Source organism: Nonomuraea sp. bgisy101, from assembly GCF_057708945.1.
Genome location: NZ_JBYITD010000040.1, coordinates 1 through 56638 on the forward strand (window position 1 = coordinate 1; position 56638 = coordinate 56638).

General features: G+C 68.3%; 48 protein-coding genes and 8 pseudogenes. 29 read left to right on the top strand and 27 right to left on the bottom strand.

The window, feature by feature from the left end; all coding sequences use genetic code 11:
- Nucleotides 1–409 precede the first annotated feature (409 nt).
- The 5 genes from AC3EO4_RS46635 to AC3EO4_RS46655 all read right to left on the bottom strand — a co-directional run bounded on the left by AC3EO4_RS46635 (nt 410) and on the right by AC3EO4_RS46655 (nt 4900).
- Complete coding sequence (locus AC3EO4_RS46635) at nt 410–637, bottom strand: LuxR C-terminal-related transcriptional regulator (protein ID WP_379573369.1); 228 nt, start codon at nt 635–637, stop codon at nt 410–412.
- A gap of 35 nt (nt 638–672) precedes the next feature.
- Nucleotides 673–1755 carry a serine hydrolase domain-containing protein gene (locus AC3EO4_RS46640; RefSeq protein ID WP_431902452.1) on the bottom strand — a complete coding sequence of 361 codons (1083 nt, stop codon included), beginning with the start codon at nt 1753–1755 and terminating at the stop codon, nt 673–675.
- 235 nt (nt 1756–1990) lie between these two features.
- Nucleotides 1991–2128 carry a hypothetical protein gene (locus tag AC3EO4_RS46645; protein WP_431902453.1) on the bottom strand — a complete coding sequence of 46 codons (138 nt, stop codon included), beginning with the start codon at nt 2126–2128 and terminating at the stop codon, nt 1991–1993.
- Nucleotide 2129: 1 nt separating this feature from the next.
- Nucleotides 2130–3356, bottom strand: a complete 1227-nt coding sequence (locus tag AC3EO4_RS46650) for an MFS transporter (RefSeq protein WP_431902455.1) — start codon at nt 3354–3356, stop codon at nt 2130–2132.
- 320 nt (nt 3357–3676) lie between these two features.
- On the bottom strand, nt 3677–4900 hold the full coding sequence (locus AC3EO4_RS46655; RefSeq protein ID WP_379573372.1) for an esterase-like activity of phytase family protein: 1224 nt from the start codon (nt 4898–4900) through the stop codon (nt 3677–3679).
- Nucleotides 4901–5329: 429 nt separating this feature from the next.
- On the opposite strand from AC3EO4_RS46655, the pseudogene AC3EO4_RS46660 reads away from it, so the two are divergent.
- Nucleotides 5330–5407 (top strand): annotated as a pseudogene (locus AC3EO4_RS46660) (IS5/IS1182 family transposase); the annotation flags it as partial.
- Between the two features lie 159 nt (nt 5408–5566).
- Here the strand turns inward: AC3EO4_RS46660 and AC3EO4_RS46665 are convergent.
- Nucleotides 5567–7894 carry a phospholipase D-like domain-containing protein gene (locus AC3EO4_RS46665; protein WP_431902457.1) on the bottom strand — a complete coding sequence of 776 codons (2328 nt, stop codon included), beginning with the start codon at nt 7892–7894 and terminating at the stop codon, nt 5567–5569.
- A gap of 274 nt (nt 7895–8168) precedes the next feature.
- Between AC3EO4_RS46665 and AC3EO4_RS46670 the strand changes: the two genes are divergently transcribed.
- A complete protein-coding gene (locus AC3EO4_RS46670) occupies nt 8169–9308 on the top strand; it encodes an ROK family transcriptional regulator (protein WP_431902459.1) in 1140 nt (379 codons plus the stop codon).
- Between the two features lie 159 nt (nt 9309–9467).
- On the opposite strand, the gene AC3EO4_RS46675 is transcribed toward AC3EO4_RS46670, so the two are convergent.
- The 5 genes from AC3EO4_RS46675 to AC3EO4_RS46695 are packed head-to-tail and all read right to left on the bottom strand — an operon-like array spanning nt 9468 to nt 14576.
- Nucleotides 9468–10283 (bottom strand): carbohydrate ABC transporter permease, encoded by an 816-nt coding sequence (locus AC3EO4_RS46675; protein ID WP_379573375.1) that lies wholly within the window; start codon nt 10281–10283, stop codon nt 9468–9470.
- Nucleotides 10276–11154: a carbohydrate ABC transporter permease gene (locus AC3EO4_RS46680; RefSeq protein WP_431902461.1), complete on the bottom strand. Its 879-nt coding sequence runs from the start codon at nt 11152–11154 to the stop codon at nt 10276–10278. The genes AC3EO4_RS46675 and AC3EO4_RS46680 overlap by 8 nt, the downstream gene beginning before the upstream one ends.
- A 3-nt stretch (nt 11155–11157) precedes the next feature.
- Nucleotides 11158–12402: an ABC transporter substrate-binding protein gene (locus AC3EO4_RS46685; RefSeq protein WP_379573377.1), complete on the bottom strand. Its 1245-nt coding sequence runs from the start codon at nt 12400–12402 to the stop codon at nt 11158–11160.
- 27 nt (nt 12403–12429) lie between these two features.
- On the bottom strand, nt 12430–14034 hold the full coding sequence (locus AC3EO4_RS46690) for a beta-N-acetylhexosaminidase (protein ID WP_431902463.1): 1605 nt from the start codon (nt 14032–14034) through the stop codon (nt 12430–12432).
- Entirely contained in the window at nt 14031–14576 is a 546-nt protein-coding gene (locus AC3EO4_RS46695; protein WP_431902464.1) for a Gfo/Idh/MocA family oxidoreductase, read from the bottom strand. The genes AC3EO4_RS46690 and AC3EO4_RS46695 overlap by 4 nt, the downstream gene beginning before the upstream one ends.
- A gap of 95 nt (nt 14577–14671) precedes the next feature.
- Here AC3EO4_RS46695 and AC3EO4_RS46700 point away from each other — a divergent pair, with 95 nt between their 5' ends.
- Nucleotides 14672–15838 (top strand): ROK family protein, encoded by a 1167-nt coding sequence (locus tag AC3EO4_RS46700; protein ID WP_431902467.1) that lies wholly within the window; start codon nt 14672–14674, stop codon nt 15836–15838.
- A 60-nt stretch (nt 15839–15898) separates the two neighbouring features.
- Here AC3EO4_RS46700 and AC3EO4_RS46705 read toward each other — a convergent pair whose 3' ends face one another.
- Both AC3EO4_RS46705 and AC3EO4_RS46710 read right to left on the bottom strand, forming a co-directional pair.
- The gene (locus AC3EO4_RS46705; RefSeq protein WP_431902469.1) at nt 15899–17692 is read right to left on the bottom strand and encodes a discoidin domain-containing protein; all 1794 of its coding nucleotides are present in this window, start codon (nt 17690–17692) and stop codon (nt 15899–15901) included.
- A 1470-nt stretch (nt 17693–19162) separates the two neighbouring features.
- Nucleotides 19163–19273, bottom strand: a pseudogene (locus tag AC3EO4_RS46710) (IS481 family transposase); the annotation flags it as partial.
- 436 nt (nt 19274–19709) lie between these two features.
- On the opposite strand from AC3EO4_RS46710, the gene AC3EO4_RS46715 reads away from it, so the two are divergent.
- Nucleotides 19710–21167 carry a hypothetical protein gene (locus AC3EO4_RS46715; RefSeq protein ID WP_431902472.1) on the top strand — a complete coding sequence of 486 codons (1458 nt, stop codon included), beginning with the start codon at nt 19710–19712 and terminating at the stop codon, nt 21165–21167.
- Here AC3EO4_RS46715 and AC3EO4_RS46720 read toward each other — a convergent pair.
- Nucleotides 21101–21439 (bottom strand): annotated as a pseudogene (locus tag AC3EO4_RS46720) (response regulator transcription factor); the annotation flags it as partial. The gene AC3EO4_RS46715 and the pseudogene AC3EO4_RS46720 sit on opposite strands and share 67 nt — an antisense overlap.
- 277 nt (nt 21440–21716) lie before the next feature.
- Between AC3EO4_RS46720 and AC3EO4_RS46725 the strand changes: the two are divergent.
- Both AC3EO4_RS46725 and AC3EO4_RS46730 read left to right on the top strand, forming a co-directional pair.
- On the top strand, nt 21717–22265 hold the full coding sequence (locus AC3EO4_RS46725) for a hypothetical protein (protein ID WP_431902474.1): 549 nt from the start codon (nt 21717–21719) through the stop codon (nt 22263–22265).
- A gap of 278 nt (nt 22266–22543) precedes the next feature.
- Nucleotides 22544–23512 (top strand): annotated as a pseudogene (locus AC3EO4_RS46730) (ISL3 family transposase); the annotation flags it as partial.
- A 62-nt stretch (nt 23513–23574) separates the two neighbouring features.
- Here the strand turns inward: AC3EO4_RS46730 and AC3EO4_RS46735 are convergent.
- A pseudogene (locus AC3EO4_RS46735) lies at nt 23575–24544 on the bottom strand (IS1634 family transposase); the annotation flags it as partial.
- Nucleotides 24545–24615: 71 nt separating this feature from the next.
- On the opposite strand from AC3EO4_RS46735, the gene AC3EO4_RS46740 reads away from it, so the two are divergent.
- The 7 genes and pseudogenes from AC3EO4_RS46740 to AC3EO4_RS46770 all read left to right on the top strand — a co-directional run bounded on the left by AC3EO4_RS46740 (nt 24616) and on the right by AC3EO4_RS46770 (nt 31153).
- A complete protein-coding gene (locus tag AC3EO4_RS46740) occupies nt 24616–25236 on the top strand; it encodes a helix-turn-helix domain-containing protein (RefSeq protein WP_431902476.1) in 621 nt (206 codons plus the stop codon).
- Between the two features lie 22 nt (nt 25237–25258).
- Nucleotides 25259–25405, top strand: coding sequence for a hypothetical protein (locus tag AC3EO4_RS46745; RefSeq protein WP_379573388.1), 147 nt, complete (start codon nt 25259–25261; stop codon nt 25403–25405).
- Nucleotides 25405–25664: pseudogene (locus AC3EO4_RS46750) on the top strand (IS701 family transposase); the annotation flags it as partial. The gene AC3EO4_RS46745 and the pseudogene AC3EO4_RS46750, both read left to right, overlap by 1 nt.
- A 178-nt stretch (nt 25665–25842) precedes the next feature.
- Nucleotides 25843–27177, top strand: a complete 1335-nt coding sequence (phnA, locus tag AC3EO4_RS46755; RefSeq protein WP_379573389.1) for a phosphonoacetate hydrolase — start codon at nt 25843–25845, stop codon at nt 27175–27177.
- A gap of 80 nt (nt 27178–27257) precedes the next feature.
- Entirely contained in the window at nt 27258–28550 is a 1293-nt protein-coding gene (locus tag AC3EO4_RS46760) for an MFS transporter (protein ID WP_379573390.1), read from the top strand.
- An 11-nt stretch (nt 28551–28561) separates the two neighbouring features.
- Complete coding sequence (locus tag AC3EO4_RS46765; protein WP_379573391.1) at nt 28562–29662, top strand: zinc-binding dehydrogenase; 1101 nt, start codon at nt 28562–28564, stop codon at nt 29660–29662.
- 36 nt (nt 29663–29698) lie between these two features.
- Entirely contained in the window at nt 29699–31153 is a 1455-nt protein-coding gene (locus tag AC3EO4_RS46770; RefSeq protein ID WP_431902480.1) for an aldehyde dehydrogenase family protein, read from the top strand.
- Between the two features lie 12 nt (nt 31154–31165).
- Here the strand turns inward: AC3EO4_RS46770 and AC3EO4_RS46775 are convergent, their stop codons facing one another.
- From AC3EO4_RS46775 to AC3EO4_RS46785, 3 genes are all read right to left on the bottom strand, one after another.
- Nucleotides 31166–32059, bottom strand: a complete 894-nt coding sequence (locus AC3EO4_RS46775) for a LysR substrate-binding domain-containing protein (RefSeq protein WP_379573393.1) — start codon at nt 32057–32059, stop codon at nt 31166–31168.
- Between the two features lie 319 nt (nt 32060–32378).
- Entirely contained in the window at nt 32379–33230 is an 852-nt protein-coding gene (locus tag AC3EO4_RS46780; protein WP_431902483.1) for an amidohydrolase family protein, read from the bottom strand.
- Nucleotides 33227–33943: a FadR/GntR family transcriptional regulator gene (locus tag AC3EO4_RS46785; protein ID WP_379573395.1), complete on the bottom strand. Its 717-nt coding sequence runs from the start codon at nt 33941–33943 to the stop codon at nt 33227–33229. The genes AC3EO4_RS46780 and AC3EO4_RS46785 overlap by 4 nt, the downstream gene beginning before the upstream one ends.
- Before the next feature lie 263 nt (nt 33944–34206).
- On the opposite strand from AC3EO4_RS46785, the gene AC3EO4_RS46790 reads away from it, so the two are divergent.
- The 10 genes from AC3EO4_RS46790 (at nt 34207) to AC3EO4_RS46835 (ending at nt 44421) form a co-directional block, all read left to right on the top strand.
- Complete coding sequence (locus AC3EO4_RS46790) at nt 34207–35271, top strand: sugar ABC transporter substrate-binding protein (protein WP_379573396.1); 1065 nt, start codon at nt 34207–34209, stop codon at nt 35269–35271.
- A 154-nt stretch (nt 35272–35425) separates the two neighbouring features.
- Nucleotides 35426–36913, top strand: coding sequence for a sugar ABC transporter ATP-binding protein (locus AC3EO4_RS46795; RefSeq protein ID WP_488186381.1), 1488 nt, complete (start codon nt 35426–35428; stop codon nt 36911–36913).
- Nucleotides 36914–37034: 121 nt separating this feature from the next.
- On the top strand, nt 37035–37949 hold the full coding sequence (locus tag AC3EO4_RS46800) for an ABC transporter permease (RefSeq protein WP_379573398.1): 915 nt from the start codon (nt 37035–37037) through the stop codon (nt 37947–37949).
- A gap of 85 nt (nt 37950–38034) precedes the next feature.
- Nucleotides 38035–39360, top strand: coding sequence for an L-fuconate dehydratase (locus AC3EO4_RS46805; RefSeq protein WP_379573399.1), 1326 nt, complete (start codon nt 38035–38037; stop codon nt 39358–39360).
- A 15-nt stretch (nt 39361–39375) separates the two neighbouring features.
- The gene (locus tag AC3EO4_RS46810; RefSeq protein WP_379573400.1) at nt 39376–39813 is read left to right on the top strand and encodes an RbsD/FucU domain-containing protein; all 438 of its coding nucleotides are present in this window, start codon (nt 39376–39378) and stop codon (nt 39811–39813) included.
- The gene (locus tag AC3EO4_RS46815; RefSeq protein WP_379573401.1) at nt 39810–40853 is read left to right on the top strand and encodes a zinc-dependent alcohol dehydrogenase; all 1044 of its coding nucleotides are present in this window, start codon (nt 39810–39812) and stop codon (nt 40851–40853) included. Before AC3EO4_RS46810 ends, AC3EO4_RS46815 begins: the two co-directional genes overlap by 4 nt.
- The gene (locus AC3EO4_RS46820; protein ID WP_379573402.1) at nt 40850–41611 is read left to right on the top strand and encodes an SDR family oxidoreductase; all 762 of its coding nucleotides are present in this window, start codon (nt 40850–40852) and stop codon (nt 41609–41611) included. The genes AC3EO4_RS46815 and AC3EO4_RS46820 overlap by 4 nt, the downstream gene beginning before the upstream one ends.
- A complete protein-coding gene (locus AC3EO4_RS46825; protein WP_379573403.1) occupies nt 41608–42237 on the top strand; it encodes a bifunctional 4-hydroxy-2-oxoglutarate aldolase/2-dehydro-3-deoxy-phosphogluconate aldolase in 630 nt (209 codons plus the stop codon). Before AC3EO4_RS46820 ends, AC3EO4_RS46825 begins: the two co-directional genes overlap by 4 nt.
- Nucleotides 42234–43328 carry a PfkB family carbohydrate kinase gene (locus tag AC3EO4_RS46830; protein WP_431902490.1) on the top strand — a complete coding sequence of 365 codons (1095 nt, stop codon included), beginning with the start codon at nt 42234–42236 and terminating at the stop codon, nt 43326–43328. Before AC3EO4_RS46825 ends, AC3EO4_RS46830 begins: the two co-directional genes overlap by 4 nt.
- Before the next feature lie 46 nt (nt 43329–43374).
- On the top strand, nt 43375–44421 hold the full coding sequence (locus AC3EO4_RS46835) for an aldo/keto reductase (protein ID WP_431902492.1): 1047 nt from the start codon (nt 43375–43377) through the stop codon (nt 44419–44421).
- Between the two features lie 898 nt (nt 44422–45319).
- Here AC3EO4_RS46835 and AC3EO4_RS46840 read toward each other — a convergent pair.
- The 5 genes from AC3EO4_RS46840 to AC3EO4_RS46860 form a co-directional block, all read right to left on the bottom strand.
- On the bottom strand, nt 45320–45835 hold the full coding sequence (locus AC3EO4_RS46840) for an SDR family NAD(P)-dependent oxidoreductase (protein ID WP_379573409.1): 516 nt from the start codon (nt 45833–45835) through the stop codon (nt 45320–45322).
- 31 nt (nt 45836–45866) lie between these two features.
- On the bottom strand, nt 45867–47147 hold the full coding sequence (locus AC3EO4_RS46845; protein WP_431902495.1) for an MFS transporter: 1281 nt from the start codon (nt 47145–47147) through the stop codon (nt 45867–45869).
- Between the two features lie 26 nt (nt 47148–47173).
- Nucleotides 47174–47755 carry an ArsR/SmtB family transcription factor gene (locus AC3EO4_RS46850; RefSeq protein WP_379573407.1) on the bottom strand — a complete coding sequence of 194 codons (582 nt, stop codon included), beginning with the start codon at nt 47753–47755 and terminating at the stop codon, nt 47174–47176.
- Between the two features lie 233 nt (nt 47756–47988).
- Complete coding sequence (locus AC3EO4_RS46855) at nt 47989–49050, bottom strand: magnesium transporter CorA family protein (protein WP_431902498.1); 1062 nt, start codon at nt 49048–49050, stop codon at nt 47989–47991.
- A 166-nt stretch (nt 49051–49216) separates the two neighbouring features.
- Nucleotides 49217–49453 (bottom strand): hypothetical protein, encoded by a 237-nt coding sequence (locus AC3EO4_RS46860; protein WP_431902500.1) that lies wholly within the window; start codon nt 49451–49453, stop codon nt 49217–49219.
- A 9-nt stretch (nt 49454–49462) separates the two neighbouring features.
- Here AC3EO4_RS46860 and AC3EO4_RS46865 point away from each other — a divergent pair, with 9 nt between their 5' ends.
- Nucleotides 49463–49600: a hypothetical protein gene (locus AC3EO4_RS46865; protein ID WP_431902540.1), complete on the top strand. Its 138-nt coding sequence runs from the start codon at nt 49463–49465 to the stop codon at nt 49598–49600.
- Nucleotides 49601–49699: 99 nt separating this feature from the next.
- Here the strand turns inward: AC3EO4_RS46865 and AC3EO4_RS46870 are convergent, their stop codons facing one another.
- The gene (locus AC3EO4_RS46870; RefSeq protein WP_431902502.1) at nt 49700–50686 is read right to left on the bottom strand and encodes a hypothetical protein; all 987 of its coding nucleotides are present in this window, start codon (nt 50684–50686) and stop codon (nt 49700–49702) included.
- A gap of 274 nt (nt 50687–50960) precedes the next feature.
- On the opposite strand from AC3EO4_RS46870, the gene AC3EO4_RS46875 reads away from it, so the two are divergent.
- A complete protein-coding gene (locus AC3EO4_RS46875; protein ID WP_431902504.1) occupies nt 50961–51644 on the top strand; it encodes a helix-turn-helix domain-containing protein in 684 nt (227 codons plus the stop codon).
- A 377-nt stretch (nt 51645–52021) separates the two neighbouring features.
- Nucleotides 52022–52483, top strand: a pseudogene (locus tag AC3EO4_RS46880) (ArsB/NhaD family transporter); the annotation flags it as partial.
- A 77-nt stretch (nt 52484–52560) separates the two neighbouring features.
- On the opposite strand, the pseudogene AC3EO4_RS46885 reads toward AC3EO4_RS46880, so the two are convergent.
- Nucleotides 52561–52731 (bottom strand): annotated as a pseudogene (locus AC3EO4_RS46885) (ABC transporter permease); the annotation flags it as partial.
- On the opposite strand from AC3EO4_RS46885, the gene AC3EO4_RS46890 reads away from it, so the two are divergent.
- The gene (locus AC3EO4_RS46890; protein WP_431902506.1) at nt 52690–53157 is read left to right on the top strand and encodes a hypothetical protein; all 468 of its coding nucleotides are present in this window, start codon (nt 52690–52692) and stop codon (nt 53155–53157) included. The pseudogene AC3EO4_RS46885 and the gene AC3EO4_RS46890 overlap by 42 nt on opposite strands.
- A gap of 628 nt (nt 53158–53785) precedes the next feature.
- On the opposite strand, the gene AC3EO4_RS46895 is transcribed toward AC3EO4_RS46890, so the two are convergent.
- Both AC3EO4_RS46895 and AC3EO4_RS46900 read right to left on the bottom strand, forming a co-directional pair.
- Entirely contained in the window at nt 53786–54991 is a 1206-nt protein-coding gene (locus AC3EO4_RS46895; RefSeq protein ID WP_431902508.1) for a serine hydrolase domain-containing protein, read from the bottom strand.
- 552 nt (nt 54992–55543) lie between these two features.
- Nucleotides 55544–55714: a hypothetical protein gene (locus tag AC3EO4_RS46900; RefSeq protein ID WP_379574586.1), complete on the bottom strand. Its 171-nt coding sequence runs from the start codon at nt 55712–55714 to the stop codon at nt 55544–55546.
- 361 nt (nt 55715–56075) lie between these two features.
- Here AC3EO4_RS46900 and AC3EO4_RS46905 point away from each other — a divergent pair, with 361 nt between their 5' ends.
- Together AC3EO4_RS46905 and AC3EO4_RS46910 are read left to right on the top strand one after the other, a co-directional pair.
- Entirely contained in the window at nt 56076–56396 is a 321-nt protein-coding gene (locus AC3EO4_RS46905; RefSeq protein WP_431902545.1) for a hypothetical protein, read from the top strand.
- A complete protein-coding gene (locus AC3EO4_RS46910) occupies nt 56303–56560 on the top strand; it encodes a helix-turn-helix domain-containing protein (protein ID WP_431902510.1) in 258 nt (85 codons plus the stop codon). The genes AC3EO4_RS46905 and AC3EO4_RS46910 overlap by 94 nt, the downstream gene beginning before the upstream one ends.
- The last annotated feature ends 78 nt before the right edge of the window (nt 56561–56638 follow it).

Consider the following 56638-nt stretch of genomic DNA (forward strand, 5'->3'; position numbering starts at 1 on the left):
CGCGATCTGCTCGCGGAGGGAGGCTTCGACGGTGTGCAGCGCGTTGTTGGTCATGAAGCCATCGTCGAAGCTTGCCCCTGGGGCAAGGTCAACCCCTGAGGGAGAGGCAATCGGCGAACTCGGAACAGCCGACATGGTGATGAATCCCTTTCAATTGCAGCGTTCCTGACTGGACCGGAGGGAAGCAACCCAAAGGGCGATTCCCGCAGCCGCGGTCGGGCGCTGATCTAACGCCAAGTGCGTGGGGGTCACGCCGACCTCCAGCCGCCGTTCCTTGTCGCCGCCGAACCGGCTCGGCAGGGCGATGTGGTCGCCGACCTACAGGGACGTGAAACCCCCTGTTCATTGAAGTGGACCGGGCTCGCGGGCGCATGGATGCTGGGTCGAAGGTCGACAGGTAGAGCTGGCTCTACCTGTGCCGGTCGCGAAGGCAGGCGACCACCGCCGGCACGCGCCGGTGGTCGCTTTCATCAAGGGAGAGGCCGAGCTTGCTGAAGGTGTTCGCCATACGCTTGGTGACGGTCACGTCCGTGATCGAGAGCGCCCGGGCTGTGGCGCGGTCGGACCGGCCCTGCGACATCGGCGCGAGGACCTCGCGCTCGCTGAGGTAAGCCGCCATGACGTCGTCGCGGCTCACGCCTCAGGGAGTCTGGCCGTCTTGAAGCTTGCGGCTCACGAGCACAGCAGGTCCGCCCCCGCCTGGGTGATGGCCTTGATGACCGTGAGGTCCTGGGCGGCGTCCAGTGTGGTGGAGACCGCGAAGTGCTCACGCCCGTCGAGTGTGCTGATCGTGGCCGAGGTGAACCCGGCGGCGCCGCCGTTCGTCTGCACGAGCTTGCCCCCGCAGGGCAACGATGGCGGCGCGGGCGCGCCCTCCGGAGGGGCGGTGATCACCTTCTGCAGGTCGGCGGGCAGCAGCTTGCCCTGGATGAAGGCGGCGCGGTAGGCGGCCATGTCCCGGGCGGTGGAGATCACGCCTCCGGCCCCGTGGCCCCAGCTGGCGTTGATCCGGTCCATGTCGCGCAGCTTGCCGTCGGGCCCCGGTGTGTAGCCGTGGCCGTGCGGCCCCTTGATGCCCTCCGGAGGCCGGGCCGGCAGATAGGTCTTGGTCATGCCAAGCGGCCGGAACAACCTCCGCTCGAACTCGGCGGCCAGGCTCCGGCCGGTGATCCGCTCGATGATCATGGTGAGCAGCGTGTAGTTGGCGCTGGAGTACGAGAACCTCTGCCCCGGCTCCTGGCTGCGGGGCTGAGACCGGGAGACCTTGAGCAGGTCGGCGGGCCTGTAGTAGGTCGTGGTGTCGAAGATGTCCACGAGGTCGTGGCGGAACCACTCGGGCACCCCAGAGGTGTGGCGGATCAGCTGCCGAACGGTGATCTCGTCGGCCCGCTCGACCAGGTCCTTCTCGGCCACGACCGGCAGGACGTCGCTGAGCCTGTCGTCGAGCCCGAGCCTGCCCTCCTTCACCAGTTGCAGGGCCACGGTCGCGGTCATGCCCTTGGTCTGGGAGCCGATCCGGTACCGCGCGTCGGCCGGGATCTTCCCGCCTCGGCCGTCGAGCAGGCGCGACCCGGCGCTGCCCCGGCCGACGCGCCTGCCGTCCACGTACAGCTCCCCGATGGCCCCCAGCACCCCCTGGGTGTCGGCCAGCCTCTCGACCACCCGTTGCACCTCGGGCCGGGTCAGGGCGTGGGCGTGGGCGGGCTGTGCCGTACCCAGCATCAGTACCGCGCAAGCCAGAGCGGCGTATCTCATCACGATGATCCTTTCCTCGCGTCGGCGGAGTTCGAGGATCTTCGCCGGGGTGCTAACTCCCGATAAGGACCATCCGGAGATAGTCGATCATGTCCCGCCTGCGGGCGAGCCGGGGGACGGAACTGGCGGCCTCACGTAGTCAGGTGTCGCCTATCCGAGAACTCTGCTCGGGTCACCCCTGACCTGGTGGCCGTCGGCCTCGCAAGAAAGAGGCCTTGGGCTCCCGAGCGGCTCTTCAGGTCATCCAGCCCAGGTCCAGGCTGATGACGATCTCCGCGACGGCGAGAAGGCATCCTCCACGTTGGAGCGGAAGCCGCTGGGGAAGGCGCGGAGTCGCGGTGTCGTCGACCAGGCGGTCACGTCCGCCGAACATCTCAGTCGTCGTGGGCGATGAGCATGAGCTGCCGCCACAGCAGCACCACGAACACCGCGGAGCCGGCGAAGGCGAACCAGAAGGGCGCTGCGACACCGAGGCGGGTGGCCAGGACACCGCCGATCAACGAGCCGACCACCAGACCGGCGTAGACGCAGACGGTGTTGACGCTGCCCACTCGGCCCTGCAGCTCGTGCGGGACCGCGCGCTGGCGGACGGTGACCGAGGTCGTGCCCCATATGAACGCGTGCGCGCCGAAGACCAGGAAGATGCCCCCGGCGACCCATGGCGAATGGGTCAGGGCCAAGCCCAGGTGAGTGAACGTTTCGATGATGAGTCCGATCCGCATCAGGGCGCCGAGGCTCACCTTGCGGGTGATGGCTCCGTACAGGCCGGTGCCGATCAAGCCGCCGATCCCGCCGATGGTGGTCATCAGGCCGAAGCCCAGGGCGCCGAGGCCGAGCTGCTCCTGGGTGTAGAGGACGAGAACCGACCAGGCCGCGCCGAACGTAAAGTTGAAGATCAGGATTGTGAGCGCCAGCGTGCGGACCGCAGCGTGCTGGATCGTCCAGCTGAACCCGGCGATCAGTTCCCGTACGGTGTTAGGCCTGACATCGTCGGCCTGCCGGCCGTGCGGCGGCAACGTGATCCGGGAGACCAGGACGATACCCGCCACCACCAGGAGCAGCTGGCCCGCGAACGGCCAGGTCAAGCCCAGGCCGAACAGTGCCGCGCCGATCGGCGGCCCGGCGAGCTGATTGAGCGTGATGAACCCCGTGCCCAAGCGGGCGTTGGCGATGACGAGATCGTCCTTGCCGACCATCATGGGAGTGAGCGTGGCCGTGGCGTTGTCGGCGAACACCTCGGCGATGGATCGGAGTGTGAGCGCCGCCAGCGCCGTCGCCACGGTCACGGTGCCGGTCACCATGAGCGCGACGAGAGCCGCCAGCACCACGGCCCGTACCACGTTCGCGACGAGCACGATTCTGCGCCGGTTGTACCGATCCGACAGCACGCCCGCATACAGGCTGAACAGCAGCGGCGGCGCCCAGCCCACCAGGGCCGACAGCGAAATCATCAGCGGGTCGCGAGTCAACGTCGCGATCAGCAGTGGGCCCGCCGCGGCCGCGACCCCATCACCGAGATTTGTCAGCCAGCTCGAGGCCAGCAACCACCGGAATCCTGTCCCCAGCCGGGTAGGCAGGACTCGCTCCACCACTGTAGTCACGAGCGCAAAACCATACGTTTCGCGAGCATCTACGGCAACGCGTTTTCGCGTCGACACGCAAGGTGGTGAGGCTGAAGCGGCAGGTCACAGGCTTGTTGCAAGCCGGTCGGCTGATCTGCAAGTAGAGGAGCCCCTGGTAGATGCGTTGTCGACCAAGAGCAACAGCATCTCCAGGGGCTTCGCGTGCTGTTCCTGTCGTGATGCGCTGTCGTTGTCAGGCCGGACGCTGACCTTCCTGTCCGGTGTGATCCGCCGTCACCGCAGGAAGATCAGCTCAGGCCGGCGTCGACAGGGACAGACCCTTCCGGTGCCTTTCCGTACTACCGCTTCGGGAATCCGATCACGATCATCTCGGTGGCGTCCGTCTTGCCCGGGACGCGGCCGGCGCTGTCCGGGAAGTTGTTGTCCTGCATGACGGCGATCCTGTTGCCCGGCAGAGGGAGCAGGGCCTCCACGGACTGCAGGGGGAACGTGAAGGGGTCGCCGAGGCCGTAACCGCCGGCGGGGTCGTCCGCGCCGATGTGGGCAGGGTTGCGCAGGTTCAGCAGGTCGGCGACCTCGGTCTTGACGAGGTAGCCGTCAGCGTCGGTCTTGCGCCGGTCGATCAAGTAGACGCGCTTGAAGGTGGCCTTGGGCCCCTCGTCGTCCTCACGCTCGATCAGGATGGCCCGGTTGGCGTCGAGGGACTGCATGTCGGCGATGCGGAAATCTGCCCCTTCCGTCCGGTACTGCCAGGAACGTCCGGTGTATTGGTTCTTCTGGGTGTCGAACTCGTAGATGTAGCGCCGGAACGGGTTGGCGTCGTTGGTCAGCCGGCCTTCCACCGCGGGGTAGAGGAAGCGGCCGTCGGGGGAGGAGGTGAGGGCTTCGAAGCCGCGGCTGCCCTGGACCGTCGCGGGCTCGCCGTTCGCCAGCGTCGGGTTGTTCGGGGATTTGAGCGAGGGGTGGGCGATCGGGGCCTGCAGCAGCTTGCCGGTGCTGTCGAAGTGCAGGAGGAACGGCCCGAACTCGTCGCCGACCCACATCGACCCATCGGGGGCCCGGGTCACCGACTCCGTGTCGAAGTCACCGCCGGTGAGCAGCCGGTCCGCGGTGTTCTCATTGACGATCTTGAATGGGATCTTGTGGTCCGGGTCGGCGAGCGAGAGGAACCGGCCCACGTCGATGGTCCCGGCTCCGCCGCGGGCCGTCTCCCACCGTGGCGTGAAGTGGTAGAGCCGCAGCAGAAAGTCCACCGAGTTGCCCTTGGTCCCGAAGCCGTTGTCGGGCATGGCCCAGAACGACCCCTTGTCGTCGGGAAGCATGGACGAGATGCCGAACACCAACTGGCTGGGATAAGGAGGCGTCATGCCGTTGTTGGGGTCGCTGAAGGCGCCGGTGGGCGGGCCGGGGGCCGGCGTGTAGGCGGGCAGTGTGGCGCGGGCGAGCAGGGTCGCGCGAGCGGGGTCACCGGCGGGCGGGACCGCCTTGCCGGCCGCGAAGGCTGGGGTACCGACCAGCATGAGCGCCGCGGTGGCCAAAAGAACGAGAGGGCGACGTCGCACGTTTTCTCCTGAGGAGCGGACCAGTGATGGGGCATTGGCGAGTCGGATCAAATCGGTCGACCATTAACTGCGGTTACGGACTTGATGGCGGCAGGCCGTAGCGATGGCGAAATGCCGATGACATCCGCTGGTCGCGCCGTCCGCCTCGGTCCCCGCGGGAGCCCTGACCACCGACCCGCCAGGGACCGTCGCCGTCCACCTGGTCTCGTCGAGGAGCGGGTCTTCGCGTGCCGTCAGCCCAGCTCCTGCGGCAGGTGCTCCCAGGCGATGCCGGTGGGCGGCATGAACAAGATGCCCGGCAAGGCCAGCCGGTCATCGAGTGAGCTCTTTCCACCCTGACGGCCCTGGTCACGAGGCTCCCGGCAAGACAGCAGTCGACCAAGATCCGATGCCCCAACCGGGAGCCTCGTTGCTGTCTTATCGTGACTCGCAGGTCGGCTGGTGTGGGCCTCGCCTGCGCTGCCAGGCGCCGTTCATGACGTGACCGCCGCTCGGACGGTCGGAATTGGTCGCTCCGCGTTCGGAGACGGTCTCAAACACCGAAACTCTGGGAGACGCGATGCCGTCGCCGCCCTGCCTGATGATGGCGGGGATCGGTGGCTGATGGGCCATATGCCCGAGCGCCGAGGTCGTCCGTGCACCCGGCCAGCGACGGCTCGCGCCGCGTCAGAATCCGTTGTTGGTGAAGCCCGTGCGGGCCACGACGTCGAGGTAGTTGTTGGCGTCGAAGTCCTCGGAGTAGAACAGGACGAACCCAGTCGAGTCCGCCGCCACCGCGGGGTCGCGCTGGCTGCCGACGGTGTTGGGATTGAGACGTTCGACGGGGAAGCGGCCGGTCGTGGTGCCGTCGGCGTTGACGCCCCGGGCGTAGACCTCCATCGATCGCGCGGAGTTCCACAGGTCGGTCTCGTTCCAGGCGACCACGAACCGACCGGCGTCGTCGACGGCGACTGACGGTGTGCCTTGGACCGCGCAAGCGGAGTTGTGGCACAGCGGCGGGTACTCAAGCGCCTGATCGGAGGCTTGGCCGAGTTGGTAGCGGCCGTAGGCGACGGGCCGTTCGGAGAAACGCTGGGCCAGCGAGGCGGTCAGACCTCGCATCCTGACGCGCCACACGCCGCCGACGTTGTCGCTCCACACGACGACGCTGTCGCCGGCCGCGGTGGTGGCCACAGCCGGGGCCAGGTGCTGGGTGGCCGCGTTGACGTGCAGCTGGGTGCGCGCCTTGAGCACACCGCCGCTCGCGGTCACGCGCATGCCGTACACACCGTGCGTGCCCTCCTGCCACACGACGGTCACGGTCCCGGCTCCGTTCATCGCCACGTCCGGCTTGACGCCGGCACTCAGCTGCATCGGGCCGAAGACGTGAGTGGTCAGCGAGGAGTAGCCCGCCGCGCGGACCGTGGCCGTGGCGGCATCCTCCCAGACGACGGTGAAGGCGCCGTTGCCGCGTACGGCGATGCGGGGCCGTACCTGATCGCCGCTCCACTGGCCCGCGTTGGCCCAGACGGTCGCGGACAGCGTGCCGTCGGGAGCCAGGCGGCGCACGGCGATGTTGTGCTCGCCCCGGCAGTCGCCGTCCTCCGCCCAGGTCACGTACGCGTTGCCGGAGTCGTCCACTCCGACCGCGCCGTCGCCATGGTGGAAGTCGGTGGCGCAGCCGACACCGCCCATGGACACCTTGACCGGCCCGGTCACCGGCGATCCGTGACGGTAGACGCGGGCGTAGACCTCATTGCCGCCCTGGGCCCAGGTGACGGCGGTGTAGCCGTTGCGAACCACCGCGGCTCTGGGGCTGCGCTGGTCTTCGGGCCCGTTGGCCGCCATCTGCAGCGCCGCCCGCGGGTAGGCGGCTGGGACGATCTTCACCATCTCGTCCATCATCCGGCGGTAGTCGGCGTCGTAAGCGGCGTAGATCGCCGGGTCGTCGATGCGGACGAAGGAGTCGTCGGAGTGGGTGAGCGAACCCTGGTTGAGGTTGTGCGAGCCGGTGTAGACGTAGCGGCGGGTCGCGCCACCCGCGGCGGCGGACGGGCCGTCCACTAGCATGATCTTCGAGTGGAGACCGCCGGTGCCGCAGGTACCACCCGCGGGCTCATGGCAGCCTCCCGGCCGGAAGGTGTGCACGACGATGCCGTCCTTGGCCAGTTGTGCGGCGACGGCGACGGTCTGGTTGCCCTCGGGGACCATCACCTGGATGGTGCAGCCCGCCGCCCGCTTGGCGGCCAGGGCCGCGATGACCAGAGGGCGGTCGGTGGCGAACTGGGAGTGGGCGATCCTGATCACGCCGGGGCAGCCCACGTCCTCGATCATCGCCGCGACCAGGTCCGGGCTGCCGTAGGCAGCGGCGTCGTGGGCGGTGTCGCGCGGCTGCATCCAGACGGTGACCCGGCCGTCTGCGGAGGAGAAGGGCGCCTGCCAGGCGGTGACGACGTGGCCGGCCAGACTCGTGAAGACCTGCCGATAGCCCGCGGCCAGAGCGGCGTCACCCGAGCTGATCACCATGTTCTGGTTCAGCCCGAAGGACCGGTCGAGGTTTTGCGAGCTCTGCACGACCACGTCGTGGCGGCCGTCGTCGAGCTGGCTGAAGATGAAGAACTTGTGGTGGCTGACGTCGGCGGAGGCGAGCGGGCCGTTGCAGCCGTGATCGCACAGCACGACCCTGCCCGGGGGCAAGGCCGCGGCCAGGTCGTTCAGGTAGGCCCGGTCCGGCTCGCTGCCCTCGGCGACTACCCGGACCACGACGCCGCGCCCGTGCGCGGCCAGGATGGCGTCGCGGACCGCCACGTCGTGCATGACGTAGGTGGCCATGTCGAGCGTGGATCCCGGGACCGCCCGGTTGATCAGCTCGATCAGCTTGACCTGCAGAGCCGGGTCGGCGACACCGGTCACGGAGGGCCTGCTGAACAGCGCTTCAAGAGTGGCTGTGTCGGCCCTGGCCGGTAGGCCGACGGCGAGCAGGCACAGGAGTAACGCGCATAAGCGGCTGAGCATGAGGGGTTCACCTCTCCGGGTCGATGGTGGAGGTCCAGGCCGCGATCTCGGCGTCGATCTCGGCCCGTTCGCGGGGCCGCCCCCGCCCGTCGGGTCGGGTCTGCCACCCGCCCGGCCTGCTGCTCGTCCAGCCCAGCGGGCACCGGCTCGAAGCGGTAGACGTCGCGCAGTGTGGTAACACTGCCGATGAGCACCTGATCACCTCCTTGATCCTTTCCCTGGAAGCGCCTTTATAGTGGAGTCCGCCATTAATATCCGTCAAGAGGGGGCCAGAGTGACGCTCGCCGTGAACGGTGGCGATCTGCAGCGGCTCCGCAGGCTCAACGCGCTGACCGTCGTGGCGGCCCTGCGAGCCGACGGCCCGATGCCGCTGACGCAGCTGGCCGAGCGGACCGAGCTGGCCAGAGCCACCGTCAAACAGGCCGCGCGCGATCTCATCGAGCAGGGCTGGGTGGCCGAGATGGAACCGAGCGGCGGCGCCAAGGGCCGGCCCGCCCGTCGATACCGCTTCTGTGCCGAGGCGGGCCGGGTCCTGGGGCTCGACATAGGGGCGCACAAGGTACTGGCCGCCGTGGCCGACCTGGACGGGAACGTCCTGCACCTGGCCCGCGAGCCGGTCACGCCGGAGCTGAGCAGACAGGAGCGGCTGGCGGCGGTGGACCGCGTGGTCGACGCCTGCTTGACCGGGTCCGGGACCGCGGATGCCGAGGTCTGGGCGGCGGTGGCGGGCAGCACCGGCTACATCGACCTGGACGGGCGCATCGTGCTGTCACGCGCCATCCGGGACTGGTCGGGCACCCCGCTGGCAGATCACCTGAGCGCCCGGCTGCCCTGCCCGGTGCTGGTGGAGAACGACAGCCGTCTGGCGGCGCTGGCCGAGCACCGCCGGGGCGCCGCCCAGCAGGTGCGCAACCTGGTCTACCTGCACATCGGGCGGCGCGCGGGAGCGGCGGTCATCCTCGACGGCGTCCCACTACGCGGCTCGAGCGGGGCGGCGGGAGAGATCGGCGTACATCCGCTGTTCAACCTGGCCACCTCCAGCGACCTGCTGCAGGCCGGCGTGCCGGCCATCACCTCCGGCCTCGCGCCAGAGGAGGTGGCCGCAGCGGTCTTCGATGCCGCCCGGCGAGGCGAGCCCGAGTCGGTGACCGCGGTGCTGCGCTACGTCAAGGTGCTCGCGCTCGCGACCGCGGCCATGACGCTCACCGTTGACCCCGAACTGGTCGTGCTCGGCGGTGGCTTCTCTCGTGCTGCCGACGTGCTGATGGGACCGCTGCGCGCCGAGTTGGAGACGATCTGCCTGCGCACCCCCGTCCTTTGCGGCTCCGCGCTCGGCGAGGAGTGCGTGGCTGTGGGCGCGGTCTGTTACGCCGTCGACCACCTCAACTCCATGCTCTTCAACCCGTCCCACTAATAATGAACTTCACCATAATTTGGAGATCATATACATGCCAGTTGGCGGACGGGCGGGTCCTGGCCGGGGTCGTGAACGAACCCCGTGGCCGGGTCGGAACTGTTCAACCCGACGCCGGGCCCGAGGTCGGCTTCCGTCGGCGCCGACCAGTTGATGACATCAGCCCTTCGAGCCGGTGAAGGCGATGCCGGCGATGAGCTGGCGTTGCATGACGACGAAGAGAGCGATCACGGGCAGTGAGGCCACGACCGACCCGGCGAACAGGATGGGGAAGTTGGTCAGGAACTGACCGCGGAGCGAGGCGAGTCCAGCCGAGAGCGTCATCATCTCCGGATCGGTGTTGACCACCAGCGGCCAGAGCAGGCTGCTCCACGACCACATGACAGTCAGCATGCCGAGCGCCAGCAGGCCCGGTCTGACCAGAGGGAGCAGGATGTGCCAGTAGATCTGCAGCGGGTTCGCCCCGTCGATCGAGGCCGCCTCGTCCAGTTCCCTGGGCAACGACAGGAAGAACTGCCGGAGCATGAAGGTGCCGAACGCTCCGAACACACCCGGCGCTATCAGCGCCTGCAGAGAGTTCAGCCAGCCGAGCTCCATCATGATCTCATAGCGCGGGATGAGGAACAGTTCCCCGGGCACCATCAGGACGGCCAGGAAGAGCAGGAACAGGGCGCCCCTGCCTGGAAAGCGGAGCCGGGCGAAGGCGAACGCGGCCAGCGAGCACAGCAGCAGTTGCCCGGCGGTGACGGCGGCGGTGACCACGACTGTGTTGAGGAACTGCCTGGCCAGCGGCACCGACCGGAACACATCGGCGAAGTTCGACCACTGCCAGGAGGGCGTGAACTTCGGCGGCACCCGTAGCGAGTCCGGCAGGGTCTGCAGCGAGACCACGAGCTGCCCGGCGAACGGCGCGAGCATGACCAGCGCGCCGGCGGCCAGGAACACGTGCGCCGGCCAGGTCCTGGGCCTACTCATAGTGCACCCACTTCTTCTGTAGCCTGAACTGGAACGCGGTCAGCACCAGGATCAGTCCGAGCAGGATGACGGCGATCGCCGCGGCGAGCCCGCGCTGGTTCTGCACGAAGCCCGTCTCGTAGAAGAGGTAGACGATCGTGCGGCTGCCCTCGAGGGCCGGGCTCTTCAGGTCGATCATGAGATAGACGAGGTCGAAGACCTGCAGCGCGTTGATCATCGTTATGACCACGACGAAGAACGTGGTGGGCGTGAGCAACGGCAGCGTGATGCGGAAGAACTGCCGCAGCCGCCCGGCCCCGTCGATCTCGGCGGCCTCGTAGTAGTGACGCGGAATGCCCTGCAGCCCGGCCAGGAACAACACGGCGTTGTAGCCGATCGAGCTCCAGATCCCGACGACCGCGATGGCGTAGATCGCGAAGTCGGGGTCGCCGAGCCAATACGGCCCGTCGATCCCCACCGTGCCCAGGACGTGGTTGATCGCCCCGAAGTCGCCGTTGAACAGGTAACTCCAGGTCAGGCCCACCGCAGCGGGCATCGTGACCACGGGCAGGAAGTAGACGGTTCGGTAGAGGCTCAGCCCGCGCAGCCCCGGCACGTTCAGCAGCGCCGCGACGACGATGGACAGCGGCACGCCCGCCAGCACCAGTACCGAGTAGAGCAGGGTGTTGCCGAGCGCACCGTACATCTCCTCGTCGGTGAACAGTTCGGCGAAGTTGGCCGTCCCCACCCAGGTGTAGCCGCCGAAGATGCCCGACTCGGTCATGCTGAGATACAGGGTCTGAACGATGGGCCACAGGTAGAAAACGGCCAGACCCAGCGCCATCGGTGCAATGAGCAGATACCCCCACGCCCACTCGCGCTTGGAGTGCATCGGTTACTCCTTGGCCAGGATCTCGTTCATCTGCGTGGCGATCTCCTTGGCGACGTCGGCCACCGGCCGCTTGCCTGCCCATGCCTCGGCGAGCAGCTTGTTCTGCACGTCCTGCCACTGCGCGGTGTTCAGCGACACCGGGTACGGCACGCCGTTCGGCATCGAAGCGTCGTAGGTCTCCTTCAGGTGGAAGGCGGGGAAGGCCTTGAACCAGCCCTCCTGCGTGCCGTCGCGGAGCGAGAGGGCGCCGCCGCCGCTGTCGCTGAGGATCTTCTGAGCCTGCTCGGAGGCGACGAACTCGGCGAAGGCCGCCGACTCTTTCGGATGCTCGCTCTTGGCCGAGACGGCGTTGGCCAGGCCCAGCAGGATGACGGCGTCCTTGGCCGGACCCTTGGGCAGCGGGGCCACGTCGATCCGCTCGCGGATCTCGGGGTTGGCCCAGAAGGTCGAGGCGAACCAGACGCCGCCATAGAGCATGCCGTACTTGCCGGACTGGAAGAGCGTGATGGGATCGGTGTCGGCGTAGACCTCGGCGACAGGGGCAACCTGGTCCTTGATCATGCCGGTCCAGTACTCCAGGCCCTGGATCGAGGCGGGGTCGTCGAAGCCGCTCTTCTTGCCGTCCTCCGACAGCACGTGGCCGCCTGCCTGAAGCATGGTGGGGTAGAAGGCGCCCTGGTCCCACATGTGGGCGAGGATGCCGAACTGCTTCTTGGACGGGTCGGTCAGCTTCTTGGCGGCGGCCTTGACATCGTCCCAGGTCCAGTCGGCGGTGGGGTAGGCCACTCCGGCGGCGTCGAAGAGCTTCTTGTCGTACCAGAGTGCCGGGATGCTCACGTTGTGCGGCAGGCCGTACAGCTTGCCGTCGTAGCGGTAGCCGTCGACGACCGCCGGGGGAAGACCCTGGGCCTTCGACTCCTCGAGCGGAGTGATGATCCCGCCCTTGGCGTACATGCGGACGTTGAGGCTGTTCATCCAGAACACGTCGGGTGCGGCGCCGCCGGACGCGGCCGTCTGGAGCTTGGTCCAGTACTGGTCCCACGGGGTGATCTCGAGCTTCACTGTGACGTTCGGGTTGGCCTGCTGGAAGGCGGCGATGATCTTCTCCGCGCTCGTCTGGTCGTTCTTGTCCCAGATGGCGTAGCTGATCGTGGCCTTTCCTGAGGCTTCCGGCTCGCTGGACGAGCCGCAGCCGGCAGTCATGACGGCCAGGCCCGTGAGGCAGACGAGGGGTAGACGGAAACGCATGTTTGTCTCCAGATGGTTGGGGGGTGTTCAGGGCCGCAGGTTGGAGGTCCACTCGGCGAGCCGGCCGTCGATCTCGGCCCTGCTCCGAGGGTGGCCCGGGGCGTCGGGACGTCGCTGCCACGGGTGCGGGCCGGTGGCCGGGCGATATTCCACGCCCAGGGCGTCGAGCCGCTTTTCGTGCACGGCGAGCCGTACACGAAAGTCCTCGAAGTCACGCTCGGCGCTCCACATCGCCTCGGCGAAGGCGGCCAGTCGTGGGAAGGCCATGTAGTCGAGGAGGCGGGGCGAGTCGATGTGCTCGGTCCACAGCGCCGCTTGCGCGCCGAGGATTCTGCTCCGCTCCTCCCCGGTGAGGCCATGGGGGACCGGGTCGAAAGCGTGGACGGCGCGCAGGGAGGTCACGCTGCCGATCGGCACCGGCTCCTGATCGCCCTCCGCCTGGCGGAAATCCAGGTACGTCTCCGCGAACGGGGAGACGACCACGTCGTGGCCGGCCCGCGCGGCCATCGACGCACACCTGTCACCGCGCCAGGCCCCGACGGTGACACCCGGTGGCAGGCCCCCCTCCAGGAGCTCGTCCCAGCCGAGCGGCTTGCGCCCGCGGGCCAACAGGTAGTCGGTGAAGTGCCGCATGAGCCAGGTCTGCAGCTCATCGGCATCTCGCAGGCCGAGTTCGCGGATGCGCTCCTTGGCGGGGAGGCTCTCGTTCCACTGGGTCTTGGGAGTCTCGTCGCCGCCGACGCAGATGTACTCGCCGGGGAAGAGCTCGAGGACCTCATCGAGGACATCGGTGAAGAAAGTGATCGTCTCGTCGGAGACGTTGATGACGTTCTCTCCGACACCCCACTCGGTGCGCACCCCCAGGGGGACGCCGAGGTTGCCGAGCTCGGGGTAAGCGGCGACGGCGGCCTGCGTGTGGCCCGGAAGGTCGATCTCAGGGAGGACCGTGACGGAGCGATCGGCCGCGTAGGAGACGATCTCCCTGATGTCGTCCTGGCTGTAGAAGCCGCCGTGCGGACGCCCGTCGAACAGGCGATGCCGTCTGGCGCCCAGCGGTGACTCGCGTCGCCAGGCGCCGATCTCCGTGAGCTTCGGGTACTTCCTGATCTCCAGCCGCCAGCCCTGGTCGTCCGTCAGGTGCAGATGGAGCACGTTGAGCTTGTGCGCGGCCAGCAGGTCGATGTACCGCAGCAGGTCGTTCTTGGGCAGGAAGTGCCGGGCGACGTCGATGAGACAGCCGCGCCAGCCGTACGTGGGGGCGTCGGCGATCTCGATCGCGGGGATGCTCCAGGTCCTGTCTCCGGTACGGCCGGCGCGGAATGCGGCCGGGTCGAGCAGTTGGCGAAGAGTCTGCGCCCCGTAGAAGGCACCGGCCTGGGCCGAGGCCTCGATCAGCACGGACTCCGTCGTGGCGGTGAGCCGATATTCCTCGGGCCCGAGGCCCACGGCGTGGCGGATCTCGACCCCGCCGGGACCGTCGAGCAGTGGCAGGCCGGTGGCCGAGGTGAGCGCCTGGCGGAGCCACACCGCGGCCCTGGCCAGCACTGGGTCGGCGGTCAGCGGCGTCGCGGCGGTGAAGGTGAACAGCCCTTGTCCGGGTGCGCAGCGGGAAGGCGCCGGGATCAGGGTCACGGTGCCTGCACCGTCCAGGTCTCGCGGGCGCGTTCGGCGGCCCAGACGACGTGGTGCCCGGCCAGAGCTTCGGCCGGGTCGGCGCCGAGCGGCGCCTGGTCTCCGGCGGCCACGGCGTCGATGAACGCCATGATGAGGCCCGCATCGCCACCGCCATGGCCATGGGCAAGCGATGCGCCCGCGTTCGTCCCGGTGTCAGGGGTTTCCTCGGCGCCGGTCATGAAGTCGACGATCCTGATGTGGCGCCCATCCCCCTCGGCGAAGCCGTGGGTGCCGAAAACCCGCGGCTTGCGGTGCTCCAGCGGTGTGAACGCCGTCATCGTGAACGACGCGGTCGCGCCCCGCGCGAACTCCAGCGTGACGACCTGCTGGTCCACCACGTCGTTGTCGCAGTCGTAGACGAAGCGGCCGTAGGGATTGGCCGAGCGACCGTCAGCAGCCGCCGCCCTGGCGTAGATCTGGGCGCGCGCCCCCGCCCCGACGACGGCTATGGTCGATGCCATTCGCAGACCCCCTTTATTACAGGCTCCATAGATATTCACGGATCCCTCCTTGCCGTCAAGACCCCCGATGCCGGATGATCCAGGTAGACCAGCACGACACAATTCAGAGACTGTTGATAGTGAGGAGCACGCCCGTGCAGGTCAGTGGTGGAGACCTTCAGCGGCTGCGTCAGCAGAACACCCTGAACAGCCTCCGCGCCCTGCGCGAGGCGCGCGGACCGTTGACGCTCACAGAGCTGGTCGCGCAGACCGGGCTGTCGCGAGCCTCCGTGGGGGACGTCGTCGCCGAGCTCCAGCAACGTGGCTGGATCGCCGAAGTAGACCCCGCACCGGGCACCTTGGGCCGGCCCGCGAAGCGCTACCGCTTCCGCACCGACGTCGGGCACGTGCTGGGCATCGACATAGGAGTCCACAAGGTCCTGGCCGTAGTCACCGACCTCGCGGGCCGGACCATCGCCAGCGGCCGGGTCGCCGTCGACCGGCACACCGCCCGGCATGAGCGGTTGGAGGCCGTGTGGAGAGCCATCGACGCAGCACTCGTCGCCGCCGGCCGGGCAGCCTCCGACCTGTGGGGCGCCACCGCAGGAAGCACCGGCGTCGTCAACCGGGAAGGGCTGGTCACCCGGGTCCACGATCTTCCCGACTGGGCTGGAGTCGATCTAGCAGGCCATCTCGGGCAGCGCCTGCCCTGCCCGATCACCATCGAGAACGACAGCAAACTGGCCGCTCTCGCCGAGCAGCGGCTCGGCGTCGCGGCAGGCGTTCAGGACCTTGTCTACCTGCACGTCGGCCGCCGGCCCGGCGCCGCGCTCATCCTCAACGGCCGGCTTCACCACGGGTTCAGCGGGGCCACCGGCGAGGTGGGCCTCATGGAGGTCACCGGGTGGCGCACCATGGCCGGCAACCTGGAGGGCTGTCGCGCGGCCGTCGGCGCATCACCTGAGGAGGCTGCCCGGCTCGTCTTCGACGCAGCCCGCGCCGGAGACCCCGAAGCCCAGGCTGCCGTCGATACTTACGCCCACCACCTCGCCCTCGGCACCGCCGCCATGGTGCTGACCCTGGATCCTGAGCTGGTCGTTCTGGGTGGTGGCTTCTCCCGCTCGGCCGACGTCCTGCTTCCCGCGCTCAACCGGGCCCTTGAGCCCCACTGCCTGCGCGTTCCCGACATCCGGCCGTCGACGCTCGGTGAGGAGTGCGTCGCCCTGGGCGGAGCCTGCCTGGCGCTGGACGGTGTGGACGAGCGGCTCTTCTCACTGGAAGGGGCCATCCTCGACCCCGCTGCTCCCCAGCGCATCTCTTGACGTCGCCTCCTCTTGAAGGCCGGCCGAGCAGGGTTCACCTGGCTCGGCCGGCCCTCGTTGTCAGGCCTTCTCGTAGGGGATGATCTCGGCCAGGGCGGACGCTCCGCCGATGCCGTAGTCGGAGCGCAGCCTGATGTACCGGGCCGAGAGCCCCTTGAGGCTGACATCGTTGGGCGCGGTCATGCGGGGCCACTCGACGGGTGTGACGTCCCTGAACGTGATGCCGTCGTCGCTGACCTGCACCATGCCCTTGAGGATGGTGCCGTTCATGTTCGTGCGCAGCTTGGGCTGGAACCGTACGGCCGACAGTTCCCTCACGCGGCCGAGGTCGACGGTGATGGTGTGCGGCTGCGGGGAAACGATGGGGTAGTCGGAGTGGAAGTCGGTGGTCAGCCTGCCGTCGATGGCATTGCGCGGATCGCCGATGCCGGGCTTGAAGGTGCTGGCAGTGGCCTTGAGCTCGGCGGGCGGGATGCGGCGACCGGCGGGCTCGGCCGGCCAGATGTGGCGTCCCTTTCCGGGTTCCTCGGTGACGGGCTCCCGGTCGGGTCCGGTCCCCTTGCCGCGGATCAGGATGTCGGTGACGACCGAGCCGTGGTCGGAGTAGAAGGGGTAGGGCTGGTTGAGCCAGCTCTGCCGGTGGCGGGGGAGGCGATCGATGTCGGCGCGAGACCCCAGGATGCGGACGTCCTTGCCGCGGGCGAAGACGTAGTCGATGCGGCCTGGAATGGCGCCCATGCCGTGGTAAGGGCTCCACGTGCGGCCGGGGTAGCGTCCGGCGTCGGGGTTGGCGTAGCGGAAGGTGTCCATGAAGCCGTGGTCGGTGTACAGCTTGGTGTACGGCCAAGGCAGGACCACGCCGCCGTGGCCGGGGGCGTTGGCGAACTGCTCGCTCCAGTCCAGGTGCGACTGCGCGTTGAGGTCGCCGCCCATGAGCACCGGGGCATCGTCGTCGCCGATGAAGGACGGGATCGCCTTCTCGAGGATGGCCTTGCCCATGGCGACCCGGCGAAGGTTGTCGCCCTCCAGGATCTGTTCGTTGGTCTTGGTGCGGGGGAGGCCGTGGGTGTTCTGCACCGCCGCGTCGTGGGTGTCGCCGTAAGCCCAACCGTCGTGCCAGGTCCACAGGCTGAAGGCGTGGACATGCTTGCCATTGGGCAAGCCGAGCCGGGCGCCGCCCAGGTTGAATGAGCTGATGTCGGCGTCGGCGTAGCGCGGGTACACCTTTTGGATGTCGAGCTTGGTGTAAAGCCACAGGTTGTCGCCGTTGACGCTGTAGTCCTCGGGCGTGGTGAGCTGCACGCCGGCGAATCGGTCGCCCTCCGCCCGTCCGGCGTTCAGCCCGTCGAGGATCTTCTGGCCGGAGCCGTACCCCTCGACCACGAAAAGAATGTCGGGGTTGACCTCGTTCATGTAGTCGATCATCTGGGCGAGGTTCTCGCCGGTATTCTCCTGGCGGTTGTAGGTGCCGCCGACGAAGAGGTTCCATGCCATGAGCCGGAGCGGTGTTCCCACGTGGTTCTCCGGTAGGGAGGTGAGGGAGACGTCGACCGTCACATCCTTTTCGGGGAGCACGAAGGGGCGGCTGCGAACCTGCCCGTCACGCGTGTACAAGGTGTCTCGCGCCCATACCTGGTCGCCGCTCCTGACGGTGGTGACGAACTCTTCGACGCGGTGAGGTCGGGCCTTGCCGGTGGCGACCACTGTGCAGGTGCTGCCGGGGCCGTCGCCGTCGCAGTCCAACCGGTAGCTCGGCTTGCTTCCGCGGTCGGCGGCGGCTGCGGTGGTGTTCGTGGCGGCGAGCAGTCCGGTCAAGGCCACGGCGACTGCGAGCGGAGGGACTAAGAAGCGCATGGGCATTCCTTTTGCGAGATTTCTTGGGGATCAAGGGGGTTGGTTTCGGGGTGTGCGAGGAGGGCTGTCAGGTGAGCCGCCGCGGCGGCGGCGAGGCACGCGTCAGGGCCGGGCGGCAGTGCGTGGGCGCTGGTCGACGGCGACCGACGCATGCGGCTGCCGGCCCCGGGCCGGCTTCGAAGAAGGGTCCGTGGCCTCGCCCTCCGGGCATGTTCAGGAGCCCGATGACGAGTGCACGCTGGGCGTCTGCGCGGACACGGTATTTCCGGTTGTACCTCGCACAGGGTGGGAGATGGCGCCGGGCAGGCTCAGGTGACGTGGACTCTGCGTGGCGTCACAGGTGCTCGGCGCGTGGTTGCACATATTGACAGACTCCAGAGGAAGTTGTTCCAAGTGAAGGCTCTCTATTGGGATCATTCCGGCATCGCCACTGCGCCGCAAGGTCTACATGATGAATATTTACAGACTGTGGAATAAAGTCCAGGAGGGCCGAGCGCCGCGCCGGCGCCGATCGTGAGGTACGGGCCGGCGTCAAGTATCGGCGTCCGGTCAGCACGGCCACCATGCACAGCATCCGGGCGACGCTTCGGCACGCGCTGAACATGGCCATCCAGGACCAGCTGATCGACTTCGACCCGCAGCAGCGCTGGAGATGCCGGCCAGGACCCGCCCCAAAGCGCTGGTGTGGACCAGAGACCGGGTTGCCGACTGGCATGAGGGGTTTCGGGAGTACCGCAGGGCGGAGAAGCTCCGGTGCGGAGGGCGGCGGGTCGATCTGATCGATGCCCACATCCGGGTGCCGCGCCCGTCTGCGGTGATGGTGTGGACGCCGGAACAGACCCGGCTGTTTCTGGAGGAAGTCAGTCGGCATCGGCTGTTCGCCCTGTGCCGGCTGATCACGCTTCGAGGACTGCGGCGTGGTGAAGCGTGCGGAACCGTCCTGACGGTAGCTCCGACGCCCCCAGGCGTGTCGTCGACGCACGGGTAGATCTCGACACCACGCCCGACACGGCGATCTGGGCGCTGAGCCTACGGGGAGGATGATCGCCTGGGGTGCGCATGCCGACTGCATCAGCGCCCTCGTACCCGGCCGGACGTCACCTGGCAGGCGCGTCCGCGACGCGTGGACGCTTTCATTCTGGAGTGTTTGCCCTTGGTGGCGTCTGGTGAGGACGCCAGACCGACGTTCACGAGAGGCTGGTTGTCGTCTTCCACTTCAACCAGGCCTGCGCGGCCGAGGAAGGCAGCGGCATCCAACCTGATCTGATCCGAGCAAGATGGCCACAGAGTACGGACCGAGCACGGCTGATCCGCCGATGCGTTCCATGCATCCATGACCCTGGGGTGTACGAGCCACATGGCCAACGTGGTGGACTACCAGGTCAGCCCTGTGCGATGAGCCTTTGATGCGTTCGCCCACAGGCTCTCGGGTCCGGGCACGTGTGAGGGCATCCGCAGCAGCACGACCGCGCCGTGCCGCCGGTAGCGGTCGGGCCACCGCTTGGCCGTGTTCACCGCCAGTTGGAAGCGTTCGGCGGCACGGCGCAGGAGCCACCCCTTGACGACACACACCTCGGTCAATGGCCGTTCATTGCGGCTTTTCGATTCTTGACGGGAGCCGGTCGCATGACGCGCCCCGGTCGGGGTATCGCACTTCCAGCCGGACAGACACGCCACCACCACTTCCAGGGCATCGAGAGCCACTGGCCGGGGGAGTGGCGTGAACCCCGGCCGGAAGAGCGCGTCGGCGGCGGTCTGCCGACGCGCCGGATCCACCGCTCTCCCCCGCCGTCCCGTCCGCCTCCGGCGGCGGTCTCGCGGCGGCGGCAATCCGGGATCGGCGCTCCCGCACAGGACGGGTCCGCCCCCGCGTCCGGACATCGGATGGCGTCCCGCGATCGCGAGAACTACCCAACGGGGAGCGGGTGGCGGCACGGCCACTCCGAAGTGACCAGGAGAGAAGCCGGGGATGACGACCTCTCGCCGCCGCTCGGCGGCACGGCCACGGCGGCCCGTGATGCTGAGCACGCTCTTGCGGAGGCGCTCCTTTCCTGCAGGCACGCCGCGGCACCGGGTGCTGCGGCCGACCGTCCTGCTCGCGCTGGTGGCCCTGCTCTACGGCCTGGCGCAACTGACGCTGGTCTCCGCTCGCATGGGGATCGGGTGGGACGAGTCGGTCTACGCCAGCCAGTTCGCCGCGCACGCGCCGCCGGCGGAGTTCAGCGCGCCACGCGCCCAGGGGGTGCCGCTGCTGGTCACGCCCGTGGTGGCGCTCACCGACTCGGTCGTCATCCTGCGGATCTACCTCACCATGATCTCCTCTCTCGCTCTGTTCGGGGCCTTCCTGGTCTGGACGCGCGTGCGGACCGGTTACACGGCCCCGCTCGCGGCGTTGCTGTTCGCCGGTTGCTGGCTGTCCCTCTTCTACGGCAACGAGGCCATGCCCAACCTGTACGTTGCTCTCGGCGCAGTCGCCGCGACCGGATTCTTCGCCCTGGGTGGCCGGTCCAGAGCGGCGACGGCGGGCCTGGCCGGATCGATGGCCGCCGTGTCGCTGATGCGCCCCTCCGACGCGCTGGTCATCGCCCTACCGATGGCGGGCCTGGCGATCCTGACACGCCCGCGCCGGATCCGCTCGCTCATGGCCGTCCTGGTCGGGCTGGGCGTTGGATGGAGCGAGTGGCTGGTGGAAGCCAGCTTGAGATACGGCGGCATCGCCGCCCGGTGGCACGCGGCCGGAGCGGCCAACCGGACGGGCCTGACCGTATCCGTCGTCGAGCACGCCCGCGCGCTGGACGGCCCCTCGCTGTGCCGGTGGGGAGTCGACTGCGGGGAAGTCTCCCCTCCCGCACTGATCTGGTGGCTCGCGATCCCGCTGATGACCATGGTCGGGCTCTGGTCGGCGTGGCGCGACCGCAGCCGCGGTCCACTTCTGCTGGCGACGGCGACCGGGCTGGTGATCGCCGCGCCGTACTTGTTCTACGTGGGCTACGCCGCTCCGCGCTTCCTCATGCCGACCTACGCGCTGCTGTCACTTCCGCTCGCCGAGGGCGCGATCGGGCTGGTGCGCCGGGCACGCCCACCGCTGTGGCACGCCGCCGCGGGTTTCGTGGCCGCCGGCCTGCTCGCCCACTTCGCTCTCCAGGGCGCCTACGCCTTCCGCATGTCGACCATCACATACGAGAGTCGGGAGTGGGAACGCCTGGCCACCGAGGAGCTGTATCGGATGGGAGTGCGGGCCCCCTGCATGGTCTACGGCCAGTCGGGCGTCCAGGTTGGCTACATGCTCGGCTGCAGCTCACAGGGACTCATTCGGAGCTTTCCCGAGCAGCTGCCCCCACGGGCAGGTCAGGCCATGCAGCGGGGCCACCGGCTCGTCATGATCTACTCAAGCGCGCGACCGCCTCGCTACGCCACCGGCTGGCGGGCGGTGGAGCTGCCCGGCCGCTGGCGGGCGCGGTTCTCGCCGCACTGAGCACCGCCGCAGCACCACTCTGGCGGTGCTGCGCCGCTCGCGCTTTCCCGGCGCGGGGCTCGGGACGAGGGCGCCGGCCGCGGCCAAGATGGCGCCGGCGGTCCGGAGTACGGTCGCGACGGCGGTCCGGCTTGCGGGATGCGGGTGGTGACGTCGAGCCTGGTGAGTAGGCGGCTGACGTAGGTTTCGACGGTGGTCGAGCCGATGTGCAGGTTGCGGGCGATGTCGGTGTTTGACAGGCCTTGGGCGACGAGGGTGAGGATGCCGGATTCTCGTTCGGTGAGATCGGTTCGTCATCGCACATGAGCCGGGCGCGATCATTATCGTGCCGTGACAGCGCGGTCAGGCCCTGCGGGGTCCTGGGGACTGAGCAGCAGGCCTGACGGCACCGGCTGAAACGTTGGATCTGGCGCACGTTTCGTGATCGAAACGGCTCTTGCGTCGGGCGCCGGGTTACGGGTGTGTATGAACAGCTTCTCCCTCGTCGGGGGGAGTGAGACCACCCGGATAGGGGAGGTCCAGCCGTCGAAGATCGGAGACGGTGATCTCATGACGATCAAGTTGATGACCCCGACGCTGGCTGTACGTGATACCGAACAGCCAGTTCCGAGATGGGCGGTCTTCAGCGCCAATGCGATCCCTTTCCTGCTGCTTCCCCATTGCCTGTGGCGGCTGCCGTTCGCCTTCGACTTCGGGATGGGGATGTTCGATCCGAACGCGCCGGCATGGGTGTGGTGGGCCATTCCCTATGTCTTCGGGCTCAGCGTGGTGTCGGAGGCGGCGGCGCTCCTCTCCCTCGGTCTGGTGCGGGGATGGGGTGAGGTTGCGCCTGCCTGGCTCCCGATCGTTGGCGGGAGGCGCATCCCACCGTTGGCGGTGATCATCCCCTCCACTCTGGGCGGCTTGGCCGCGACCGCGATGTACGGAAGCACGTTGCTGACCTGGCTGAACGTCCCGGGATTCCATGGTTTGGGGTTTTCCAACGGCTGGTGGGAAGCGCTGGCGAACGTGTGCATCGCCCCTGGGATCTTGTGGGGCCCCTTGGTGTTGGCCCTGACCTACGCCTACTACGTGCGGCGTCGGAGGCCGAGACGTTAGTACAGCCCTCCTGCTCACGGCGTAACGCGAAATCATCGATCACGAAATGTGGGCCAGAACCAGAATTGGCTCTGTCCCACATTTCGTGATCACGCTTGGTCTCCAGGTAACGATTCGAGTGAGTCGATCTTCTGTGGCGATGGGCATCGCGATCATGCCGGATGGCGATCGCGGACGTGCTCTCGGTGTTGTTTCCGCACCTTGTGGGTGTGCAGGTGGAGCGGGTGTTCCTGGCCGGAAGTACGGTCCGGATCCGAACCAGCAGCGTGGATGTGGAAATGCCGTGTCCGGCGTGCGGCGTCTCTTCCGGACGGGTGCACAGCCGCTACGACCGCAGGTTGTCGGATCGGCCCATCGCGGGCCAGGAGGTACTGATCGACCTGCGGGCACGCCGAATGTTCTGCGGCAACGCCGCCTGCACGAAGAAGACCTTCGCCGAGCAGATCCCGGGGCTGACGGTTCCGTACGGCCGGCGTGCTCCGGGCCTGGCGCAGGTTCTGCGGTCGATCGCGTTGGCGTTGGGTGGCAGGCCAGGTGCACGGCTGGCCACGCGATTGGCGGCGGCGGTGGGCAAGTCGACGCTGCTGCGGCTGCTACGCGCTCTGCCCGACCCGCAGTTCCCGACGCCCCGGGTGCTGGGGGTGGACGAATTCGCGTGGCGACGCGGGCACGCCTACGGGACGGTGCTGGTCAATGTGGAGACCGGGCGGCCGGTTGACCTGTTACCGGATCGCTCGGCCGAGTCGTTCGCGGCATGGCTGGATGCGCATCCAGGCGTGGAGGTGATCTGCCGAGATCGCGCCGGATGCTACGCCGAGGGCGGTCACCGCGGCGCACCGCTGGCCAAGCAGGTGGCGGATCGCTGGCACTTGCTCCACAACCTGACCGGCGCCGTCGAGCGCGCTGTCGCCCGCAATCGTCCTCACCTGCGCGAACCTCTTGCGGCGAAGGAGCCTGCCGCGGAGTCCGCCACCCCGTCCGGCGCGCCCGAAACGCTCGCTGACCGCACTCGGGCAATTCGGCATGCCGAGGTGCACCAGGCCCTCCAGCGCGGCATGACCATCACTGAGATCAGCCGGGACCTGCGCATGGACCGCAAGACCGTTCGCCGCTACGCCAACGTGGCCAGCGCCGAGGACCTCGCTCCCGACAGACGAAGGTCGCGCGCGAGCATCCTCGCCACCCACTTGCCTTACCTGCAGCAACGATGGGAGCAGGGCTGCCGCAGCACCGGCCGGCTCCTGGAAGAGCTGCGCGGCCGCGGCTACAGGGGCAGCGAACGGACGCTGAGACGGATCGTCGCCCAGTTCTGTGAGAAGACGAGGGCGATGTCTTCGGCCGGCAGGTGGGGGTCGGAGCAGCGCAGCAGGTACTTGCCGTCGAGGTTCTCCTCGGCCTTGATCTTTTTGGTGTCGATGCGGAGCTTGCCCGCCGGGGTGGTGCGCAGGTAGCGGTTGAGGCCAGGCTTGCCCCCGATCTTCCCGCGCAGCTCGCCGCGTTTGAACTCACTCAGCTGATCGGTGTCGTCGATCAAGTCGGCGAGCTGCGCGAGGAGTTTGTCACGCATGTGCTTGTCCCGCTCGGCGGTCTCGGGTTGTGGCAGATGACGAACCGTTCGACCTCGCTGATGCGCACCTCCTTGATGCGCATGTTGTCGCCGATCTCGGTGTAGCGGCCCTGCCGCGAGAGGGCGGCTTTCACCTCTGGCGAGCCGGACCGGAGTTTCTCGCCGATGATGTAGGAGTGATCGCCTTGCCGCAGGTAGCGGCGGTTGTCCGCCGAGGAGAAGCCCCGGTCCGCGACCCACACGATCTTCGATAGGGTCCAGTCCCGCATATCGTCCTTGATCTGCCGGATCACGACCTGGTCGGAGGCGTTGCCGGGCCAGCACCAGCAGCGGACTGGGATGCCGTCGCGGGTGACCGCCATGCCGATCACGATCTGCGGCAGGTCATCGCGGGAGTCCTTGGACTTGCCGTGCGTGCGGAACCCGGTCGGATCCACCCCCTCAGGCGGCTGCCGGCCCTCGGGCAGTACCTCGCCACGCTCGGTGCGCCCGACCGGTTCGTCGGGCTCCTCCAACTCGAAGTAGGTGGAGGTGGTGTCGAAGAACAGCAGGTCGACCTCGAGATTCAACAGGTTGGCGACCTGGTCGAAGACCTGCTTCTCCAGATCGTCGCGGACCTCGTGCAGCCAGTCCATCGCCCGGTCGCAGGCCTGCTCGCCGATCTCGGCCAGGCCCTCGATATGCACGTATGGCTGACCCAGTCCTGTACCGCTTCAGAATTCATCACGTGGTTCTGATCTGCGGTTTTGACCTCCAGCCAAGGCACGGGCAAGATCGCGGTTTGTGTCGGTTCGTCTGCTGTACCTGATTCTGACGCGGGTGTTTGGCTGGCTGGTGTTACTGGGACGCGGTCAGGCGTCCAAAGACGTTGAGATCATGGTGCTCCGGCATGAGGTGGCGGTGTTGAAGCGTCAGGTCGTCCGGCCGAAGCCGGACTGGGCCGATCGGGCGGTCCTGGCGGCCTTGGCCCGCTTCCTGCCGACGGTGCTGCGAGCACCTCGCCTGGTCACCCCGGGCACCTTCCTGGCTTGGCATCGTCGTTTGATCAAACGCTGGTGGACGTATCCCCAGCGCCCTGGCCGTCCTGGAACGAGCAACGAGGTCCGGGATCTCGTCGTCCGTCTGGCACGCGAGAACCCGAGGTGGGGGTATCGGCGGGTACACGGTGAGCTGGTTCGCCTGGGGTTCCATGTCGGTGAAGCGACGGTGAGACGGATCCTGCGCTCGCGCCGATCCGGCCCGGCTTCCCGAAGCTTGGACGCCTCCGGGAGGAGGTTCCTGCGCCTGCGGGCGAAAGGGTTGTTGGCCTGCGATTTCTTCCACGTCGACACGGTCTTCTTGAAACGCCTGTACGTGTTGTTCGTGATGGGGTGGAGACGCGGCGCGTGCACGTCCTGGGTGTGACCACCCATCCAACAATCTGCTCATGAACCTCGGGCAGAGGGCCGGCTCGTTCCGGTTCCTCATCCGTGACCGGGATGCCAAGTTCACCGCCGTCTTCGATGAGATCTTCGCCGGCGAGGGTGTCGTGGTGCTTAAGACTCCGCCGCGGATGCCGCGAGCCAATTGCTAGCCCTGGCCACCGCAATGATCCTTGCCGCGCTGGAGGCCGGGGTAAAGCCCCGCTGCATGAGCGGCGATGAGGTCTACGGCCAAGATCCACGCCTGCCCGCGGCGCTGGAGGACGGCAGGTCGGCTACGTGCTTGCGCTCGCCGCCAACCGGAGGCTTGTCCTGGACGGGGTCGAGATGACCGCCGCCCTCGTTCGTGGCCGACCGGCATGTTATCGCGCCGGAGTGGGCGCCAAGGGCCCGCGCTGGTATGCCTGGGCCAGCATCGACCAAGCCGGCGGCGGGAGTTTGGCGCCGACCGTACCGGCCGAGCGGCAGGGGGCCGCAATTGAGCTTATAGCGCCGATAACCGAAAACGGGGTTCCTGCGGGACCGTACTGCCGCGCACTCTCGTGCTTACAGCAGAAGTCATCCACGCACATTCATCAAGGAGCCCCTTGTGACAACAGGGACGTTCAGCGTCAACGGCAGGACCTATGCGAAGCCTGAAAGCCCTGTCGTGGTGATCTGCATCGACGGCAGCGAACCCGACTATCACATCGAGGCCATGGCGGCTGGCCGGATGCCCTGGCTGAGCAAAGTCCTCGAATGGGACGGGTCCTCATGGCCCGCCCACTGCGCGATGCCCGCCCTCACCAACCCGAACAACCTGTCCATCGCGACGGGCCGCCCCCCGAGCGTGCACGGCATCAGCGGCAACTACATCTTCGACACAGAACTTGGTGAAGAAGTGCTGATGAACGACAAGCGCTTCCTGCGGGCGCCCACCATCTTCGCCGCGGCGAACGAGGCAGGACTCGACGTCGTCGTCGTGACCGCCAAGGACAAGCTCCGCAGGCTGCTGGGCGCGGGTCTCGTCGAGGAGGGGCCCGCCCTGGACGGCTCAGGCGAGTTCGTCGCACCGGCCAGGCGCGGAATCTGCTTCTCTGCGGAGAAGGCCGACCAGGCCACCGTCGAGGAGAACGGCATCGGCGATGTCCTGGCCCTGGTCGGCAAGCCGCTGCCGGACGTCTACTCGGCCGATCTGAGCGAGTTCGCGCTCGCCGCGGGTTTGGAGATCCTGGCGACTCGTGGCGCGGACCTGATGTACCTGTCGCTGACCGACTACATCCAGCACAAGAACGCACCCGGTACCGAGACGGCGAACGCCTTCTACGAGATGATCGACCGCTACGCCAGCAGGCTGGCCGAACTCGGCGCCACCATCGTGCTGACGGCCGACCACGGCATGAGCGCCAAGTCCGACGACGCAGGACTCCCGCGTGTGGTCTACGTCGAGGACGAGGCCCGCCGCATCCTCGGAATTCCCGCCGAGACGAACGACCTGCGGGTGATCCTGCCGATCACCGACCCGTACACCGTTCACCACGGCGCTCTGGGCTCCTTCGCGAGCCTCTACCTGCCGGAGGGCGCCGACTGTGAGGCCACCATCGCGGCACTGAGAGGCGTCGAGGGGATCCAGGAGGTGCACGGCCGCGGGGAGGCGGCCGCGCGTTACTCCTTGCCCGCCGACCGCATCGGGGACATTGTGATCCTCGCCGAGGCCGGCACCGCGCTCGGACGCTTCGCCGCCTGGCACGACCTCAGCGGGCTCGACGCGCCGCTGCGGTCCCATGGAGCTCTGGGTGAGCTCCAGATCCCGTTCCTGATCAACCGGCGCCTGTCCACGCCCGACCTGCTGGACGCCCCGTTCGGTGAGCCGGCCCGCATCCACAACTACGACGCCTTCTGGGTGGCCACGACGCTGGTCTCCCAGGAGGAAAACGCGACCTGACCGCGCAGCGGTCGCCATCGCCCGCCATCAAGCCGACACTTTCTAAGATTGGTTGAGAGACCATGTCGAACGTCGGAAATGTGATTCCCGGGATCCGGAATCCCGAGCCTCTGCCGGAGTCCGAGTACGCGCGACTCAAGTGGCGCATGCTCCTGGCCGCCATGTTCTGCTACTTCTTCTTCTACACGGGCAGGCAGACGTTTGGTTTCGCCATCCCGGGCCTTGAGGAGGACCTCGGTCTCAGCAAGGCCACGCTCGGTGCGATCAGCGGGATCCTGCTGTGGTCCTACGCCGCAGGCCAGATGATCAACGGCAATCTCGCCGACAAGTGGGGCGGCCGCCGCATGATGGCGGCCGGAGCCATCCTGTCCACCATCCTCAACTGGTTCACCAGCTTCTCCATCGGTCCGAAATCGCTGGGCTTCTTCTGGGGACTGAACGGCTACGCGCAGTCCCTCGGCTGGCCCTCCGGCGGACGGGTCATCTCCAACTGGTGGGCCCCGCACGAGCGCGGCAAGAGCTTCGGCTTCTACACGTTCGCCGCGGGCATGGCATCGGTCCTGGCCTTCGTCACCTCGACGATCGTGGTGGACACCCTCGACCTGGACTGGCAGTGGATCTTCCGGGTGCCGGTCCTGCTCATGCTCGTGGGTGGCGTCACCTTCTATCTGATCGCCAGGGACACTCCGGCGCAGGCCGGTGTCACCCCGCCTGCCAGCCACACCGCCACCGCGGCCGATAGGACGGCGGAATCCGCCGACCAGATCGCAGGCGAGACCTCGATCCAGCGCTACAAGGCCGTCCTGCGGAACCCGAAGATATGGTCGGCGGGCATCGCCATCGGATTTCAGAACACCGCCCGCTACGGGCTGCTGATCTGGGTCCCGGTCTACTTCCTCGGCGCGGACTGGAAGGAAGGCGCCGGCGGCATCAGCCCACTCTGGATCTCGGTCGCCCTTCCCGTGGGCATGGCGGTGGGCGCCCTGGTCAACGGTCAGATCTCCGACCGGCTGTTCGGGGCACGGCGGGACCGCCCCATCATCCTGTTCATGCTGCTGGGCGCGGTGATGGCCCTCACCATGTACCTCGCGCCGTTGAGCACGACGTCCGGCATCGTCGTCCTGTTCCTCACCGGCTTCTTCGTGTACGGCCCGCAGTCGTCCTTCTGGGCACTCTGCCCCGATATCGCGGGCAAGCGCATGGCCGGCACGGCGACCGGTGCGGTCAACTGCTTCGCCTACATCTTCGCCGGCGCGGCCGAGCCGATGATCGGCGGTCTGATGGACGCCACAGGCAACACCAGTCTCATCTTCCCCGTCGTGGCCGTGGCATGCGGATGCAGCGCCCTGGTCGCCCTCACTATCCGACGCTAGGAGGTACAGAGATGACCGAACTCAGCAGCGGGGCACTCCGAGTACGTGAGGCCCTAGGCGCGACAGCCGCGATCTGGGCGGGGCCGGACAACGGCTTCACGGTGAAGCCGCAGCCGTTGCCCCGGCTGATGCCCGGGGAGGTGCTCGTCAGGGTGGAGCTGGCCACCATCTGCGGCAGCGACCTGCACACCATCGCCGGTGACCGGCCCACCCCGCTCCCCACGGTGCTGGGGCACGAGGCGGTCGGCACCGTCGAGGCCGTGGGCAGCGCGGCATACACCGTCTACGGGAAGCCGCTGCTTCCAGGGCAACGCATCACCTGGACGATCGGGACCTCTTGTGGCTCCTGCCGACGCTGCCAGCGCGGCGTTCCGCAGAAGTGCGAGGGCGTCCGCAAATACGGTCACGAGGCCATTACGGACGCGTGGCGGCTCAACGGGGGTTTTGCGACACACTGCCACCTCGTCGCGGGCACCGGTCTGATGCCCGTGCCTGCCTCACTCCCCGCCGAAGTCGCGGCACCGGCGAACTGCGCCACCGCCACGGTCGTGTGCGCGGCGCGGCGCGCCGAGCTCACGGCCGGCGACTCGGTGGCCGTGATCGGCTGCGGGATGCTGGGACTCACCGCCGTGGCGTTCGCCCGTGACCTCGGGGCCGAGCACGTCATCGCGTGTGACGTCGACGCCGGCCGCAGGGACCTCGCGCTGAAGTTCGGCGCCACGGTGGCCTGCTCGCCAGGCGACCTCGAGGCCGCAGCAAAGGACCTCGGCGCGGATGTCGTCTTCGAACTCTCGGGCAACAGCCTGGCCGTACAGTCGGCCCTGGACATCGTCGGGCTGGACGGGCGCGTGGCACTGGTCGGCTCCGTGTCACCGGGACCGAAGGTGAGTTTCGAGCCCAACGCCTTCGTGCGCAACCTGTCCCACGTGATCGGCAGCCACAACTACACCGTCCACGACCTGGCCGAAGCCGTCGACTTCCTCATGCGCACCCCGAAGCAGGACCTGTTCGCCGCACTCGTTCCCGCCTCGTTCCCGCTCTCGGACATCGACGCCGCTGTCGCCATGGCGCGCACCGGGACCGCTCCCCGGATCGCCGTGCGCATGGACTGACCAGCTCGCAACCCTTCATCTCTTACGGAGTCCCACATGGCGCAGCCGAGTCCCGACCATCTGCTCAACCACATCGACGGCCGATGGGTGCCGTCACAGACCGGTGCGGTTCGACCGAACCTCAACCCCGCCAACACCGACGACGTCATCGGGGAGTTCACCGAGTCGGGCGCGAAGGACGCCACCGCCGCCGTCGACGCCGCGACCGCCGCCCACCGCGAGTGGGACGTGATCGGCCCGATCGAGCGGGCCAAAGCCCTTACCGTCGCCGCGCGGCTGATAGGGGAGCGGCGCGACGAGTTCGCCGAGGCGATCACCCGGGAGCAGGGCAAACGCCTGTCCGAGAGCAAGGGCGAGGTGTCCCGCTCGCTGGCCATCCTGGACTTCACGATCGGGGAGGCCCGCCGGATCAACGGCGTCACCACTCCCGCCGAGGAGCCCCGCACCCTGGCGATGACCTTCCGGCGGCCGCTCGGCGTCGTAGGCCTCATCACACCCTGGAACTTCCCTGTGGCCATCCCCATGTGGAAGGTCGCTCCCGCTCTGGTGGCAGGCTGTACGGCGGTGCTCAAGCCGTCGCCGCTGACTCCGTGGACCTCCGCTCTGCTGGTGCAGGCCTTCGCCGACGCGGGCCTGCCGCCGGGCGTGCTCAACCTGGTGCAGGGCGACCGTGATCCCGGCGAGGCGCTGGTCGCCGACCCGCGCGTGGCCGGCATCTCCTTCACAGGCTCCCTGCCCGTGGGCCAGGCGATCAACCGGGCCGGCGCAGGCAGGCTGATGCGCACCCAACTCGAGCTGGGAGGCAAGAACGCGCTGATCGTCCTGGCTGACGCCGACCTCGACGCGGCTGTCGACGCCATCGTCCACGGCGCGTTCGGGCAGAGCGGGCAGCGCTGCAGCGCCACCAGCCGGGTCATCGTCGACCGGTCCGTACGGGACAAGCTCCTCAACATCCTGCTTCCGCGGGTTCAGGCCATGCGGATCGGGCGCGGTGACCAGGAGTGGGCGGACATCGGCCCTGTGGTCAACGACGAGCGGCTGCGCGCCTGCCTGGCGGCGGTGGAAGGTGCGGTCGCAGCGGGTGCGCGGGTCGCCTGCGGCGGGAAGGAGGCCACGCTCGACACCCCTGGCTATTTCGTCGAGCCGACCGTTCTGACCGATGTCGCGTGGGACAGCGAGATCGCCCAGGAGGAGGTCTTCGGGCCGGTGCTCTCCGTCATCGACTGTGAGGGTTACGAGGACGCCATGCGCATCTCGAACTCGGTGAAGTACGGAATGTCGGGCACGATCTTCACTCAGAACCCGTCCCTGATGTTCCAGGCCCTCCACGACTTCCAGGCGGGCATGCTGCACGTGAACCGTCCCGGTGTGGGCGCGTACTCGCACTTGCCGCACATGGGGGCGAAGGCCTCCCAACTCGGCGCTCCCGAATGCTCGCCTGACGTCTGGGACTTCTACACCGACCTCAGGTCCGCCTGCATCAGGTACTGAACGGCCAGGCCGTCAGGCGGGCCACACGGCGACGGTCCGGACGAGTTCGACGAACGCCTCCTCCGGCGGGGTGAGGACACGGTCGATCCGTCTGACGAGGGAAACGGTTCGGGTCGGGGGAGCCGGGATAATGGTCAGGGCGGCCAGGATCCCGGATTTGGTCTCCTGTCTGATGGCGTGCTCGGACAGGAGCGAGATGCCGAGTCCCTGGCTTACCGCCTGCTTGAGTGTGTCGGGGCCCCACATGTCCCACTGCTCGGCGGTCTCCAGTCCCCATGTCCGCAGCGCGTACTCCTGGAGCCGCCGGCTGGCCGATCCGCTCTCGCGCATGAGGAAGCGCTGATCGGCCAGGTCGGAGGGGGTCAGCGCCCGTCCCACGAGGGGGGAGTCCGGTTCGGCCACAAGCACCATGGACTCTTCGAACATCCCCTGCGTCAGTAGTTGTTCATCGCGCGGAGTGTCGGCGCACAGGCCGAGCGCGACCTCTCCGCGCAGCAGCCAGGACTCGACCGCCTCTTCGTTGCCTACCCGGATCTGGCAGCTGACCTTGGGCGCTCGCAGGGAGAAGTCGGCGAGGAGGCGAGGCAGGAGGTAGGTGCCGAGAGTGGTCGTGCCCGCCACCACCAGATTGCCACCTTCCAGCCCGCGGTAGTCGGCGATGGCCCGATCGAGGGAGTCCAGGACCTCGAACACCCTGCGCGCGTGCTCGACCACGACCTCACCTGCGGGAGTGGGGCGTGCGCCAAGGCTGGTGCGGTGGACGAGCTGGACTCCGAGGGAGCGCTCCAGGTTCCTGATGTGGTTCGACACGGCCGGCTGGCTCATGAAGAGCGACTTGGCCGCCCCTGAGAAGCCTTTGGACTCGACCACTTTCGCCAGGACTTCCAGCTGGTTCAAGGTCACCATGCTGCGAACCTCCTCGTGCTCAGAGCTCGCCGATTGTTCTAGGTGTACTGCATCGCCCTGGTCGCCGAGTGGTGTTGCGACGGCCTGGAGATCACCTGCTGTCATCTTCGAGGTACGGCGGGCGATTGCCGACCCATGCTCCGCGACGGCCAAGAAGGCGCAGCTGACGCCCATTGACCAGCGCCTCCCCGACCATGCCGACGGAGGCGTCAATGTCCGCCGGTGAAGCGGAAACAGGTGTACTGCTTGGGCTCAACCGGTCGTCGCAACACCGGCTTCCTGGACTGAGCGGCCACCCTCTGATGGCCGGGATCGACCACTAGGAGCCGCGCTTGCCCAGGCGGTAGGCGCGATGCGCGGTGCCGCCGAAGATCTCGGCGGTCTCGGCCGCCGTGAGATGGCGGGTCAGCTCCTCGCCGGCGGAGACGACCTCGGCATAGGACGCCTGGAGCAGACAGACCGGCCAGTCCGAGCCAAACATGATCCGCTTCGGTCCGTACGCCTCGATCACCACCTCGGTGTAGGGGCGCAGATCCTCGATGCGCCATTGCTTCTTCGCCTCGGTCACCATGCCGGACAGTTTGCAGAAGACGTTCGGCTCGGCGGCGAGCTCACCGATGAGCGATGCCCACGGCTCCAGCTCGCCGGTGGCGATCGCGGGTTTCGACAGATGGTCCAGGACGAAGGTCAGGTCGGAAAGCGCCCGCGCGGTGGTGATCGCTGCGGGCAGCTGGCGAGGCAGTGTCAGCAGGTCGTAGGCCAAGCCGGTCTCGGCGACCGCCCCGAGCCCGCGCCGCACGTCCGGCCGGTTCAGCCAGTCGTCGTCGGGCTCTCCTTGGACGAGATGACGGATCCCGACGAGCAGTTCGCCTCCGGGGCCTTCACACAGAGAGGCGAGCGTTTCGGGCAGCTGCGGGTCGGTCAGATCGGCCCAGCCGACCACTCCGGCCACGAGTTCGGTCGCCGCGGCGGTCGCGAGGAATTCCCTGGTCTCGGTCACGTCCGGCAGCACTTGGACGAGGATCGTCTTGTCGATTCCGGCGCCCTTCGTCTCCGGGGCGAGGTCCTCGGGTGTGAAATCGCGACGGATCCGGGTGGTCTCCGGGCCATCGAGCCAGGGTTGGGGTCGTCGGGCCAGTTCCCAGAAGTGCTGGTGGGCGTCGATCCTCATGGCGCCTCTTTGAGGTCGGCCCGCGCCTCGGAGTCTCCTCGCAGGTGCTCGCGGAGCCACTGCTCGGTGGTGCTCACGTGCATCAGCGCCGCCGCCTGGGCGAGCGGAGCGTCACCGGCGGCGAGCGCGGCGTAGATCGCCTCGTGCTCGTACAAGGTGCGTCCGGCCGCGGCGTCGTCGACCATTCCGCGCCAGATCCTCGCTCGCAGGGTGCGTCCTGAGATGCCGTCGAGCAGGGTGGCCAAGGTGGTGTTGCCGGTCGCCGAGGCGACCGCCTGGTGGAACGCCGCATCATGCTGGTTGAGCAGTTCGACGTCGTCGCTGGCTTCGCGCATCGCAATCAGGTGACTTTCCACGACGACCAGCTCCGACGCCGTGATCCGGCTGGCGGCGAGGCCGGTGGCGATCGGCTCGAACAGCCTGCGCACCTCGGTCAGCTCCAGAAGCGTGTCGCCGTGCAGCAGTTCGACCGCGGCGCCGAGCCCTTCGAACAGGAGCGCGGGATCGAGGCTGGTCACATAGGTCCCGTCGCCCCTCCGAATCTCCAGGACTCTGGCAACGACCAGTGCCCTGACCGCCTCCCTCATGAGATTCCTCGACAGCCCGAGTTCGGCGGCGAGTTGCGGCTCAGGCGGCAGCTTCGAGCCTGCTGGAAGCTCTCCGGAAAGGATCATCTCCCGGATGCGGGTGATGGCCTTGTCGGTCAGTGACATCGGTCCTCCTTCGGTCCGAAGGCTATCAGGACATCCCATGTCTACGGAAGTCGATTAATGGGATGTCTCCTGGTGCTGCGGCTGCAGGCCTATCGGATCTCAAGTCCGTGACCTGCGATTTCTCGCGTTTGCTGGCTAGAGGGTAGACAGCGCGACGAGTGCGGAGCTATACATACATCCCATCCATTTGGAGTGGTGTCGTGTTCCCGCCCATGTGGATCTGTCTCCGCCCTGCCTTTGGGACCAGCATGAGGAAGTACCGAATGAGGCTCAGAACCGCCCTCTTCTCCACCGCCTCCGCTCTCTCCGCACTGGCGCTGCTCAGCGCCTGCGGCAGCGCTTCCGGCACCGGAACCACGTCGGCCGACGGCCCGCTGGTCGGCGTCGACTACCCCCGCTCCGATACCGACTTCTGGAACTCCTACATCAAGTACACGCCCGACTACGCCAAGCAGCTCGGCCTCTCCCTCAAGACGACCAACTCGCAGAACGAGGTTGCCAAGCTCACGGCCAACGTGCAGACCTTCATCAGCCAGGGCGTCAAGGGTGTGGCCATGGCCCCGCAGGACACCGCCGCCATCGCGCCGACACTTGACCAGCTCAAAGCGAAGAAGATCCCGGTCGTCACCGTCGACACGCGCCCCGACAACGGCGACGTCTTCATGGTCGTCCGGGCCGACAACCGGGCCTACGGCGAGAAGGCTTGCAAGTACCTCGGCTCCAAGCTCGGCGGCAAGGGCAAGGTCGTGATGCTTCAGGGCGGCCTCGACTCGATCAACGGTCGGGACCGCACCGAGGCCTTCAACGAGTGCATGAAGGCGAACTACCCCGGCATCACGGTGTTCGGCGAGGCCACCAACTGGGACGGCGCCGTCGCCGCGCAGAAGCTCCAGACTGATCTGACGGCCAACCCTGACATCAAGGGCATCTACATGCAGTCCAGCTTCGCGCTGGCCGGCACCCTGCAGCTCCTCAAACAGCGCGGCCTGCTCGTCCCGCCGACCGACCCCAAGCACGTGTTCGTGGTCTCCAACGACGGCATCCCCGAAGAGCTCAAGTCCATCGCCGACGGCAAGATCGACGCGACGGTTTCGCAGCCGGCCGACCTGTACGCCAAGTACGCCCTGTATTACCTGAAGGCCGCCATCGACGGTAAAACCTTCCAGCCCGGCAAGACCGACCACGACAGCACGATCATCCAGGTTCGGCCCGGCCTGCTGGAGGACCAACTGTCCGCGCCGCTGGTCACCGCCGACGGAGGGACCTACGACGGCGTCCCCAGCCTCAAGAGCACCGACACCTCCCTGTGGGGCAACAACCTCGGCTGACAACGCGCCGGGTCGCTCGAAGGCCCGGCCCCGGTCCGCAACCACGAACGAAAGCAAGGCGGTAGAGATGAGCGACGGGGAGCGAGCAGCCCACCCCGCGCCTGGCCCGACTGACGACGGGTGGGCTGCGAGCAGTCCACCCGTCGTCGAGGCGATGGGCGTAGTCAAACGATTCGGTCCGACGGTGGCCCTCGACGGCGCGTGGATCACCATCAGGCCCGGCGAGACCCACGCGCTCGTCGGCCGCAACGGCGCTGGCAAATCCACCCTCGTGAACGTCATCACCGGTCTCCTCGGCCCGGACGAGGGAACGCTGACCTTCGACGGCAAGCCGGCACCACGGCTCACCGACCGAGACGCCTGGCGGCAGCGCGTGGCCTGCGTCTACCAGAAATCGACGATCATTCCCACTCTGACCGTCGGCGAGAACCTCTTCCTGAACCGGTGCGACCACGGTCGCGGCCGGCTCATCGACTGGCGCGGCACCCGGCGCCGCGCCGAGGACCTGCTGTCGGCATGGTCGGTGGAGGTCGCCCCGGGAACCCTCGCGGGCGACCTCAGCGTCGAGCAGCGGCAGTTCGTCGAGATCGCCCGTGCGCTGTCCTTCGGCGCCCGGTTCATCATCCTCGACGAACCCACCGCCCAGCTCGACGGAACCGCGATCAACCGGCTCTTCGACCGGATCCGCGACCTGCAGGCCCAGGGCGTCACCTTCCTGTTCATCAGCCACCACCTGCAGGAGATCTACGAGATCTGCGACATGGTCACGGTGTTCCGGGACGCCAGGCACATCGTGACCTCCCCCGTCGCGGAGCTGTCCCGCACCGAACTCGTCGCCGCCATGACGGGCGAGACGGCGGTGGTCCTGGGCGGCGAACGGATGAGTTCACTGGACGCCGACGCCACGGCCGCGCTGAGCGTCCAAGATCTGAGCGGCAGCGCGTACGCCGACATCACCTTCCAGGTGGGCGCCGGAGAGATCGTCGGACTCGCGGGGGCCGCGGGCAGCGGACGCACGGAGGTCGCCGAGACCGTGGTGGGCCTGCGGGCCGCCGACAGCGGCAAGGTGGAGATCGCCGGAAGCCGGCCGCGGCCGGGAAGCGTACCCGCCGCACTCGCCGCCGGCGCGGGCTTCGTCCCGCAGGACCGGCACCACCAGGGCTACGTGCCCGCCATGTCGATCGCGGACAACTCCACGTTGTCGGTGCCCGCCCGCCTCGGCCGAGGCGGCTTCATCAGCAACCGGCGCCGAAATCTACTGGCCGAGACCTCGATCGAAAAACTTGAGATCAAAACACCCGGCCCCGAGCTGCCCGTCTCCGCGCTGTCGGGGGGCAACCAGCAGAAGGTCGTCATGGCCCGCGCCCTCGCCGACGAACCCCGGCTGCTGGTCCTGATCAACCCGACCGCAGGCGTGGACGTGCGCTCCAAGGAGTTCCTCCTCGGCAAGGTCGAGGAGACGGCGGAGACCGGCACGGGCGTGCTCATCGCCTCCGACGAACTCGACGACCTGCGGTTGTGCGACCGGGTCCTGGTGATGTTCCAGGGCCGAGTAACGACAGAGACCCGCCGCGGCTGGCACGACCACGACCTTGTGGCCGCGATGGAAGGAATGACCCTCAATGCCGAGAACCATGACTGACAACGACATCGCGAACGCGCCCGCCTCCTCGGCCGTACGTCCGCCCACCAAGGGGAAGGGGCTGATCGGCGGCCGGATTCCTCTCGCCAGGCTCCGCGACCTCGCGCTCGTCCCGCCCATCGTGGGCATCGCGATCGTCGGCCAGATCGTCAGCCCGGTCTTCCTGCAGACAGACAACCTCATCAACGTCATGCAGACCATGTCCGAGATCGCCCTGCTGGTTCTCGCGCAGACGATGATCCTGATCGTCAAGAAGATGGACCTGTCGATGGAGTCGACCATGGGCCTTGCGCCCGGCGTTGCGGCCTGGCTCGTGGTACCGATCGGTGCCGGCCACGGACTCGGCCTGCTCCCCGGCGGCTGGGCCATCCCGGTCACCCTCGCCGTGGGCGTACTCATCGGCGTGATCAACGCCCTGCTGATCATCCGCTTCGGCCTCAACGGATTCATCGTCACGCTCGGCATGCTGATCGTGCTGCGCGGCGTCCTCACCGGCGTCTCGGGCGGCCAGACCTTCTTCCAGCTGCCGTCGTCGATGCTGTATCTGGGTTCCGCCGTCTGGTTCGGGGTGCCGGCCTCCATCTGGATCTGCCTAGTGCTGTTCGCGGCCGCCATCGTCGTCCTCGGCTGGACCAACTTCGGCCGCTCGCTGTACGCCATCGGCGGCAACGTCGATGCGGCGAAGGCGGCCGGCATCCGCACCGACCGGGTACTGGCGATCGTGATCGTGACCGGCAGCCTGCTTGCCGCACTCGCCGGGCTGCTGCTGTCCGGTCGACTCGCCTCCGTCGCGTCCGCGCAGGGCAACGGCTACATCTTTACCGTCTTCGCCGCCGCCGTCATCGGCGGGATCAGCCTCAACGGCGGCAAGGGGACCATGTTCGGTGCGTTCAGCGGCATCCTGCTGCTGTTCATGATCCAGAACGTGCTCACTCTTGGCGGCGTCCCTGCCCAGTGGATCGGCGCCCTCAACGGGCTGATCATCCTGGCCGCGCTGACCATCTCGCGCATCACGGGCGGCAAGGCTCAGGAATGACCCGGCGGCACATGCCGCGCCTTCGCCGTCCCCTTGATCAACCTCGGGCAGACCGTTCCCGCCCGATCCCATAGGAGCCACCGTCATGTCCTCTGCTGCGCCCGTATCCGCCCGCATCACCGCCCTGGACGTCCTCGACGTGCGTTTCCCCACGTCGGAGCACCTGGACGGGTCCGACGCGATGAATCCCGAACCTGACTACTCCGCTGCCTACGTCATCTTGCGCACCGACGCCACGGATGGGCTGGAGGGCCACGCGCTGGCCTTCACCACCGGCCGCGGCAACAACGTGCAGGCGGCAGCCATCGCGGCCCTGGCCTCCCACGTGGTGGGCCTGTCCGTCGAGGAGATCTGCGCCGACCTCGGCGCGTTCTCCCGCTCCCTCGTCCACGACCCGCAGCTGCGCTGGCTGGGGCCGGAGAAGGGCGTCATTCACATGGCGACAGGCGCGGTCGTCAACGCCGCCTGGGACCTGGCCGCCAAGCGCGCCGGCAAGCCGGTCTGGCGGTTCCTCAGCGAGATGTCGCCTGAGGAGCTCGTCGGTCAGGTCGACTTCCGCTGGCTGAGCGACGCCCTCACCTCCCAGGAGGCGCTGGACATCCTGCGGCGCGCGGAACCCGGCCGCCAGAAGCGCATCGCGCGCCTGCTGGAGCGCGGCTACCCCGCCTACACCACCACCCCCGGCTGGCTCGGATACTCCGACGAGAAGCTCGCCCGACTGTCCCGCGAGGCCGTGGCCGACGGCTTCGCCCTGATCAAGCTGAAGGTCGGAGCCTCCCTGGACGACGACATCCGGCGCATGCGCACCGCCCGCGAGGCGGTCGGCGACGGCGTCCGCATCGCCGTGGACGCCAACCAGAGATGGGACGTCGCCGAGGCGATCCAGTGGATGCGTGAGCTGGCCCCCTACCGGCCGTACTGGATCGAGGAGCCGACCTCGCCCGACGACATCCTCGGCCACGCCGCCGTCCGTGAGGCGCTCAGCCCCATCAAGGTCGCCACTGGCGAACACGTCGCCAACCGGGTCGTCTTCAAGCAACTCCTCCAGGCCGGCGCCGTCGACATCGTGCAGATCGACGCGGCACGGGTCGGCGGGGTCAACGAGAACATCGCGATCCTGCTGCTCGCCGCGAAGTTCGGGGTGCCGGTGTGCCCGCACGCCGGTGGCGTGGGCCTGTGCGAGATGGTGCAGCACCTGTCGATGTTCGACTACGTCGCGGTATCCGGCACGGTCGAGGACCGCGTCATCGAATACGTCGATCACCTGCACGAACACTTCGTCGACCCGGTACGCATCGGTGAGGGCCACTACCTCGCGCCGGCCCTTCCCGGGCTTGGAGCCGAGATGCACCAGGCGTCCCTCAAGGAATACGCCTACCCCGACGGCCCCGTGTGGTCCGCCCGCCTCTGACGAACGGACCACGACGTGCTTCTAACAGAACTTCTGCACCCTGGGATCCTCCAAGCACTTGCCGGTACCGGGCATGGCGCCCGTGTGCTGCTCGCCGACGGGCACTACCCCGCCAGTACGGCCATCGGCGAACGCGCCCAGGTCGTCCACCTGAACCTGAGGCCGGGCCTGCTGGACGTCTCCACCGTGCTCGATGTCCTGCTGCGGGCGATCCCTGTCGAGTCGGCCCAGGTGATGGTGCCGCCGGACAGCGAACCGGAACCCCAGGCCATCGGCGAGTACCGCTCCATGCTCGCCCCCGCCCCCGTCGAGCCGCTCGGCCGCTTCGAGTTCTACAACGCCGCCTACTCGCCGGACCTGGCGCTGGCGGTCGTCACCGCCGACCTCCGCACCTACGCGAACCTGCTGTTGACCATCGGCGTCCGCGCTGAAGGGACCTTGAGGACATCATGACATTTGCAGTCCGTTACACAGCCGCCCTGACTCTGGACACCGCTCCTACCGAGACCGCCCCACCCGGCCCGGGAGAGGTGGAGCTGGCCCCCGCCTACGTCGGGATCTGCGGCACCGACCTGCACATTTTCCACGGAGACATGGACGCCCGGGTCAGCACCCCCGCCGTCCTCGGGCACGAGATGTCCGGCCGTGTCGTACGGGTGGGGCCAGACGTCGAGGAATGGCAGCCAGGCGACGCGGTAACCGTGATGCCGCTGCGCTGGGACGGCACCTGCCCGGCCTGCCGTTCCGGCAACCGGCACATCTGCCAGCACCTCGACTTCATCGGCATCGACTCGCCGGGCGCGATGCAGCAGCGGTGGACCGTACCCGCCGCCACCCTCGTCCGGTTGCCCGACTCCCTCTCCCTGGACCGGGCCGCGCTCGTCGAGCCCACCGCCGTCGCCGTGCACGACGTCGGCCGGGCGAAGGTCCAGGACGGCGAGCGGGTCGTCGTGGTCGGCGGAGGGCCCGTCGGCGTCCTGATCGCGTTGGTCGCCCGGGCCGCCGGCGCCGAGGTTCGCTTGGTGGAACTGAGCGACCACCGGCGGGCGCTGGCCGAGAACATGGGATTTACCACATGGGACCCGGCCGCCGAGGACGTGCCGGAACTGGTCCGGCAGTGGACCGGCGACGCGGGCGCTGATATCGCCTTCGAGGTGTCCGGCGCGGCGGGCGGCGTCGACACCGCCGTGGAGGTGCTGGGCGTCCGCGGTCGGCTGTGCCTGGTGGCGATCCATCCCCGGCGCAGGGAGATCGACCTGCACCGCTTCTTCTGGCGTGAGCTCACCCTGGTCGGCGCCCGGCTGTACGACCGCTCCGACTTCGAGCGAGCGGTGGGCCTGGTGGCGGACGGCACCGTCCCCGCCGACCTGCTGATCAGCAAGGTGGTGCCCCTCGCCGAGGCGCCTGCGGCGTTCGAAGCGCTGGAGACGAGCGGCGACGTGATGAAGATCCTGGTGGACTGCGGGAACGACGAGCGGGGAGCCTCGGCATGAACGCTTTTGACCTGACGGGCAAGTCGGCCGTCGTCACCGGCGCCCGTCGCGGCATCGGCCGGGCCATGGCCCGCGCGCTCGCCGAGGCGGGCGCGGATGTCATCGGTGTCAGCGCGAACCTGGAGACAGTCGGCAGCGACGTCGAGAAGGACGTCGTCGCCGCCGGACGCTCCTTCGAGGCGATCCGCACCGACTTCGCCGACCCCGACGCCGTTCGGGCCTTGGCCGCGCACCTCGCCCGACCCGAGCGGCCGGTGGACATCCTGGTCAACAATGCGGGCACCATCCGCCGCGCCCCCGCCACCGAACACCCCGACGCAGACTGGGAACTGGTCCTCCAGGTCAACCTGACCGCCCAGTTCGCCCTCGCCCGCGCCGTCGGCGCGGCTATGGTGGCCCGTGGTCGAGGAAAGATCATCTTTACCGCGTCGCTGCTCAGCTTCCAGGGCGGTATCAACGTGCCCGGCTACACCGCGGCCAAGCACGGCGTAGCCGGCCTGACCAAGGCACTGGCCAACGAGTGGGCTCCGCACGGTGTCAACGTCAACGCGATCGCCCCGGGCTACATCGCGACCGACAACACCCAAGCACTGCAGGACGACTCGGTGCGCAGCCGGGCGATACTCGACCGCATCCCAGCCGGTCGCTGGGGCGCCGCCGACGACCTGGCCGGCGCCACCGTGTTCCTGGCCTCAGATGCGGCCGCCTATGTCCACGGCGCCGTCCTGCCGGTCGACGGCGGATGGCTGGGCCGATGACCTTCGGCTTCGCAGTCGCACTGTCCGACGCCCGGGTCGTTCCGGTGCTGACCGTCCCGTCCGTCAGGACCGCCGGGCCGCTCGCCGAGGCTCTCGCCGACGGCGGCGCCCAGTGCGTCGAAGTCACCTTCCGCACCCCTGACGCCGACCAGGTGGTGGAACAGATGGCGGCCCAGGGCCGGCTGACCGTGGGAGCCGGCACCGTGCTCACCGCAGAGCAAGCGGAACGAGCCGTGACCGCCGGGGCCCGCTTCGTCGTGTCGCCAGGCTACGACCCGGACGTGGACGCCGTCTGCCGGAAGCTGGACGTGCCCTTTCTCCCCGGCGTCGCTACGCCAACCGAACTGATGCGGGCACTCACGGCCGGTCTCGAGACCGTGAAGCTGTTCCCCGCCGAACTCCTGGGCGGTCTCCGGATGCTCCGGGCGCTCGCCGCGCCCTTCCCCTGGGCACGGTTCATGCCCACCGGCGGCATCGGGCCGGCCCAGACGCCCGGCTACCTCGCCGAACCCGCGGTGCTCGCCGTCGGCGGGAGTTGGATGGCGGGCCCCGCCCTTCTGGACCGGCAGGACTACCAGGAGATCCGGCGGCTGACCGCCGAGAGCATGGAAAAGAGCACGCCATGACAGGGCACGCTCATGGCGCCGAGGTGGTCGCCCTCGGCGAGGTGATGCTCCGCTTCGATCCGGGTGAGGGACGGATCCGTACGGCCCGCCATTTCCAGGTCTGGGAGGGCGGTGGTGAGTACAACGTCGTCCGCGGTCTGCGCCGCTGCTTCGGCCTGCGCACGGCCGTCGTGACGGCGCTGGCCGACAATCCGGTGGGCCGGCTCGTCGAGGACCTGATCCTGCAGGGCGGCGTCGACACCTCCTTGATCCGCTGGGTGCCGGACAACGGTGCCGGACGGACGGTCCGCAACGGCCTGAACTTCGTCGAACGAGGCTTCGGGATCCGCGGCGCCATGGGCGTCAGCGACCGTGCCAACACCGTCGTCTCCCAACTGCGCATAGGAGACATCGACTGGGACGCGCTGTTCGCCGCAGGTCCTCGCTGGTTCCACACGGGCGGGATCTTCGCCGGCCTGTCGGACACGACGGTGGCCGTCGCGGAGGAGGCCATGGCTGCGGCCCACCACCATGGCGTCACGGTCTCCTACGACCCGAACTACCGTCCCAGCCTGTGGGTCGGCCGAGGCGGTGCCGACCGTGCCCGCGAAGTCGATCTACGGCTCGCCCGGCACGCCGACATCGTAGTAGGGGCCCTGGGGCTGGTGGGGGAGTGTCCCGGCGTCCGGTCCATCGAGGCCGACGAGGTGCGGGACGCGCTCAGCGAGGTCGCAGGCAGGTTGCCTCAGGCGAAGGTGCTGGCGACGACGCTGCGCGGGATACCCTCGGCCGGAGTGAACGACTGGTCGTCCGCTGCCTGGTCGGCGCAGGCGGGCTTCGTCCGCGGTCCCGAGATGCCGGGCCTGCACGTCCTCGACCGCATCGGTTCCGGCGACGCCTTTGCGGCCGGCCTCATCTACGGGCTGATGACCGGCCTGGAAGGTCCCACGACAGCCGGACCACCCGTCGACGCATCGCGCCTGGAACGCGCCCTCGCCTATGGCACCGCTCACGGAGCGCTCGCCATGACCACCCCCGGCGACGTCTCTATGGCCTCGCTCGCCGAGGTCGAGGCGCTCATCGCGGGTGGCTCGGCCTCCGTCAGACGCTGACCGATCACCACCCACCTTCGAGGAGCACACTGTGGTCCATCAGACGATGAGGCGCCGGAAGATCGTAGGGACCGCGGTCGAACTCACCGAGCTCGGCTTCGGGGCCTCCGTCATCGGCAACCTCTCCCGTGCCACAACGGACGGCGACGCGACGGCCGCCGTTCAGACGGCCTGGGAGGCGGGCGTCCGGTACTTCGACACCGCACCGCACTACGGCCTCGGCCTCTCTGAACGGCGCCTGGGCGCGGCCCTGCGTGACCACCCCCGCGACGCCTACGTTGTGTCGTCCAAGGTGGGACGCTTGCTCGTCCCCAACGAACGGCCGAGTGGCACCGACACCGAGGGCTTCGCCGTACCGGACGACCTGCGCAGGAAGTGGGACTTCAGCCGGGACGGAGTGCTCCGCTCCATCGAGGCCACCCTGGAACGCACCGGCCTCGACCGCCTCGACATCGTCTACCTGCACGACCCAGACGACCACTGGAAGCAGGCCGCCGAAGAGGCCATGCCCGCCCTGGCCGACCTTCGCGACCAGGGCGTGATCGGCGCCATCGGAGCCGGCATGAACCAGTCGGCCATGCTCGCCCGCTTCCTGCGCGAGACCGAGGCCGACGTCGTGATGCTGGCCGGCCGCTACACCCTGCTCGACCAATCAGCACTCGACGACGTCCTGCCCGCCGCACACGACCTCGGCAAGAGCGTGGTCGCCGTCGGCGTCTTCAATTCCGGCCTGCTCTCCCGCGACCATCCCACCGCAGGCCTGACATATGACTACCAGGAAGCGCATCCCGACCTGATCACCCGCGCGCAGGCGATCGCTGAGGTCTGCGAACGACACGGCACGACCCTCCCGGCAGCCGCGATCGCCTTCCCATATACCCACCCCGCCACCGTCAACGTCACCCTGGGAATGCGAACCCCCGAACAGGTCGCGCGCAACGTGGAAGTCCATCAGCGGCCCGTCCCCCCGGCCCTCTGGAACGACCTCCAAGCCGAAGGACTCATCAAACTTGCTATCCCCACGGAGAATGAGCCCCATTTCACCGGGAGGCACAGGCCACAGGGTGGTGGAGGGAGGATGGCGGAACTGTAGGACGAACCTGCTCTGTCTCAGATTCGGTGGTGACGGTGAGGATCATCTGGAAGGGTTGGGAGATCGGCCCGGCACCGGCCGCACACGGCGGATCAGCGAAACCGAGCGCTCGCAGATCATCGCGCTGGCCCGCACATGGCCGCCGGGCCGGCCGGTGCGCGATCAGGCGACCGGTGAGTTGAGGGCGGCCGAGGACAGCGGCCAGGTAGCTGAATACTGGACACTGCGACCGAGGCCGCCGGCTCGCTGGGCATCGTGGTGACGCGCTCGCAGGTGCGGCGGATCCTGCTGGCCTAAGGGGGTGCGCTGGCATCGGCCCCGTTCGTGAACGGGCAGCCATGATCCGCAGTTCGCCCTTAAGGAACCCGCATCGTTGTCCTCTACACCTGTCCGCCGCCGGGAGCAACAGTGGTGGCCGCCGGCGAACTCGGCCCGGTCCTTGCTGGATGATCGAGAGACCGTGTCCGGGCTGTCCGGCTGTCGCCGGTGAGCCCTGTCCGGTGCCCAAACCGCGCTCGTAGCGCTGGCCTGCGGTTTCGCACGTCGTCAAACGGCTCTGCGATACTCACGGATCAAACCGCAGATGAACCGTGCCGGGATTGGTCGCCATAGACGGCGACCAAGTCATCAAGGTGTGCGGTGTTGCGGCCGGTCGCGGCCACCTTGTCGCCGCGGGACAGGGCCGCCTCGACGAAACTCCGGCCCAGGCCGCGGGACGAACCGGTGATGAACCGGACCTCGCTTGATGCCTTCCATTCTTTCGGCGGTGGGGCTATTGCAGTGAGTGTTGGAACGGGGTCACATTGCTGGACTCAGCGATCAGCGGGGCGGCCTCGTCCAGGAAGCATGGGCATCCGGGTCCGTCGCCTTCCGGGTTCCGTTTGAGCCCTACACGTGTTCACATTCCGCCCGAGACTGGAACCACGGCCCCGGCGATGTTGCCGTTGGCGGCTGAGGCGAGGAAGGCGACGGTGTTGGCCACATCGGACGGAGAGGAGAAGCGACCGGTGGCCGTCCGGTCGAGTATCTTGGCGGCCATCGGGTTGGCCGCCATCACCGCGGCCTGCTCCTCGGGCATGGTGCCACCGGGAGCGACCACGTTGCTGAGCACACCCGAGCGACCCGCCTCGGCGGCGAGGCTGCGACTGAAGCCTTCCAGGGCGGCCTTGCTCGCGGCGAACTCCTCGCGTCCCACCATGCCGACACGGATGCCGTCGGAGGACAGAAAGACGATCCGGCCCCAGCCGCCGGCCTTCATCACAGGCAGCGCCGCCTGCACGGTGTGGAAGATGCCCTCCAGGTTGACTGTCTGACCTGCGGTTTCTCGCGTTTCACAGTCCTCGTCGAGGATCTCCGCTACGGGCTTGAGTGGGAGTGCTGGGGCGTTACGTCGTTCTGAGAAGACTGCGGTCATCAGGTACACGACGCGAACGCGACAGCCCTGATCAAGGTGACCGTTGATCAGCGTTGCCCACGTCCGTCGTATCAGTACCTTCCCATGGCGCTGGTACCGCGGGTGGGCCCTGGCCGCGCAGCCGGTCCATCTCCCGCCACTCGGGCCGCAGTCCCGTCAGGCTCGTGGTGAGCGCGTAGACGGCCCCGCCTGCGAGCAGCACCGGTGCCAGCCCCGCGGCCGCCACCGCCACCCCGCCCACCAGCCCGCCGAGCGGGATCCCGGCCCAGGCGAGGGAGTCCGACAACGCGTTCACCCGGCCCAGCAGGCGCCTCGGCACCCGCTCGTAGGAGATCGCCCCAAGGATCGGGTTCAGGAACCCGCCGGCGAACCCGCCCACCGCGAACACCGCCGCCATGGCCCATACCGGCGCGTCCACCGCCAGGATGAGGAACCGCGACGGCCCGGCGAGCAGGAACGCCACGAAGAACACCGGCCTGCGCCGCATCCGGTGCGCCACGGCGGCCGCGACCAGGCCGCCGCCGACGGCCGTAAACCCCATCACGCTGCTGTTCAAACCGACCACAGCGGGGCCGTGGCCGGACTCCTTGGCCCATACGAACACGAGCACCTGGCTGAAGGCTGCGTCGAGCAGGTTGGTGACGCCGACCATGACGACCACGGAGAGCAGCAGCGGTTCGCCGCGCAGAAACGCGAAGCCCTGGCCGAACCGCCGCCAGTACCCCTCCTGCGCCTCCTGCGCCGGCGCGCGGTGCCCCATGCCGCGCGGTAGCGCCCACGCTGCGATCACGGAGCCGAGCGCGAAGCAGGTGACGCTGATGCCCAGGCTGGCCAGCGGCCCGAGTAGCGCCACTACTGCGCCTCCCGCCGCGGGCCCCACCGTCTGTGCCAGCCGCTCGGTCACGCCCATCAGCCCGGTGGCTCGCTCCAGCGGTACCCGCCCGCGCTCGGCCGCCTCGGGAACCATGATCTCCTTGGCCAGGTCCCCTGGACCGCGGGCCGCGCCGACCACCGCGACAAGGGCGATCAGCGCGCTCAGCGGCAGCAGGTCCATGGCGTGCAGAAGGACAACGGCCCCGGCCGCCGCGGCGCTCACCACGTCGCCGACCCATGAGATCCGGCGCGGCCCGACCCGATCGACCAGCGGCCCGGTCAGCGCCTTGACCAGCACGTACGGGGCCATCTCCGCGAATGCCACCAGCCCCGTCTGCGCCGCGCTCCCGGTCGTTGTCAGGACGAGCCAGGGCAGGGCGAGGGCCGACACCCGCGTGCCGGTCAGCGACACCGTCATGGCCGCGAGCAGGCCGGCCATCGGGCGTAAGGACCCGCGCGATCCCATCACGCGCCCTCCGGCAGGTCGGGCAGGAGCTGCGTGATCAGCGAGACCCGCGCGGCGCCCTCGGGCGCCGCCTCGCCGGGCATGTCGCGGCGGTAGCGGGCGATGACCTCTTCCAGTTCCTCGCGCAGCCGCTGCGCCTCCTCGGGGGTGAGGCGCAGCGCGAACGAGCTGAGGTCGAGCACGCGCCGCCACTGCCCTGGCATTGTCTGCAGTTCGTTCAGCGTCCGCTGGGTACGCAGGTTGTACAGGGCGGCGATGGACTGCATATAGGCCAGCACCGCCTCGGGCTCCCGCTCTGCCAGTTCGTCGTCGCTGAGACGGGTGATGAGGTGGACCGAGCGCCACCAGCGCTCGCGGGCGTTGCCGCGCTCGGTGTCCTCCTCCACGAATCCGGCGGCGCCGAGCCTGCGCAAGTGGTAGCTGGCCGTGCCCGAATTCACCCCCAGACGCTCGGCCAGGCGGGTGGCGGTGGACGGGCCGTGTTTGCGCAGCAGGTCCACGAGTTGCACCCGCACCGGGTGGGCCAGTGCCCGCAGGCCTTTGGCGTCGAGGACGACCACGCTCTCGCGGGGTTCGGTCATGCCTCGAAGCCTAGACCGCAAACACTCATTCGCAAACACTCATTCGCGAAGAACTGTTGGCAATCATTGTAGAGAGGGTGAGCTAGACGTACTGATCCCGGCGACAAGCACCCAAACCTCTAGCTACTCGGCTGTGGGCTACCGGGGCTTCGACCGGGCCGCCGAGCCGGTGACCACGGATCCAGCCTCCTGCGAGGCACGGCCAGTCTCTGAGCCGCCAGGTCGGGTGCGCTTCACAACCAGTCCTTCTTCCTGAACAGGTTGTAGAGCACCACGCAGGCCAGGGCGGTGACGATGGTGGAGGTCCAGAATCCGACCGGCTGTTCCGAGCCGGGAAAGGGGACGTTCTGGCCGTAGAAGCCGAACACCATGGTCGGCACGGCGACGACCGCGGCCACGCCGGTGATCTTCTTCATGATGGTGTTCAGCCGGTACCCCTGCTGGCTCAGGTGCGTCTCGCGGATGTTGCTCACCAGATCGCGCAGGGAATCTGTCCATTCCGTCACCCGCAGCACGTGGTCGAAGACGTCCTGGTAGTAGGGCGCCAGCGCAGGCTCGACGACGTGCAGGTCACGCCGGAGCAGAGCGGCCAGCACCTCGCGCATGGGCAGCACCAGCCGGCGCAGGCCGACCAGATTCTTGCGCAGGGCGAAGGCATGGCGTTGCAGGTCGCTGCCGGGCGGTGTGTCGTCGAACAGGCGGTCTTCCAGCTCCTCGATCTGGCCGTCGAGCGCCTGGACGATGTCGAAGTGGCCGTCGACGACCTGGTCGAGCAGGCCGTACAGCAGGTAGCCCACGCCGTTTCCGGCCAGCTGGGGCCTGCTGTCCCACGCCTTGACGACCTCGTCGATGTCGAAGCCGTCATTCTCCCGCACCGTGACCAGCGCTTGACGGGTGACGAAGACGTCGATCTCCGTGGAGCGCAGGATGTCGCTGCCGGGTTCGAGACGGACGGCGTAGACGGCCAGGAAGAGGTGGCTGTCATAGACGTCCAGCTTGGGTCGCTGCCGGTCGTGTAGCACGTCCTCGACCGCGAGTTCGTGCAGGCCGAGCTCTTCGCTGATCGCGCCCAGCTCGGCGGGGGTGGGGGTGCACAGGTCGAACCAGACGGTGCAGGCGGGGTCGGCCAGATGGTCGGAGACATCGGCTATAGGGAAGCCCTCGGCGACCACGACTCCGTCCCGGTAGGCGCGGGTACGGCAGGACGGCGGCGCGGGCGGACGCTGCTCGAGCGATTGCCGCCCTCGGCCAGTGGGCCGGGAAGTGGAGGCGGGCGGTCGGTGGTCATGCGGCATGGTGGTTCCTCAGGTGGAAGGCGGGAGCGAGCTGGGTGACGTCCCCGAAATCTCTTATGGTCCTCCCTTCGGCTTGTGCGCATAGCCACTAATCCCGCATATCTACGTATTGCATACGGCTTCGCCTGCTGTACTGACCACAGAAACATCCGACCTGCGTAACTCGTCAAGCTGTGGCCGCTTCGCGAGGGCGGAAGGCGACCTCCTCGTTCTCGTTGTAGAGCACGCCCTTCTGGAGGCAGTGGTGCAGGCAGCCGAGCATGCGGTTGAAGGTGTTGCGCAGGGCGCTGGCGCCTTCGACGAGTTCCTCCGCGAACTCATCGTCGAGGGCACCCTCGAGGGACTGGCCTCGGCCCGAGCGCGCGGCCGCGTCGGCGGGCGGCCGGCGGCCCTGGACGCTCACGGGGTGGAGATGGCCCGCGCGCTGTACGAGATGAAGGGCGGTGACGGCAAGCGCCGCTACACCGTGCAGCAGATCACCGACCGGCTCGGCGTCAGCCGCGCCACGATCTACCGCCACCTCGATCCCGACAAGCCGGTCTCGGCGTAAGAGGAGCACGGTGCTGCCCCCGGTCACCTACTACGGCGGCAAGGCCAAGCTGAGCTTGTTCTCAAGGCAGGAGCGATCTCGCAGCGCCAAGGTTGAAGGTCAAGTTGGCGGAGCGGTGCGGCGGAGCCGTACCGCCACAAAGGCGAGCAGCCCGAGGGCGGCCAGCGCGAAGACCGCGTTGCCCATGAGGTCCACATTCGCGGGCGCTGGGAAACTCGGCGGCTGAGGGAAGCCGTGCCAGGCGTAGGTGACCAGCCCGGCAGCTCCCAGGGCGAACCTGTGCCCGGGTCCCCAGCCCGTGCGCCGGGACCAGCGCAGGATGAGCAGCGTCATCATGGCGTAGAGCGCGAGGTAGAAGCCGACCGTGATCCACGCGGGCACGACGGACTCCAGCTTGATCCCCACCATGGCGAGCAAGCTGGGGAGCCAGAACGCCAGCCCGGCCGCGATGGTGATCGCGAAGACGGTCCACGGGCTGGCCGGCGTGGCCGGGAGCAGGGGGCGGCGGAATCGAACCGACAGGAACGCGGCGATGATCAGGGCGACGGCCGTGATCAGCGTCCAGGCGATCTGAGCGGCCGACAGCGGGTAGATGGCCGGACCTGCCAGGGCGATGGGCACCGCGCCGCCTAGCAGGAACAGGACGGCGGACACGGTGAGGCCGACCTTGCCGAGCCAGGGGGTGTCCGGCCGGCGTGAGCCCGCCTCCACGATCGAGATCGGCACCGCGATGCTCCACACCCCGTGGATGGCCAAAACGAACACGGTCCAGTAGGCGCCGATGCCCAGTGCCGGAATGAACCCGTAGTCGAGCAGCCGCAACCCGACATAGTCGGGATCGAACAGCGACCGGGTGAGCAGGCCCTCCTCGATCACGGCATAGGCGAGCCCGAGCAGGATGATCCCCGGCCACCCCAGCCGCCACCGGCGGGCGACTTCACGGATTAGCAGCGCGCCACCGCCATAGAGCGGAATCAGTCCGATGATCATTGGTAGGGCGTCGATGGCGATGTTGCCCAGCAGGTACTCGCCGACCAGCGGCGCGAGAACCAGCAGGCCAAGCGCTGGAAGAATGCGTTTGAACACCTCTGCCCTCACCGGTTGTAGAGCTCTGCGCGCAGGGCGTTGCCCGAAGGGGCGGGATCGAAGGGGCAGGCGGGTGGGCGGTCGAGGGGCGGAGTGACCGGCTCGTCGCGATAGTACGTGTTCATCACAATTGAAAGCTACGTTGCGTTCAGAAATTCTGTCAATCAATCGACGCACATAAGTGCAGTTCAAAGCCAATAAATTGATGCGTTGACACTGAAGCTGAATGCAATGAAACATTGCATTGTGTGGCGCCGAACGCAATAGTGGCGTCATGGCAGAAGGAAGGTTGACCCAGCAGGACCGCCGGCGCATCGCGACCGGCCTCGCCGAAGGCCGCTCCTACGCCGAGATCGCCAGGCGGCTGGACCGGCCGACCTCGACGATCAGCCGTGAGGTCGGCCGCAACGGCGGCCCCGGCGACTACCGCCCCGAGCGGGCGCACCAGGCGACGGCGCGGCGGGCGCGGCGCGGCGCCCCGGCCCGTTCGCCCGATGCCGAACCCCAGGACCGCAAGGTCTTCGAGGTGGAAGAGGGAGCCGTCGAGATGGCGGTCGGGATGGGCCTGCCGAAAATGATGGCGCGCGTGCTCATCGGCCTGTGGCTGAGCGAGGACGGCAGGCTCACCGCGGCCGAGCTGTCGCGCGGGCTGAAAGTCAGTCCCGCCTCGATCTCCATGGCGGTGGGCTACCTGACCCGGCAGGGGCTGATCAGGCGCGAGCGTGATCCGCGGCGGCGGCGCGACATCTACGTGGTCGACGACGACGCCTGGTACCACTCGACGGTGATCAGCGCGCGGCAGACGCTCACGGCGGCTGAGATCACGAAGGCGGCGGGGCAGACGCTCGGGCTCGACACGCCCGTGGGACGCCGCCTGGCCAGGGGCGGTGCGTTCCTGGAGCGGATCAGCCTGGACGCTCTGGCGTCGGCCGAACGCTGGCGCGACCTCCCGCCGTGATCAGACCGCTGGGATTGTGCCCCGGATTCCCGTGCTGTGGTCCAATCGTCCCCTCAACGCCCACGAGGCCCTGTTCGACCCGCGAAACGAAAACTCCCGCTCCGAGCGCCACGCCAGCGGAACCATGTGACGAAACTCCGTGCGAGGCTCCCGAATGCGGCCTGACCGTCCGCCGGCCTGCGCCGGGACGTCGCCGCCGCTACTGCTCAACCGCCTGCCGAGTTCGCGCGCATCGGACTACGACGCGATCGTGACCTACTCCGGGTTGCCCGGCTGCGCGACATTCCCGCTCAGCGCCGGTCGCTTGGCGACGTCCAGCCGTACCTCACCGTAGGGCTGGACGTGCGAGGGCGCCTCCACCGCGGCGCGAGCGTGACATGCCGCCGGCACCTGGGGCGCTGGCCTGGCTGTCGGTCGCGGTCGTCCTCGGCGCCTACGCGCTGATCGCCACCGAACGCATCCACAGGGTCGCCGCCGCCCTGGGCGGCGCCGGGATCATGCTGCTGATCCACGCCAGCAACGCCGAAGCAGCGTTCTTCTCCAAGGAGAGCGGCGTCGACTGGAACGTCATCTTCCTGCTGCTAGGCATGATGGTGATCGTCGGCGTGCTCAAGCAGACCGGCGTCTTCGAGCACCTGGCGATCTGGGCGGCCAAGCGGGCGCGCGGCAGGCCGTACCGGCTCATGGTGCTACTGGTGGTGATCACCGCCGCGGCGTCCGCGTTGCTGGACAACGTCACCACCGTGCTGCTGATCGCGCCGGTCACCTTCCTGGTGTGCGACCGGCTGGCGCTGCCCGTCGTGCCGTACCTGATCGCCCAAGCGATGGCCTCCAACATCGGCGGCGCCGCGGCGACCAGGATCCGCACCACCCCGGCCGCGGCCGCCTGTATCGACCAGCCGGACAGGGCCAGTACCGCGCCGAGCAGCAGGCCGCCCGCGGCGGTGCCGGCGGCGAGCACCAGGGCCCAGGCGGCGGCGAGGGTGAACTTGGCGGCCACGATGGCAGAGCGGGAGGCGGGCAGGGCGAGCAAATCCTTGGCGGTGTGGTCGCTGAACTCGCGGCCGAACAGCCAGATGGCGATCATGCTGTAGACCAGCAGGCCGCCCACGGCGACCGCTTGGGCCAGCAGAGCCAGATAGCCGGGCCAGTCGGCGCTGGCGCCGGACAGCTGAGCCTTATCGCCGAGCAGTCCCAGCGAGCGGGCGCGAGTGGGGTCGGCCAGGATGAACATGAACAGGCCGCAGACGAGTGTGACGACGGTGAAGGCGAGCGCGGTGCGCCGCGAACTCCTGAACGGATCCTGATCCTCAGCGAACTCCACCTGGCCTTCGTGCTTCGCGAGTACCTGAACCACTACAACGGGCACCGGCCGCACCAGTGCCGGCAACAACGGCCCCCGGACACCGCAACGCAACCCGCTCGTGACACGACCCACCTCAACGACCTGCGATCCATCCGCCGAAAACCCGCCGTCACAGGCATGATCAGCGAATACCGGCACGCCGCATAACCACGGTTCAGGCCCCGTAACCCAATATTCGAGCGGTACAGGGTGGGGGAGGGCGGCCTGCGCAGCCGGCCGTTCCCACAGCACGGATACGACGGACCTGGCAGAGCGTAGTAGATCTCTACGGATCGGCATCGCACGCCAAGCAAGCCCGCGCGTCGCGGAATTCCGGAAACCCGCGGCCCGACCGAGTGCCGTTCAGGCAGGGAGAAGGCATGCCGGCACTCCCGGCCGACCCTGGCAAGCCGAAGGGAGGAGAGCATGAAGTGCGCCCCCACCCGTCACCTCCACCCCGGCCCGTGCGCGCGCTCGCCGCCCGCGCCGACAACCTGGCCGAGGCCATCGACGCGCTGGCGACGAGAGGTCGCGAGCCGACCCCGCAGACCGCGCCGGTTACCGGCTACCGGACGCCGCCGTCCTCACCTGATCACTCATGGCTCGACCCTACGAGCTCGCACAGAGAGAAGCTCGAGCGGGCCACCCCCACGATCCGGCACAACCGCTTCACCCCGAAGGCGTTCGCGTGGTCGGCGACGAACGGGAAGCGGTTCACCAGGTTTCGCCGCTGCGGGTGCGGCGATGTCGCGGGCCGAGGTGGAAGACCTGGTCACCGCGATCATCACCGCGCCGGTCAGCTAGCGGGAGCGGCGGTCGGCACGGGCTTGCCGAACATCGTGCAGGTCACGGCCATCTGGAGCGCCTGGGCGGCCTTGGCGATCTTCGGGTCGGTCTCGAACTCGGCCCACATCTCCGTCGAGATGAGGAGGGTCGCCGAGCGGGTGCCGGTGCGGTCGGTGGAGCTGGTGGCGACGTAGCCGGAGATGCCGCCTTCGTGACCCCAGAACGTGCCGCACGGGTGGGGAACGGTCTGGATGCCAAGCCCGTAGCCGAGTCCGTCCGGCTGCTGCGGGTCCATCGGCACGGTGGCGCGCATCTGTGCCAGCTGGGCTGCGGGCAGCAGCTTGCCGGACATCAACGCGGTGTTGAACCGGGACCAGTCCTGCGTGGTGGACACCACCGCCCCGGCTGCCCCGGCGAACCCGGGGTCGTTGTCGGAGACGTCCACGTGTCCGTGGTGGCGCGCCCCGGCGAAGTTCCTGAACTCGGCCGGCACACCGGGTGGCATGTGGGCGGCATCCGGTTCGTAGCCGTGGGCGTGGGGGCCACGCCAGGTGGCGTCCGTGGCGTAGTAGGTGTGCTTGAGATTGAGCGGCCGGGCGATCCGGTCCCGGAGCAGGTCGGCCAGGCTCGCCCCGGTGACCCGCTCCAGGACGGCGCCGAGCGCGGCGTAGTTGGTGTTGCTGTACGACCATTTCGTGCCCGGCGCGAACAGCGGATCGTGCTTCACCCCTACGGCGAGCAGCTTCGCCGAGGTCCACCGCCGCCGATCCCTTCCGAGCATCGACGGCCGGAGCGCGGCGTCGTCGGTGTAGTCGAACAGGCCGCTGGTGTGGTTCAGCAGCATGCGCAACGTGATCGCCTTGCCGCCCGGCACCTTGCCCGGCAGCCACTTGTCCACCGGGTCGGTCAGGGCGAGCTTGCCCTCGGCGACCAGTTGCAGCACGAGCGTGGCCGTCGTGGTCATGGTGGTGGATCCCATCCGGAACTCGTCCCCTGCCTTGAGCAGGTGATCCCGTCTGGTCCAGGCGGCCTGCTCGGCGATCTCGACCGGCCGGCCGCGGCCGTCGTCGACCCGCACGATCACGCCGGGCGCCCCGGCCTCCACCAGCTTCCGCGCCAACTGCTGTAGCTGAGCGCGCTGCGCCGTGGCGCCGCTGTCGGCGTACGGCGTGGCAGCTGCGGCAGCCGGGAACGCCGCGGCCAGGGCCAGACTCACGGCCAGCGCCGAAGCCGTGACCGTACGCAGCCACCGTGGCCGCGCACGATCCGACGAAATGACAGGTTGGGACATTGACCCGTTCCTCCGGGTGATAGGTGATAGGTGATAGGTGATGGGTGACGCGGACGGTCTCACCCTCCAACCCGCCGCTCACAAACCGCACACAGCACGCTGTCAGCAGCGCGACCGGTATCGCCCTGCCATGGGAGCAGGATGTCGACGAGCCGGACCTGCGCGACCGGCGCGCCGCCCGGGTCCGGTGCAAGGGCGGGGTGATGGACATCATCGTCTGGCGCACCGGCACAGACGGCGTTCTCCTCTGGGAGATGGCCACTGGTCATCGTGCAGGGTGCACCACCTCGGCTCGGACAGGACAACCTACCCGTGCTCACGTGGAGTCCGATTCCGCAGAGGGGTAGATCTGGATTTCCACTCCAGCATTCGCGGTGCGGCCACGCCTGGTTCAGCTTGGCCGCATTTCGTCAGAGCAGCGAAATTGGGGTGAGGCGAACCGCGCCCACACCCCATCCGATGAGCCGAGCCTGAACCTCAGAGGTCGCCTGAGCAGGAGAGCACCGAACCGTCCGTGAACTCCGCCGTCGACGTCACGCACACCTTGACATCGGAGAAGTCCGCGCAGGCATATGCACTGCTCGCACCCATGAACGTCGCGCCACACAGCCCAACTACCGCCAAAACCCGAATGATCATCTTCTTCATTTCCGCTTCCCCCAGAAGGATTTATTCGCGCTGAATGTTTCGTTCAAGGATGGCGTGGGCGATGGGCAATTTGAAGATCGACGGGTGGCAGGATACTGCGGAAGAGAAGGCAGCATCATGCAAGAGAAGTCAGGTCACGAATCGTCGGCGGACAACAGAGGGGCTCAGCGTGTCCAGACCGTGATGGAGGCGGCGGAAATAGGTGGCCCGGCTGATATGGAGCTGCAGGGCGAGTTGCTGGTGCGTCCGTGGTCTCCCCAGGTGGTGGTGCCGCAGGATCCTGTACCGCGTCAAGACGCAGTCGCGACGGCTCTGAGCTGTGGTTCGACTGAGTCCGCCAGCGTGGACAAGAGCACGCCTTGTGCCTGTTCGCCTGCTCTATCTGCTCACGGTCCGGGTGTTCGGCTGGCTGATGCTGCTGGGCCGTCGCCAGGCGTCGAAGGACGTGGAGATCATGGTGTTGCGGCATGAGGTGGCGGTGTTGGGGCGTCAGGTTGGGCGCCCGAAGCCGGACTGGGCTGATCGGGCCGTTCTCGCGGCGTTGGCCCGGTCGCTGCCGGCGGTGCTGCGCGCGTCACTCCGGCGACGTTGCCGGCGTGGCATCGTCGCCTGCTCCGACGCGCATGGATCTACCCGCATCGTGGCGGACGGCCGAGCACGAGCCAGGAGGTCCGGGCCGTGATCGTCCGCCTGGCGCGGGAGAACCCGGCATGGGGCCATCGACGGGTGCACGGTGAGCTGGTGCGGCTCGGCCACCGAGTCAGTGAGGCGACCGTGCGGCGCATCCTGCGCTCGCGCCGCTTCCGCCCGGCGGGGTCACCCGCCGCGATCGTCTCGATGGGCTGATCCACGAGTATGCGCAGGTCGCGTAGGACGGCCGAGTTTCTGGCACCCACAGGGTTCTCCACGAGTGCTCACATGCCG

What these genes read in the sequence shown, in the direction of transcription:
- AC3EO4_RS46640 (WP_431902452.1), bottom strand. Translation starts at nt 1,755, where the DNA reads ATGAGATACGCCGCTCTGGCTTGCGCGGTACTGATGCTGGGTACGGCA.
- AC3EO4_RS46645 (WP_431902453.1), bottom strand. Translation starts at nt 2,128, where the DNA reads ATGTTCGGCGGACGTGACCGCCTGGTCGACGACACCGCGACTCCGCGC.
- AC3EO4_RS46665 (WP_431902457.1), bottom strand. Translation starts at nt 7,894, where the DNA reads ATGCTCAGCCGCTTATGCGCGTTACTCCTGTGCCTGCTCGCCGTCGGC.
- AC3EO4_RS46675 (WP_379573375.1), bottom strand. Translation starts at nt 10,283, where the DNA reads ATGAGTAGGCCCAGGACCTGGCCGGCGCACGTGTTCCTGGCCGCCGGC.
- AC3EO4_RS46680 (WP_431902461.1), bottom strand. Translation starts at nt 11,154, where the DNA reads ATGCACTCCAAGCGCGAGTGGGCGTGGGGGTATCTGCTCATTGCACCG.
- AC3EO4_RS46685 (WP_379573377.1), bottom strand. Translation starts at nt 12,402, where the DNA reads ATGCGTTTCCGTCTACCCCTCGTCTGCCTCACGGGCCTGGCCGTCATG.
- AC3EO4_RS46705 (WP_431902469.1), bottom strand. Translation starts at nt 17,692, where the DNA reads ATGCGCTTCTTAGTCCCTCCGCTCGCAGTCGCCGTGGCCTTGACCGGA.
- AC3EO4_RS46715 (WP_431902472.1), top strand. Translation starts at nt 19,710, where the DNA reads ATGCTGAGCACGCTCTTGCGGAGGCGCTCCTTTCCTGCAGGCACGCCG.
- AC3EO4_RS46725 (WP_431902474.1), top strand. Translation starts at nt 21,717, where the DNA reads ATGACGATCAAGTTGATGACCCCGACGCTGGCTGTACGTGATACCGAA.
- AC3EO4_RS46745 (WP_379573388.1), top strand. Translation starts at nt 25,259, where the DNA reads ATGAACCTCGGGCAGAGGGCCGGCTCGTTCCGGTTCCTCATCCGTGAC.
- AC3EO4_RS46765 (WP_379573391.1), top strand. Translation starts at nt 28,562, where the DNA reads ATGACCGAACTCAGCAGCGGGGCACTCCGAGTACGTGAGGCCCTAGGC.
- AC3EO4_RS46770 (WP_431902480.1), top strand. Translation starts at nt 29,699, where the DNA reads ATGGCGCAGCCGAGTCCCGACCATCTGCTCAACCACATCGACGGCCGA.
- AC3EO4_RS46775 (WP_379573393.1), bottom strand. Translation starts at nt 32,059, where the DNA reads ATGGTGACCTTGAACCAGCTGGAAGTCCTGGCGAAAGTGGTCGAGTCC.
- AC3EO4_RS46780 (WP_431902483.1), bottom strand. Translation starts at nt 33,230, where the DNA reads ATGAGGATCGACGCCCACCAGCACTTCTGGGAACTGGCCCGACGACCC.
- AC3EO4_RS46785 (WP_379573395.1), bottom strand. Translation starts at nt 33,943, where the DNA reads ATGTCACTGACCGACAAGGCCATCACCCGCATCCGGGAGATGATCCTT.
- AC3EO4_RS46790 (WP_379573396.1), top strand. Translation starts at nt 34,207, where the DNA reads ATGAGGCTCAGAACCGCCCTCTTCTCCACCGCCTCCGCTCTCTCCGCA.
- AC3EO4_RS46795 (WP_488186381.1), top strand. Translation starts at nt 35,426, where the DNA reads ATGGGCGTAGTCAAACGATTCGGTCCGACGGTGGCCCTCGACGGCGCG.
- AC3EO4_RS46805 (WP_379573399.1), top strand. Translation starts at nt 38,035, where the DNA reads ATGTCCTCTGCTGCGCCCGTATCCGCCCGCATCACCGCCCTGGACGTC.
- AC3EO4_RS46815 (WP_379573401.1), top strand. Translation starts at nt 39,810, where the DNA reads ATGACATTTGCAGTCCGTTACACAGCCGCCCTGACTCTGGACACCGCT.
- AC3EO4_RS46820 (WP_379573402.1), top strand. Translation starts at nt 40,850, where the DNA reads ATGAACGCTTTTGACCTGACGGGCAAGTCGGCCGTCGTCACCGGCGCC.
- AC3EO4_RS46825 (WP_379573403.1), top strand. Translation starts at nt 41,608, where the DNA reads ATGACCTTCGGCTTCGCAGTCGCACTGTCCGACGCCCGGGTCGTTCCG.
- AC3EO4_RS46830 (WP_431902490.1), top strand. Translation starts at nt 42,234, where the DNA reads ATGACAGGGCACGCTCATGGCGCCGAGGTGGTCGCCCTCGGCGAGGTG.
- AC3EO4_RS46835 (WP_431902492.1), top strand. Translation starts at nt 43,375, where the DNA reads ATGAGGCGCCGGAAGATCGTAGGGACCGCGGTCGAACTCACCGAGCTC.
- AC3EO4_RS46840 (WP_379573409.1), bottom strand. Translation starts at nt 45,835, where the DNA reads ATGACCGCAGTCTTCTCAGAACGACGTAACGCCCCAGCACTCCCACTC.
- AC3EO4_RS46845 (WP_431902495.1), bottom strand. Translation starts at nt 47,147, where the DNA reads ATGGCCGGCCTGCTCGCGGCCATGACGGTGTCGCTGACCGGCACGCGG.
- AC3EO4_RS46850 (WP_379573407.1), bottom strand. Translation starts at nt 47,755, where the DNA reads ATGACCGAACCCCGCGAGAGCGTGGTCGTCCTCGACGCCAAAGGCCTG.
- AC3EO4_RS46855 (WP_431902498.1), bottom strand. Translation starts at nt 49,050, where the DNA reads ATGCCGCATGACCACCGACCGCCCGCCTCCACTTCCCGGCCCACTGGC.
- AC3EO4_RS46865 (WP_431902540.1), top strand. Translation starts at nt 49,463, where the DNA reads ATGGCCCGCGCGCTGTACGAGATGAAGGGCGGTGACGGCAAGCGCCGC.
- AC3EO4_RS46875 (WP_431902504.1), top strand. Translation starts at nt 50,961, where the DNA reads ATGGCAGAAGGAAGGTTGACCCAGCAGGACCGCCGGCGCATCGCGACC.
- AC3EO4_RS46900 (WP_379574586.1), bottom strand. Translation starts at nt 55,714, where the DNA reads ATGAAGAAGATGATCATTCGGGTTTTGGCGGTAGTTGGGCTGTGTGGC.